51 protein-coding genes and 3 pseudogenes (1 of these 54 only partly in view) are annotated in these 57,671 nt (G+C 44.7%); 28 read left to right on the plus strand and 26 right to left on the minus strand.

The window, feature by feature from the left end; translation table 11 throughout:
- Positions 1–392: hypothetical protein (locus F6K63_RS13670; protein ID WP_287312367.1), on the plus strand; the 392-nt coding region annotated here is incomplete at its 5' end.
- 270 nt (positions 393–662) lie between these two features.
- Here the strand turns inward: F6K63_RS13670 and F6K63_RS13675 are convergent.
- Together F6K63_RS13675 and F6K63_RS13680 are read right to left on the minus strand one after the other, a co-directional pair.
- A pseudogene (locus F6K63_RS13675) lies at positions 663–1,472 on the minus strand (zinc-binding dehydrogenase); the annotation flags it as partial.
- A 387-nt stretch (positions 1,473–1,859) separates the two neighbouring features.
- Positions 1,860–2,168, minus strand: a pseudogene (locus F6K63_RS13680) (alcohol dehydrogenase catalytic domain-containing protein); the annotation flags it as partial.
- A 55-nt stretch (positions 2,169–2,223) separates the two neighbouring features.
- Between F6K63_RS13680 and F6K63_RS13685 the strand changes: the two are divergent.
- From F6K63_RS13685 to F6K63_RS13700, 4 genes are all read left to right on the plus strand, one after another.
- Positions 2,224–2,391 carry a hypothetical protein gene (locus F6K63_RS13685; protein ID WP_287265718.1) on the plus strand — a complete coding sequence of 56 codons (168 nt, stop codon included), beginning with the start codon at positions 2,224–2,226 and terminating at the stop codon, positions 2,389–2,391.
- Positions 2,392–2,478: 87 nt separating this feature from the next.
- Positions 2,479–3,267, plus strand: coding sequence for a type I methionyl aminopeptidase (gene map / locus F6K63_RS13690; protein WP_287312368.1), 789 nt, complete (start codon positions 2,479–2,481; stop codon positions 3,265–3,267).
- 203 nt (positions 3,268–3,470) lie between these two features.
- On the plus strand, positions 3,471–5,666 hold the full coding sequence (locus tag F6K63_RS13695; protein ID WP_287312369.1) for an S-layer homology domain-containing protein: 2,196 nt from the start codon (positions 3,471–3,473) through the stop codon (positions 5,664–5,666).
- Between the two features lie 223 nt (positions 5,667–5,889).
- Positions 5,890–6,069 (plus strand): hypothetical protein, encoded by a 180-nt coding sequence (locus F6K63_RS13700; protein WP_287312370.1) that lies wholly within the window; start codon positions 5,890–5,892, stop codon positions 6,067–6,069.
- A gap of 13 nt (positions 6,070–6,082) precedes the next feature.
- Here the strand turns inward: F6K63_RS13700 and F6K63_RS13705 are convergent, their stop codons facing one another.
- The 3 genes from F6K63_RS13705 to F6K63_RS13715 all read right to left on the minus strand — a co-directional run bounded on the left by F6K63_RS13705 (position 6,083) and on the right by F6K63_RS13715 (position 7,205).
- A complete protein-coding gene (locus F6K63_RS13705; RefSeq protein WP_287312371.1) occupies positions 6,083–6,286 on the minus strand; it encodes a hypothetical protein in 204 nt (67 codons plus the stop codon).
- 279 nt (positions 6,287–6,565) lie between these two features.
- Entirely contained in the window at positions 6,566–6,925 is a 360-nt protein-coding gene (locus F6K63_RS13710; protein WP_008181623.1) for a hypothetical protein, read from the minus strand.
- 85 nt (positions 6,926–7,010) lie between these two features.
- On the minus strand, positions 7,011–7,205 hold the full coding sequence (locus F6K63_RS13715; RefSeq protein ID WP_008181624.1) for a hypothetical protein: 195 nt from the start codon (positions 7,203–7,205) through the stop codon (positions 7,011–7,013).
- A gap of 124 nt (positions 7,206–7,329) precedes the next feature.
- Here F6K63_RS13715 and F6K63_RS13720 point away from each other — a divergent pair, with 124 nt between their 5' ends.
- Positions 7,330–7,716 (plus strand): hypothetical protein, encoded by a 387-nt coding sequence (locus F6K63_RS13720; RefSeq protein WP_008181625.1) that lies wholly within the window; start codon positions 7,330–7,332, stop codon positions 7,714–7,716.
- 234 nt (positions 7,717–7,950) lie between these two features.
- Positions 7,951–9,345, plus strand: coding sequence for an LCP family protein (locus F6K63_RS13725; RefSeq protein ID WP_052308417.1), 1,395 nt, complete (start codon positions 7,951–7,953; stop codon positions 9,343–9,345).
- A gap of 183 nt (positions 9,346–9,528) precedes the next feature.
- Here the strand turns inward: F6K63_RS13725 and F6K63_RS13730 are convergent, their stop codons facing one another.
- The gene (locus F6K63_RS13730) at positions 9,529–10,215 is read right to left on the minus strand and encodes an N-acetylmannosamine-6-phosphate 2-epimerase (RefSeq protein WP_008181627.1); all 687 of its coding nucleotides are present in this window, start codon (positions 10,213–10,215) and stop codon (positions 9,529–9,531) included.
- 1,258 nt (positions 10,216–11,473) lie between these two features.
- On the opposite strand from F6K63_RS13730, the gene F6K63_RS13735 reads away from it, so the two are divergent.
- Positions 11,474–13,321, plus strand: a complete 1,848-nt coding sequence (locus F6K63_RS13735; RefSeq protein ID WP_287312372.1) for a peroxidase family protein — start codon at positions 11,474–11,476, stop codon at positions 13,319–13,321.
- Here the strand turns inward: F6K63_RS13735 and F6K63_RS13740 are convergent.
- Entirely contained in the window at positions 13,284–15,623 is a 2,340-nt protein-coding gene (locus tag F6K63_RS13740; RefSeq protein WP_287312373.1) for a hybrid sensor histidine kinase/response regulator, read from the minus strand. The genes F6K63_RS13735 and F6K63_RS13740 overlap by 38 nt on opposite strands.
- Before the next feature lie 477 nt (positions 15,624–16,100).
- On the opposite strand from F6K63_RS13740, the gene F6K63_RS13745 reads away from it, so the two are divergent.
- Positions 16,101–16,397 (plus strand): hypothetical protein, encoded by a 297-nt coding sequence (locus F6K63_RS13745; RefSeq protein ID WP_287265724.1) that lies wholly within the window; start codon positions 16,101–16,103, stop codon positions 16,395–16,397.
- A gap of 83 nt (positions 16,398–16,480) precedes the next feature.
- Here the strand turns inward: F6K63_RS13745 and F6K63_RS13750 are convergent, their stop codons facing one another.
- Positions 16,481–16,723 carry a hypothetical protein gene (locus F6K63_RS13750; RefSeq protein WP_287265726.1) on the minus strand — a complete coding sequence of 81 codons (243 nt, stop codon included), beginning with the start codon at positions 16,721–16,723 and terminating at the stop codon, positions 16,481–16,483.
- A gap of 287 nt (positions 16,724–17,010) precedes the next feature.
- Here F6K63_RS13750 and F6K63_RS13755 point away from each other — a divergent pair, with 287 nt between their 5' ends.
- Positions 17,011–17,319 (plus strand): hypothetical protein, encoded by a 309-nt coding sequence (locus F6K63_RS13755; protein WP_287312374.1) that lies wholly within the window; start codon positions 17,011–17,013, stop codon positions 17,317–17,319.
- 235 nt (positions 17,320–17,554) lie between these two features.
- A complete protein-coding gene (locus F6K63_RS13760; RefSeq protein ID WP_008181641.1) occupies positions 17,555–18,409 on the plus strand; it encodes a hypothetical protein in 855 nt (284 codons plus the stop codon).
- A gap of 515 nt (positions 18,410–18,924) precedes the next feature.
- Here F6K63_RS13760 and F6K63_RS13765 read toward each other — a convergent pair.
- Positions 18,925–19,113: a hypothetical protein gene (locus tag F6K63_RS13765; RefSeq protein ID WP_287312375.1), complete on the minus strand. Its 189-nt coding sequence runs from the start codon at positions 19,111–19,113 to the stop codon at positions 18,925–18,927.
- 182 nt (positions 19,114–19,295) lie between these two features.
- Here F6K63_RS13765 and F6K63_RS13770 point away from each other — a divergent pair, with 182 nt between their 5' ends.
- The 4 genes from F6K63_RS13770 to F6K63_RS13785 all read left to right on the plus strand — a co-directional run bounded on the left by F6K63_RS13770 (position 19,296) and on the right by F6K63_RS13785 (position 21,072).
- Positions 19,296–19,433, plus strand: a complete 138-nt coding sequence (locus F6K63_RS13770; RefSeq protein WP_287312376.1) for a hypothetical protein — start codon at positions 19,296–19,298, stop codon at positions 19,431–19,433.
- A 141-nt stretch (positions 19,434–19,574) separates the two neighbouring features.
- Positions 19,575–20,018 carry an Hsp20/alpha crystallin family protein gene (locus F6K63_RS13775; RefSeq protein WP_008181645.1) on the plus strand — a complete coding sequence of 148 codons (444 nt, stop codon included), beginning with the start codon at positions 19,575–19,577 and terminating at the stop codon, positions 20,016–20,018.
- A gap of 227 nt (positions 20,019–20,245) precedes the next feature.
- Entirely contained in the window at positions 20,246–20,407 is a 162-nt protein-coding gene (locus F6K63_RS13780; RefSeq protein WP_287312377.1) for a hypothetical protein, read from the plus strand.
- 104 nt (positions 20,408–20,511) lie between these two features.
- Entirely contained in the window at positions 20,512–21,072 is a 561-nt protein-coding gene (locus tag F6K63_RS13785; protein ID WP_161603139.1) for a putative outer membrane beta-barrel protein, read from the plus strand.
- Between the two features lie 71 nt (positions 21,073–21,143).
- On the opposite strand, the gene F6K63_RS13790 is transcribed toward F6K63_RS13785, so the two are convergent.
- The gene (locus F6K63_RS13790; RefSeq protein ID WP_287312378.1) at positions 21,144–22,094 is read right to left on the minus strand and encodes an aldo/keto reductase; all 951 of its coding nucleotides are present in this window, start codon (positions 22,092–22,094) and stop codon (positions 21,144–21,146) included.
- 274 nt (positions 22,095–22,368) lie between these two features.
- Here F6K63_RS13790 and F6K63_RS13795 point away from each other — a divergent pair, with 274 nt between their 5' ends.
- Both F6K63_RS13795 and F6K63_RS13800 read left to right on the plus strand, forming a co-directional pair.
- Positions 22,369–23,157, plus strand: coding sequence for a hypothetical protein (locus F6K63_RS13795; RefSeq protein ID WP_008181648.1), 789 nt, complete (start codon positions 22,369–22,371; stop codon positions 23,155–23,157).
- A 221-nt stretch (positions 23,158–23,378) separates the two neighbouring features.
- Positions 23,379–23,774, plus strand: a complete 396-nt coding sequence (locus F6K63_RS13800; RefSeq protein WP_008181649.1) for a nuclear transport factor 2 family protein — start codon at positions 23,379–23,381, stop codon at positions 23,772–23,774.
- On the opposite strand, the pseudogene F6K63_RS37820 reads toward F6K63_RS13800, so the two are convergent.
- Together F6K63_RS37820 and F6K63_RS13815 are read right to left on the minus strand one after the other, a co-directional pair.
- Positions 23,771–24,750, minus strand: a pseudogene (locus tag F6K63_RS37820) (GMC family oxidoreductase). The gene F6K63_RS13800 and the pseudogene F6K63_RS37820 sit on opposite strands and share 4 nt — an antisense overlap.
- Positions 24,751–25,937: 1,187 nt before the next feature.
- A complete protein-coding gene (locus F6K63_RS13815) occupies positions 25,938–26,324 on the minus strand; it encodes an SET domain-containing protein-lysine N-methyltransferase (protein ID WP_287312379.1) in 387 nt (128 codons plus the stop codon).
- A gap of 760 nt (positions 26,325–27,084) precedes the next feature.
- On the opposite strand from F6K63_RS13815, the gene F6K63_RS13820 reads away from it, so the two are divergent.
- Both F6K63_RS13820 and F6K63_RS13825 read left to right on the plus strand, forming a co-directional pair.
- The gene (locus F6K63_RS13820) at positions 27,085–27,822 is read left to right on the plus strand and encodes a sulfotransferase-like domain-containing protein (protein ID WP_287312380.1); all 738 of its coding nucleotides are present in this window, start codon (positions 27,085–27,087) and stop codon (positions 27,820–27,822) included.
- Between the two features lie 587 nt (positions 27,823–28,409).
- Positions 28,410–29,714, plus strand: a complete 1,305-nt coding sequence (locus F6K63_RS13825) for a glutamate-5-semialdehyde dehydrogenase (protein ID WP_287312381.1) — start codon at positions 28,410–28,412, stop codon at positions 29,712–29,714.
- 903 nt (positions 29,715–30,617) lie between these two features.
- Here F6K63_RS13825 and F6K63_RS13830 read toward each other — a convergent pair.
- The 3 genes from F6K63_RS13830 to F6K63_RS13840 form a co-directional block, all read right to left on the minus strand.
- Positions 30,618–31,625, minus strand: coding sequence for an alpha/beta hydrolase (locus F6K63_RS13830; protein WP_287312382.1), 1,008 nt, complete (start codon positions 31,623–31,625; stop codon positions 30,618–30,620).
- A 501-nt stretch (positions 31,626–32,126) separates the two neighbouring features.
- Positions 32,127–32,678 carry an RNA ligase family protein gene (locus tag F6K63_RS13835; RefSeq protein WP_287312383.1) on the minus strand — a complete coding sequence of 184 codons (552 nt, stop codon included), beginning with the start codon at positions 32,676–32,678 and terminating at the stop codon, positions 32,127–32,129.
- A 1,104-nt stretch (positions 32,679–33,782) separates the two neighbouring features.
- A complete protein-coding gene (locus F6K63_RS13840; RefSeq protein ID WP_158026238.1) occupies positions 33,783–33,920 on the minus strand; it encodes a hypothetical protein in 138 nt (45 codons plus the stop codon).
- A gap of 52 nt (positions 33,921–33,972) precedes the next feature.
- Between F6K63_RS13840 and F6K63_RS13845 the strand changes: the two genes are divergently transcribed.
- The 3 genes from F6K63_RS13845 (at position 33,973) to F6K63_RS13855 (ending at position 37,004) form a co-directional block, all read left to right on the plus strand.
- A complete protein-coding gene (locus tag F6K63_RS13845; protein ID WP_044492511.1) occupies positions 33,973–34,221 on the plus strand; it encodes a hypothetical protein in 249 nt (82 codons plus the stop codon).
- Positions 34,218–34,622 (plus strand): type II toxin-antitoxin system tRNA(fMet)-specific endonuclease VapC, encoded by a 405-nt coding sequence (vapC, locus tag F6K63_RS13850; protein ID WP_008181669.1) that lies wholly within the window; start codon positions 34,218–34,220, stop codon positions 34,620–34,622. Before F6K63_RS13845 ends, vapC begins: the two co-directional genes overlap by 4 nt.
- Before the next feature lie 69 nt (positions 34,623–34,691).
- Complete coding sequence (locus F6K63_RS13855) at positions 34,692–37,004, plus strand: ArnT family glycosyltransferase (RefSeq protein ID WP_287312384.1); 2,313 nt, start codon at positions 34,692–34,694, stop codon at positions 37,002–37,004.
- Positions 37,005–37,243: 239 nt separating this feature from the next.
- Here F6K63_RS13855 and F6K63_RS13860 read toward each other — a convergent pair whose 3' ends face one another.
- Entirely contained in the window at positions 37,244–38,002 is a 759-nt protein-coding gene (locus F6K63_RS13860; RefSeq protein WP_008181676.1) for a cation diffusion facilitator family transporter, read from the minus strand.
- A gap of 17 nt (positions 38,003–38,019) precedes the next feature.
- Positions 38,020–38,148 (minus strand): hypothetical protein, encoded by a 129-nt coding sequence (locus tag F6K63_RS13865; protein ID WP_008181679.1) that lies wholly within the window; start codon positions 38,146–38,148, stop codon positions 38,020–38,022.
- A 563-nt stretch (positions 38,149–38,711) separates the two neighbouring features.
- Between F6K63_RS13865 and F6K63_RS13870 the strand changes: the two genes are divergently transcribed.
- The 4 genes from F6K63_RS13870 to F6K63_RS13885 all read left to right on the plus strand — a co-directional run bounded on the left by F6K63_RS13870 (position 38,712) and on the right by F6K63_RS13885 (position 41,582).
- Positions 38,712–38,927: a hypothetical protein gene (locus F6K63_RS13870; RefSeq protein WP_044492515.1), complete on the plus strand. Its 216-nt coding sequence runs from the start codon at positions 38,712–38,714 to the stop codon at positions 38,925–38,927.
- A gap of 148 nt (positions 38,928–39,075) precedes the next feature.
- Positions 39,076–39,270, plus strand: a complete 195-nt coding sequence (locus F6K63_RS13875; RefSeq protein WP_229414402.1) for a hypothetical protein — start codon at positions 39,076–39,078, stop codon at positions 39,268–39,270.
- A 41-nt stretch (positions 39,271–39,311) separates the two neighbouring features.
- A complete protein-coding gene (locus tag F6K63_RS13880) occupies positions 39,312–39,680 on the plus strand; it encodes a hypothetical protein (RefSeq protein WP_287312385.1) in 369 nt (122 codons plus the stop codon).
- Between the two features lie 372 nt (positions 39,681–40,052).
- On the plus strand, positions 40,053–41,582 hold the full coding sequence (locus tag F6K63_RS13885) for a glycoside hydrolase family 9 protein (protein WP_287252142.1): 1,530 nt from the start codon (positions 40,053–40,055) through the stop codon (positions 41,580–41,582).
- A 438-nt stretch (positions 41,583–42,020) separates the two neighbouring features.
- Here F6K63_RS13885 and F6K63_RS13890 read toward each other — a convergent pair whose 3' ends face one another.
- The 7 genes from F6K63_RS13890 to F6K63_RS13920 form a co-directional block, all read right to left on the minus strand.
- Entirely contained in the window at positions 42,021–44,060 is a 2,040-nt protein-coding gene (locus F6K63_RS13890; protein ID WP_287312386.1) for a protein kinase domain-containing protein, read from the minus strand.
- Positions 44,061–44,406: 346 nt separating this feature from the next.
- On the minus strand, positions 44,407–44,946 hold the full coding sequence (locus tag F6K63_RS13895; protein ID WP_008181693.1) for a Rab family GTPase: 540 nt from the start codon (positions 44,944–44,946) through the stop codon (positions 44,407–44,409).
- A 293-nt stretch (positions 44,947–45,239) separates the two neighbouring features.
- Entirely contained in the window at positions 45,240–47,648 is a 2,409-nt protein-coding gene (locus tag F6K63_RS13900) for an OmpA family protein (RefSeq protein WP_287312387.1), read from the minus strand.
- A gap of 173 nt (positions 47,649–47,821) precedes the next feature.
- Positions 47,822–48,493, minus strand: a complete 672-nt coding sequence (locus tag F6K63_RS13905; protein WP_008181696.1) for a hypothetical protein — start codon at positions 48,491–48,493, stop codon at positions 47,822–47,824.
- Positions 48,494–48,830: 337 nt separating this feature from the next.
- Positions 48,831–49,073, minus strand: coding sequence for a TIGR02450 family Trp-rich protein (locus F6K63_RS13910; protein WP_008181697.1), 243 nt, complete (start codon positions 49,071–49,073; stop codon positions 48,831–48,833).
- A 319-nt stretch (positions 49,074–49,392) separates the two neighbouring features.
- Positions 49,393–49,980: a rhomboid family intramembrane serine protease gene (locus F6K63_RS13915; protein WP_287312388.1), complete on the minus strand. Its 588-nt coding sequence runs from the start codon at positions 49,978–49,980 to the stop codon at positions 49,393–49,395.
- A 113-nt stretch (positions 49,981–50,093) separates the two neighbouring features.
- Entirely contained in the window at positions 50,094–52,031 is a 1,938-nt protein-coding gene (locus F6K63_RS13920; protein ID WP_287312389.1) for a S9 family peptidase, read from the minus strand.
- Between the two features lie 834 nt (positions 52,032–52,865).
- Here F6K63_RS13920 and F6K63_RS13925 point away from each other — a divergent pair.
- Positions 52,866–53,084 carry a DUF4327 family protein gene (locus F6K63_RS13925; protein WP_008181701.1) on the plus strand — a complete coding sequence of 73 codons (219 nt, stop codon included), beginning with the start codon at positions 52,866–52,868 and terminating at the stop codon, positions 53,082–53,084.
- A gap of 371 nt (positions 53,085–53,455) precedes the next feature.
- Here the strand turns inward: F6K63_RS13925 and F6K63_RS13930 are convergent, their stop codons facing one another.
- Together F6K63_RS13930 and F6K63_RS13935 are read right to left on the minus strand one after the other, a co-directional pair.
- The gene (locus F6K63_RS13930) at positions 53,456–54,679 is read right to left on the minus strand and encodes a protein kinase domain-containing protein (protein WP_044492517.1); all 1,224 of its coding nucleotides are present in this window, start codon (positions 54,677–54,679) and stop codon (positions 53,456–53,458) included.
- Positions 54,680–54,851: 172 nt separating this feature from the next.
- Positions 54,852–57,173, minus strand: coding sequence for a serine/threonine phosphatase (locus F6K63_RS13935; RefSeq protein ID WP_008181703.1), 2,322 nt, complete (start codon positions 57,171–57,173; stop codon positions 54,852–54,854).
- Between the two features lie 423 nt (positions 57,174–57,596).
- On the opposite strand from F6K63_RS13935, the gene F6K63_RS13940 reads away from it, so the two are divergent.
- On the plus strand, positions 57,597–57,671 hold the beginning of the coding sequence (locus F6K63_RS13940) for a pentapeptide repeat-containing protein (RefSeq protein WP_008181704.1). The gene runs 645 nt beyond the window's last position; the window shows 75 of its 720 coding nt (coding positions 1–75); its start codon is at positions 57,597–57,599; its stop codon lies off the right edge, out of view.

The raw sequence follows: 57,671 nt of genomic DNA on the forward strand, positions 1-57,671 counted from the left end.
TGGTTTTGATTAGTCACGAAATGATGACTTTGCCCACCCTACTTAACTTAACAGTAGCTTGTAGGGTGGGCAAAAAGAGTTTGGTGGTTTTGATTAGTCACGAAATGATGACTTTGCCCACCCTACTCTACTTAACAGTAGCTTGTAGGGTGGGCAAAAAGAGTTTGGTGGTTTTGATTAGTCACGAAATGATGACTTTGCCCACCCTACTTAACTTAACAGTAGCTTGTAGGGTGGGCAAAAAGAGTTTGGTGGTTTTGATTAGTCACGAAATGATGACTTTGCCCACCCTACTCTACTTAACAGTAGCTTGTAGGGTGGGCAAAAAGAGTTTGGTGGTTTTGATTAGTCACGAAATGATGACTTTGCCCACCCTACTCTACTTAACTTAACAGTAGCTTGTAGGGTGGGCAAAAAGAGTTTGGTGGTTTTGATTAGTCACGAAATGATGACTTTGCCCACCCTACTCTACTTAACTACGCGAACGCGCAGCGTCGGGCTCTGCCAGTAAGCGTGGCCTACGGCTAACCAAATAACCTTGGCCAATAGGCCACGGGTTCCCTGAAAGCGGGACGAAGTCCATCGCGTTCAACCTTCAACCAACAAACCTTCAACCTTCAACCAACAAACCTTAAACCTTAAACCTATGAATTAACCTTCAACTATCCAAACGTCACCACACTACGAATCGACTCACCCTTATGCATCAAATCGAAGGCATCATTAATTTGTTCCAAGGGCATGACATGGGTAATCATATCATCAATATTAATCTTACCTTCCATATACCAATCTACGATTTTAGGAACATCCGTGCGTCCTCTAGCTCCCCCAAAAGCTGTACCTCGCCAGACCCGTCCAGTTACCAGCTGAAAAGGTCGAGTATTGATTTCTTCTCCAGCACCTGCGACACCAATAATAATAGATTCACCCCAACCTTTGTGGCAGCATTCTAGAGCTTGGCGCATCACCTTCACATTACCAATACACTCGAAACTATAATCAGCGCCCCCTTTAGTTAAATCAATAATGTAAGGGACTAAATCTCCTTCTATTTCATTAGGATTGACAAAATCCGTCATCCCGAATTTTTCAGCAAGTTGTTGTTTTTTAGGATTAATATCAACACCTACAATTTGGCTAGCACCCACCATCCGTGCGCCTTGGATCACATTCAAACCAATTCCCCCAAGTCCAAATACCACAACTCTCGAACCTGGTTGAACTTTAGCGGAATTGATCACAGCACCAATACCGGTTGTAACTCCGCAACCGATATAACAAACTTTATCAAAGGGAGCATCTTTGCGGATTTTTGCGACTGCGATTTCTGGCAGTACGGTATAGTTAGCAAAGGTGGATGTCCCCATGTAATGATGGAGCATTTTGCTATCCACAGAGAAGCGACTGGTACCATCGGGCATCAAACCACGTCCTTGGGTATTCCGAATTGCCTGACAGAGATTAGTTTTACCAAAAAATTTGGGTAATCGCGCCCCGTCCTTATAGGACGGCTTTTTTTGAAATTAAGACTTGACGGTTTGATCGCATCGTGTTAAGATAAAAACAATTAGTGTTATAGATAAACATGATAGTAAAATAAGTAGATGATGTAAAAAATAAGCTAAGATATCAGCTTATTGCATAATCAAATCTAACGATTTGGATATCTACGAAAACATAATATCAAGAAAAAGTTTATCTAACTTGTTAACTAGATTAGGTACGGTGGGGCACACCGAAACCTGGGTCATAGACCAAGTACGCTTGTGGAGATGAGACCTCTATTTTTTCTGGCTCCGGCCTGGTTAAACAAGTCACCTCGTAGAAGCAAGAATCCCCGTCCTTCCAGGGCGGGGAGTGTCAACACTTAAGCAGTATTCACACTGACGGCACTCAGGGATATAGAGGGGAATTACATGGTCTCCTACCTCGACGCTAGTCACCCCTTCACCCACCTCAACCACTACACCTGCTCCCTCATGTCCTAGAATGGCTGGGAATAGTCCTTCTGGATCTGCGCCAGAGAGGGTATAGGCATCGGTATGGCATACTCCGGTTGCTTTAATTTCCACCATCACCTCACCCGCCTTAGGTTCGGCTACCTGAACCGTTTCAATGGATAAAGGCTTGCCTGCTTCAAAAGCTACTGCGGCTTTGACCTCCAAAATCGACTCCTACTTGGTTCTATCAACTGACCTATTCTATTGAAATATTCTGGCTTTGGATAGCAAGCAAAAGAGGAGGTACACAGGATTTTTACCTGTTCCCGAATCCCGAATCCCGATTCCCGATTCCCGAATCCCGATTCCCGATTCCCGATTCCCGATTCCCGATTCCCTAAAATCCAGAATGTACCTTACCTATTGCTCTCAAGCCAACCCGCGTTAATTAGGGATCATATTATTGTACAATTAAAAAAACAACAAATAGTATAATTTTTCCCAGGTTTTGGGGTAATTGACGGAATAAAAACTCATGGCAGCTGAAAGAATTGTGCTCTTATCCAGTAGAGAAATAGCTAAAATGCGTCTTGCTGGACGCTTAGCCACTGCACTGTTAGACCATTTAGAACCCATGGTTAAGCCAGGGGTAAGCACCAATGAGATTAATGATGAAGCTGAGCGCTGGACAAAAGAGCATGGGGCAATCAGTGCTCCCTTAGGCTACCAGGGCTTTCCTAAATCTATCTGTACCAGTATCAATGAAGTTGTCTGTCACGGTATCCCTAACGGTAAGCAAATCCTTAAAGATGGGGACATCATTAATATAGACGTAACACCAAAGGTGGATGGATATCACGGGGATACCTCTAGAACCTTTTTTGTTGGTACCCCCTCACCCCTAGCAAAAAAGCTGGTGGAAGTTACTGAAGAATGTATGATGCGGGGCATTGCTGAGGTCAAGCCAGGAGCAAGGGTTGGCGATATTGGTGCTGCTATCCAAGAGTATGCCGAGTCCAACGGCTTTTCCGTAGTGCGAGACTTTGTTGGACATGGGATTAGCAAGATTTTCCATACAGCTCCCCAAATTCCTCACTATGGCACCCGAGGGAAAGGAAAACGCCTCCGGGCTGGGATGGTTTTCACTATCGAGCCCATGATTAACGAAGGTACCCACGAAGTGGAGATATTAGCTGATAAGTGGACAGCTGTAACACGCGATCGCAAACTTTCTGCCCAATTTGAACACACTATAGTTGTCACCCCTGACGGTGTAGAGATTCTGACATTGCCAGAACAAGAAATCCAGAGTAAATCTGCTTAAGTCTCAATGGACATTTAGTGAAAATCGAGCTTAAACTGTGAGATATAAGCAATAAAAGCAGGCACACTATCTGGGTAACAATTCTTAAGAGTATTTCTAAAGAAAGTTAGCCTCCTGCTCAGGAAATTAGCAAGTGGTGAACCCTCTCATGGGTGACACCGCAGTTTTGCTGTGTTCTTAAGCGTTTTGGGTAATCCTAAATTATGGCAACTCTATACGTCAATCCAGCTACTGGAAGTGATAGCGCTGATGGTAGCGAATCTACGCCCTTTAAAACTATTACTAAAGCCTTCGATTCAGCTGGATCAGGTGACCAGATTCAACTAAAACCTGGTACTTATAATACAGCCAGTGGTGAAACCTTTCCGCTGAAAGCTCCCTCCGGTGTAAAAATTATAGGGGATGAAGCCAACAAAGGCAAGGACATCTTAATTGAAGGCAACGGATTGTTCAACACCCGTTTCGGTGGTGGTCAAAACGTGACCCTTATCCTAGCTAAGGATACCGACCTCAGGGGAGTAACTATGACCAATCGTGAGCGCCGAGGCACTGGGGCCTGGATTGAGTCTGGTAGCCCTATCGTTGCTAATTGTACCTTCAAAGAGTGCAATCGTGAAGGGGTTAATGTCACTGGTGAAGCCACACCAGAAATTAAAGATAATAATTTCATTGGTAGCGGTATAGAGGGCCAAGGGATATCGATTACCAGGGATGCCAAAGGGAACATCCAAGGGAATACCTGTAAAAAAATGGGTAATGGCATTGCTGTTGATAGTAATGCAGCGCCAAGGCTGGTCGAGAACCAAACCTCTGAAAACATATTTGGGATAGTGGTTTCTGGGGACGCTCGACCGATACTGCGTAAGAATCGGATTGAAAACAACGAAAGATTTGGTCTGTCAGTTTCTGGCAAGGGTTTGCCAGATTTGGGAACCGCAGGAGACCCAGGGGAAAACGTACTGCGTAACAACGGTGAGTTTGATTTAAAAAATTACACCACGGTTAAGCTGATTTCAGTGGGCAATTTTTTAGTTGCCTCAAAAGCCAGTGGTCCGGTTCAAATTGATGACGCGATCGTTGTTGTGCCTCCAACTCCAACACCTACTCCAACTCCAACACCTACTCCAACTCCAACACCTACTCCAACTCCAACACCTACTCCAACTCCAACACCTACTCCAACTCCAACACCTACTCCAACACCTACTCCAACACCTACTCCAACTAAAAAGTTAACTGATATTGCTGGTCATTGGGCAGAGGATTTCATCGAGGGATTGTACGCTAAAGGATACGTTAGTGGCTTCAAGGATAACAGCTTTAAGCCAAACCAAACCATGACCCGTGCTGAATATGCGGCCTTGTTGGTTAATGCTTTCAATCCTTCAGCTGAAAGGGAGGCCAAAAATTTCAGTGATGTTCCTTCCACTTATTGGGCTTACGAAAAGATTAAACAAGCCTATCGTGGTGGATTCCTCTCTGGCTACCCTGGGGGGACATTCAAACCCACAGACAAGGTTCAGCGTGCCCAAATAATTGTTTCACTGGTGAATGGGTTAGACTTAACGGCTGCCAGTCCCAATGCCTTACAAGCCTACGATGACAGTGGTTCCATTCCTAGCTACGCCATTGAGGCTGTCAAAACCGCAACCAAAAAGGAAATTATCGTAAATCACAGCAATCTCAGGCAACTCAACCCCACTCGCAATGCTACCCGTGCTGAAGTATCTGCCATGGTTTATCAAGCCTTGGTGGATGCTAATAAAGTCAGCGCTATTACTAATCAATATATTGTTAAATTTCCAGACGACGGGATACCCACATTCGCAGACATTCAAGACCACTGGGCGAAAGAGTTTATTCAGGAATTGTTGTCAGAAGGTATGATTTCAGGTGTTGACAACAGTAACTTTAAACCTGATGATAAGATCAACCGTGCTCAATATGCGGCCTTGATTAGCAAAGCGTTCAACCCTTCACCGAAAAGGGAAGCCAAGCAATTCAAAGATGTCAGTGATAAGTCTTGGGCTAAGGATGCGATTCAAAAAGCCTATCGCGGTGGATTCCTTTCTGGTTACAGTAATGGCAACTTCGGACAGGCCGATAATGTTAAGCGAGCGGATGTGATTGTTTCCTTAGTAAATGGCTTGGGTTTAAACGAATCAGACCCCAATGCTTTGGATTTGTATGATGACAAAGACAAGATTCCCAGCTATGCCAAAGATCAAGTCATAACGGCTACTAAAAAACTGATTGTGGTGAATTCCCCTGACCAGAGGAAGCTCAATCCTGTGCGTGAGGCTACTCGTGCTGAGGTAGCTGCGATGGTTTATCAGGCTTTGCTGGATCAGGGCACACTAACCGCTGCGGTGAATAGTGAGTACATTGTCGTTGGTTGATTTATGGTTTGGACTTGAGCTTATATCAACTAAATCTTTCTGAAAACATCGGTAGCCTGCTGAGTGCAGGCTTTTTTTTGTATAGCGCCATAAATGTAAGCGATTGACCTAAAGTCACGCTACGCGATGGTCCAATGGAGCCGCTAAGCGAACGCATTTGGATTTAGCTATCAGCTATCAGCTAAAGGCTGACAGCTGATAGCTTACCAGAGAACAGGGAACAATGATTGATTGTCAAAGAACCGATCACAGGTACAAATCATGCAGAACAATCCTAGAGCGATGCTCTTTGAGAGCCGCTACGCGATCGCTTACAGTCAATTTTATTCCCCCTACTCTCTACTCCCTACTCCCTGCTCCCTGCTCCCTAAAACCCAGGAAGAAAGTACCTCACAGCATTTGAGAACTCCTATAGTTCACATCACTACCAATTCAGCAATTCGCTTGAGGATCCTAAGCACATTATACCAGTCATTGCCACGATAGAGGGTAAACTCATCGGAAAGAGCATACATCGGTCTACCGGATTTGGTTAGTTTCAAAAACCGGAAATTAGTGCCATTAGTCACCAATCCAAAACTAGGGCGCAACTGATTAGGATTAGCCATCATGTAGGTCAATGCCTGAGGAATTGCTGACTTGAGAGAGAAACCAGCTTGTTTCGATTCAATCGCTAATACCCAACTAAACAGGTAAGGGGTCTCCCGTTATACCCGCGCTTCATGGGCGGGAGGGGAATTACCTGACGGGGTCTCTTGGTTTTGGTATGATAGATTGATGGCGGTTGGACTGCCGCTCAATGGCTGTGGTAAATCGATACAGGATATCGAGGAACAGTAAGTCTCATTCGTGAGTAAGAGCGCGCCTACATCATAATCTTTGATTTGATGTAGGAGTAGTCACAACTGCTCTTGTAGCACCAACACATCAATACGTCCCCGCAGGATTTCGTGCTCCTCAACAGCGGCAATTTCTATTGCGGCCTCTGTCTTGAGGTGAAAGGGAGAACCATAAAAACCCGCTAGTCCTAACAAGGGAGACAGCACTACCATTTTGACAATGTCTTCCACCATCGGGTACTGTTCCAGGTATAGCATGTGAGCCTTAACTTGCTCTAAGGACTGCCTTTCAGTGTCGGTAAGTTCTGGTAACTCGTCCTGCCACTCTCGGAAAAATTCGTCATCCTCTGCTGGGGTCAGGTCAAATTTGACCTTCACGTCATGCAAGCTAAGTTCTGTGACTGGAATCGTCTTCACCATCAGGATTGAGCCAAGGTCTGTCTTAACCTCTCGGGAAACCTATGATCGTGCGCCGCGAAACTTAGGTGAGCTTACCACTAGCCTATCAATCAAACTGCCGATAGCTCCAGGCTCGACCTACTAATGCGATCGCTAAAATCACCGTTGGAGCCAGGATCCCGATCATCCCATTAACGGATGTAGCGGCAATGGGTACACTGGGGGCAACGTATTTAATAATAACAGAAATTATCGTGGAGAGGATGACGAGTTTGAGAATGAAGCTTAGTTGATTATCCATGTTGCCATTGCCCTATTGCTATTACTATATTATTGCCATTGGTGAATAACCACTAGGTAATGTCATGATAAGAGGTAAAACCACCAAGTCATGGGGTTTGAGGGATTCTTAAGGCAAGCTGCGGATGGAACATAATGTGAAAAAGACTAATTCTACCGACAATCACGATAATCAGCGCTTACAGCTATTTATTTACCTTGTCCCCATCTTTGGCTTGTTTCCAGCACTGTGGACATTGTACCACTCTCAGGGAAACCGACAGGAAAAAACGGTGAGTCGCTTGTCCGTCACCTTGGCCTTTGGTTGGTTGCTAGGGTACAGTTTATTATCAGCAGGAGCACAATTGTCGGAATTTTGGACATTACGCTTGCTGTTTCTCAATGCTATGCTGACATCTGGCTATTTTCTGGTCAGTTTCGCTGTGATGGTGCGCTTATGGCAGCGCCAGTCACCACGCCTGCCTTGGATTAGCCGGATCTCTGAAGGAATCCTGGGCAAGTATTTGTCCTAGTCTAGGGGTTTACTTAAATAAATGATGTACTCTAATGATGGTTTTGACTGACGGATTGGGCAAGCTTGATCGAAAATTTACCTGATCAGGCAGCAACCTGTTAAAAAACCTGCTATAGAGTATTAATACTAAACCTTAAGATGGAAGCTCCAGGTCAAGCATGTGAAACCGGTCAGCAGTGAATAGTCTTCTTCTGTCAATACCATCCCTATTGCCTGTGTGTGAGGAAGCCCAGTGCCAGTTCAAAGAACTTATCGAAAACGCCGTGTAGTGAGAAGACCTACTCGCCCCGTTCGCAGAAAAAAGGTAAAAGTCAAGGGAGGGAATTTGCTCTGGCTTTGGCTAGGTTTTACCGCAGTGGCCATGTCATCTGCGGCAGCAGGTGCAATCCTAGCTGTATCCCTGGCAAGTACCCCTTTGCTGCAAAATGAACTGACTCCGGACGAGAAATCTGTATTTAACCAAGAAGAAACCATCTCCAGCAACAGCATGCACTTGCCGGAGTTGACTCGACCAGTTAATATCTTATTTCTTGGTATTAAAGTCCTAACCTCTGATCTCAAGCAACCCCCAGAAGTAGACCTGGGATACCACGCTCTGGTCAATTCCTTAGAGGGTTTGTCAGATACCATGCTCCTGCTACGGTTTGACCCAAATGGGGAAAAAGTCAAAGTGCTGTCCATGCCTCGTGATACTCAAACTCGTATTGAGAAACATGGTAAAATCAAGCTCAATGCTGCCAATTATTTTGGCGGACCTGCCCTCACAGCAAAGGCGGTCAGTGATCTTCTCGATGATGTGCCCATTGACCGTTATATCCGAGTAAACGTTCAGGGTGTGGAAAAACTGGTGGATGCCTTGGGAGGAGTTACGGTCTATATTCCCAAGGATATGAAGTACACTGACCACTCTCAACACCTTTATATCAACCTCAAAAAAGGCAGACAGCACCTGGATGGTAATAAAGCGATGCAGTTCCTGCGGTTTCGCTACGACAAGTATGGGGATATTGGTCGAGTTCAGCGGCAACAAATGCTGATGAGGGCATTGGTAGAACAGGCACTAAAACCTAGTACTATCGCACGAATCCCACAAATCCTCTCAGTTATTCAGTCCCACATTGACACCAACTTAAGTGTAGAAGAGCTAGTGGCATTAGCGGGTTTTGCCACCAAGACTAAACGAGCCAATGTCCAAATGCTAATGCTGCCTGGTCGATTTAGCAACGATGGCAAGAAACAAGCCAGTTACTGGTTGCCAAACCACCGCCGCATCCAGCAGATGGTGGGTCAGCACTTTGGTCAAGGCTATAGCTATTACTCCAATGCCAACTCCACATCCCTGCGGATTGCGATTCAATACACTACAGATTCTTCTGAAGTCGCTAAAGCTATGCTCCGGAAACTTAACCAAGCTGGCTACCAGAATGTTCGTATTGATCAGAAATTGTCTAGGGAACCATTGCGCACCACTCGCATTATTGCCCAACAGGGAGACGATGAAAGTGCTGCCACTATCCGTAACTATTTGGGATTTGGGGAAGTGCGGGTGGAAAGCACCGGTGCTTTTTCCTCAGATATTACCATTCAGTTGGGTCAAGACTGGCTACAGAAACTGGGTTCTCAATAATAAGATAGGTTTTCCAGCTTCTAGCAAGGGCAATTATAGCAGTTTTCCATTGGGTGAGGTACTTTGCTTATCCTTTTAAGGCAGAGGGCAGAAGGCAGAGGGCAGAAAGGTAAGAAGGTCTTAAAGGCAATTAGCGCCAATAAAGACTGTACCTCATCTACTTGAAAAACCCTGTAACCATGTTCAATTAACTAATGACTCGACAAAAGCCTTAACTTGCAAATCAATACCAGTAATCGCAGTGCCGACAACAACCGCATAGGCTCCCAATTCTAGCGCAGTTTGAGCCATCTTGGGGCTGGCAATACCCCCTTCGCAAATGGCTGGGATATCTAAATGCTTCACCAACTGGCTGAGTAGGCCAAAGCCGGGAGGACAAAGATGGCTGGTTTGAGCGGTGTAGCCATAGAGGGTGGTACCAACTAAATCAACACCAGCGGCTTGTGCTGCGATCGCACTCTCAAGGGTATCCACATCTGCCATCACCGGTTTACCCAGTGTATCGTGAATCTGCTTAATTAAATCTTGAACTGTTTCCCCTCCAGGACGTTCCCGTAAGGTGGCATCAATGGCAATAATATCAGCACCAGCGGATGCGATCGCTTTGGCATGGTGAAACTGGGGAGTAATATAAACCTCAGACTCCGGTAACTGTTGCTTCCACAAGCCAATAATTGGAGCAGTGGGACATTGACTACGGACAGCTGCCACATGGTCAGGTGTATCAATACGCACACCCGATGCCCCCTGATTCATCGAAGCCTGTGCCATGGCGGCAATCACTAGGGGGTGGTGCAGGGGTGAGTCAGGGGGTGCCTGACAAGACACAATTAGACTATGACGAATTGAATGGAGAGAATTAGCTGCCATGTTGTTGGTGGTTACAGTAAGTGATTATCGATATATAGAGGTTCCACAGCATTTATAAAATAGGTGAGGTACAGAAGTTTTGGATTTTAGGGAATAGGGAATAGGGAATAGGGAATAGGGAATAGGGAATAGGGAATATAAAAAAAATTATGTTTACCTCATAAATATAATAACCATTATCTATTAATTGGTTTAAGCACTGTGGTTATTGTCTTATATGATGTCGATGATAATTACCCTTAATAAAAATCTCTCCATCTCCCTATCTCCCTATCTCCCCATCTCCCCATCTCCCCATCTCCCCATCTCCCCATCTCCCCATCTCCCCGCGCCACCGCCCCTTCCGGTGTTCCGGTTTGTGGTTGTGTGTGTTTTGTTTTGACTTTATCGCTTTTTTTGATCAGGTCACTTGAAGGGGATTTTTATCAGCTCATTGAGTCTAATTTGAGGCTGATTTTTAGTATTTATACCAGTTATAGCTGATTAATCAAGCTTTGTTCCCCAAGCATATCCACCAGTTTTTATTTAATAAACTGGCGCAATTCCTCATCCCAAAGAGGTAGAATTGCTTTACTCATCAATGGCTACTTTAAATTTTCGGCTTTTGTCAACCCCTCTACCTAAATCCTTACACTATATTTATCTACAATCAAGATTTATTGGCTTGACAAGATATTGATTTATTGTGCGTCTCTATCCAGATAATCTTTAATTAAAGAATTAAAGATTCTGTAAAACTATATTTTTTTTGCGGTAGATATCCGAAATCCAGCTATCTTAAAATTAGCAAGCAGTAATTTTTAATCTTGACTATGGGGTAAATACGGAATAAATTATGTAGCCAAAAGAAATACGTAATCGTTATTATAGCCCGTGTTAAAAATTATTTACTGGCGATAAATGAGGGACTTACGTGAAGACTTACTTTAGAGGATATCTCCCAAGTTTTTTGATACTGAATTTTGCCCCCCTGACCCCCCAAGCGAGCAATCCCTCGCTTGGGGGGAACAAGAGTCAATTTGCTTCTAAAAGTCCCCCAGAATTGGGGGAGCAACGGGGGCTTGGATGTAGCAAATGAGACTTCTCAGACAACCTCTTAGACGAAAACCCGTGAATCTTGGGGATAACTAAAGTAAATTACCCGGTTTTAGCAAACCATGTAGCTACTTTCCAAACACCTTATTAGAAGAGATAGAGTATTTTACTGCATCTACCACATTAGCGGTTGGGATGCAATCTTAACCTAAGTACTAACCTGATGAAAAATCATTTATCTAACTTAAAAGTGGTTAGAAACCTCAAGCCTACTCAGCTTGGTCTAGCAGTAACCACTTTCGCTGCCCTAGGATTTACCATGTCTGTGCCTGCAGAAGCAGGAGAATTCCGCACCATTAATGGATTGAACAACAACCCCAATGACCCGACATTGGGTGAAGCCGAAACACCACTACTTCGGCTCCTGACTCCTGCTTACGAGGATGGCTTTAACGCACCAAGAATAACCGGTCCCACCGGCAATGTTCTGCCTAACCCTCGTGACATTAGCAATACCATTGTGCGCCAGACTGAATTCGTGCCTAATTTCCTCCGGGCCAGCGACTGGATCTGGCAGTGGGGGCAGTTGATTGATCACGACTTTGCTCTGAATGAGGGAGGGGAAAATAGCCCACCAGAGGATTTCATCCCCATCCCAATTAACCCGATTGACATTGCCACTCGTCGTCGAGATCCACTTGGAGAATCTGCTACTTCTATACCCTTTATTAGGGTTCCTGCAGCTGAAGGGACTGGCACTGGGCTTGGCAATCCGCGCCAGCAGATCAACGAGCTGACTTCTTTTATTGATGGTTCACAGGTCTACGGATCTGATCAAGTGCGGGCGGAATTTTTACGTACTAATGACGGTACTGGAAAGCTCAAGAGCCAGATTATCAATGGTGAAGAGCTACTACCTTTCAACACTGCCGGATTGCCTAATAGTAACACTAGGGGTGCTGGAGCATTACCACCAGAACAGTTGTTCATCGCTGGGGATATTCGTACCAACGAACAAATTGGCTTAACCGCAGCTCACACTTTGATGGTGCGAGAGCACAATCGTCTGGCTGAAGAACTTAGTGAAAAAATTGACGCTGGCGACCCGGTGATTTTGGAGAAGTTAGAAGAGTCAGGACTTGAGAAAGGCGACTTTATCTACGAATCAGCTCGTAAGGTTGTCGGGGCTCAGATTCAGGTGATCACATACAATGAATTCCTACCGCTGTTCATTGGCGATAGCCTTTTGGAGGATTACTCTGGCTACGATCCCACCGTTGACCCCAGTGTCAGTCAAGAATTTACCAATGCTAACTTCCGCGTTGGCCACACTCTTCTGTCGGAAAATCTTCAGCGTATTAATAATAACGGCGATTCCGTCGGAAGTATCTCCCTTGGTGATGCTTTCTTCAATCCCCAAGAAGTGATTGATAACGGTGTCGATTCACTGTTTTTGGGTTTAGCGTCCCAGGTCGCTGAAGAGGTTGACAATCAGATAGTGGACGGGGTGCGGAACCTCCTTGCCCCGAATGGTAGCGGTCAAGGCTTTGACCTCGCTTCACTCAATATTGCGCGAGGAAGGGAAGTTGGCCTTCCCACCTACAATCAGGCTCGTGTCGAACTCGGTCTGGATCCGGTCACTGGCTTCTTGACCACCGACACCGAACTTGGCATTACTTCTGACCCAGAAATAGCAACTCTATTTGAACAAATCTACCAGTCTGTAGACGATGTGGATTTCTGGATTGGAGGAATATCCGAGGACTCCTTCAACGGTGGATTGGTCGGTGAACTATTCAATAGCTTCATCTCAGACCAGTTCATCCGCGTACGGGATGGTGACCGCTTCTTTTACCTCAACGATCTCGAGCATCTGTTGGCTTTGGATCCAGATCTAGAAAGCACTACCCTCTCAGGCATTATTCGCCGGAACTCAAGCATTACCAACATCCAGGATAATGCTTTCGTTGTCCCAGAAGATGTGCCGGAACCTAGCAGCATCCTTGGCTTAGTTACACTTCTAGGTTTAGCAGCTATAGCGCAGCGCTATAACTTTCCACCAAAGCCATAACCCTGTACAATAATTCCATGGGTTCTATCGGTTTATATAAGTAATCATCCACTACCTCCATCATCTCTTGTTGCTCTACCTTTGGCACAGTCGGAATCGTTAAAGCCAGAATTTTTACCCCACCGGTTGTGGAGGATTGACGCAGCCATTGAGTCATTTCGTAACCCTCCCTAGTCGGTAACTGCCAATCGATAATGATAGTTTGGGGCTTAAGCAATGCAATTTGTTTGATGGCAGTGGAAGCATCAATCAACCAAATTACTTTATAGCCTGCTGCGGTCAAAATTTCGCAAATCAGGGTAGCAATCTCTTCTTGGTTTTCCACTAAGGCCACAGTGCCTTGAGCTTTGAGAGTTAGGTTGGACTTTGGCAGGGCTTTTTCTGAAGTAGCTGGTGTCATGGGTTGAGTGGGCAACCAAACTGTAAAGCAAGACCCCTCTCCCACTACCGATTCCACCTCAATGTTGCCCCTATGGAGTTCGATCAGCTGTTTGGTTAAGGCTAACCCCAAGCCAGTTCCTTCATACTTGCGACGGTAGGGGGTTTCTAGCTGCTGAAACTTTTGAAACAGTAATGGTAACTGGTCTTGGGGAATACCAATGCCTGTATCTTCCACTTGGAACACTACTAAGTGGTTTTCTGGCCAGACCCGTAGGATTACTTTACCCCCCTCTGGGGTAAATTTAATCCCATTGCTTAAAAGGTTAAACAAAATCTGTTTAACCCGCCGTTGGTCTGCACAAAAACAGTCCCTTTCTGGTGGCACTCGCCAATCTAGCTGTAGAGTCACCTGCTGTTGGTAGGCTTGTTCGTTTAGGCTACTCAACAGCTGATTAGCTAGCTTACTTAAGGAAAATTTGCTGATAGTCAGGACTAACTTTCCTGCCTCAACCTGAGACAAATCCAGAATATCGTTGATCAGTTCTAGTAGGTGTTGCCCATTGTCCTGGATGCTTTTTAAATAGCGCTGTTGCTTTTCCACAGGTAATCTCTGGGAACTGTCCTGACCAAAACACCAGCGCAAGAGTGTCGCTGCCATCCCAATTACGCAGGTCAGAGGGGTGCGCAATTCATGACTCATGGTAGCTAGAAACTCACTCTTAGCAAGATTGGCTGCTTGAGCAGCTTGCAAAGCATCCCGAAGTGCTTGGGTGCGCTCAATTACCCGTTGTTCAAGGGTGTTGTTTTGCTGCTGCACTTGGGAGTATAACTTCGCTTGATAGATCGCAACGGCTAGGTGTTCACCAATTGCCTGGAGAAAGTTTTTTTCACTGTCCTCCCATCGCCTTGGCTCGAAACACTGATGGGCAATTAGTAGCCCCCACAGGTTGTTTTCGACAATAATTGGTGCGACTAACTTGGCTCGTACTTGATGTCGATGCAACAGTTTAAGTAAGCAATTATGGGTATTATAGGTTCGATCAACATCATCAACAGCAACCGTTGACCCTCGCTGATATTTATGTGTACAGTTCGGTACATGGGTTAAGCATTCCTCCTGCTCAATCACATTTAGCACTGATGGGATACCATCAGAGGCTTTAGCTTCGTAGGTAATACAACCCCAGCCTAGTTCAGTGGCAGCAGCAGGTGCTGGCTCTAGTGCTGTGGGACTAGAGGTGTAAGGAAAGTCAAATTGATAGATTACTAATCGGTCTACCTCTAGGAAGTGTCGTACCCGTTCAACTGCTGTGGTCAGGATCAGGGGTAACTCTTGGCTTTGACGGATTTGACTGGTCACCTGATTGAGCAATCGCTCTTGCTCAACCTGCTGGTGCAGTGCTTCTGCTACGGGTTGACAAATGGACCCATAGGGATAAGCTGGCTCTACTAATGGTGGAACATCGGTGTTGTAGTTATGCGTGTTGTAGTCACACAGAATATCAATTAATGATAGGGTAAATTCGCTCTGGATAGCTGGATTATTGGGTTTGAGGGAGGCTAGAGCCCTCTTGATTAGGTTGAGAATATCCTCAGAGGTTTCACATTTTGATGGTGAGGTTAGGTAGGAGTCTTTGAGATGGGTAAGAAAGTTTGCGATCGCATCCGGATCGAAGGTCAATCCCACTTGGTACAGTCTCATCAGAGATTCATACCCAGTTAAGGTCTCCGGTTGGGCTTCCCCCCACAGTAGACAACTGAACTGTTCTGATCCGATCAGGATAAACCTTTGGCTCTGAGCCTCAGTAATCACCCTCTGATTTACCAACAGATCCGACTTTAGGAGTATTGCCTCTTCGCCCAAAGTTGACTTCATATCGTCTAATCGCTGATCCAGACGCTCGAACACAGCCCAGGGCAAAATTCTGAGGAATTTTGAATTACTAAATAATTTGGTAGGTGGAATTAACGATAACACCTGCTGCTTGGTCGGCTAACTTGCCTGAATGGTGTGGATAGTAGCTTCTTTGATAGTAGTTTATTTTTGTCCACCTGCTGATAAGTATTCTCCTATTTTACCACATTCTAGCTTGGCGTGCATTGTGCTACGTGTGCTACGTGTTGTACGTGTTTTAAGCGTGGTAAGTGTGGTAACCAGGCGCGGGGAGAGGGGATAAGTAGTTGGTTTGGTGGATTAATAACGCATCAAACTAAATTGCGATGCTCCTTGGCCTTTGGGCCACGCTACGCGAAGGTCGCCGCTACGCGAAGGCACTAGCTTTTTAGGAAGGTTTAACATCAGGAATAAGGAGTAAAAATGGCATAGCATAGATAAATCAATCAGATTAACAGTGATCAGACATGAAATCCAGAAGAAAGATTAACTCAAGTAGAGAACTTGTTAGAAACAGCAGCACGATACATTAATCGGCACTCTCAGACCATTGACCTAAGGTCACGCTACGCGAACGAGCAAAATCAAGCAGACATCACTCAATTACGAGTTTCTCTGAATGAGACCTTAAGATTGTTTTCCGAGTTGGCCACCTATCAACGTCAAAGTCAAGAGGAGATTATTCAAAATCAAGAGGAGATTCGTCAAAGTCAAGAAGAGATTATTCAAAATCAACAAGAAATACGACGGATTTGGGAATATTTATTAAATCAAAGCGGTAATGGACGCTCAGGGAATTAAATCTCTAGGGTTTTACCACTGCTTGGGTGCGTTATTAACCGATATTGAACTCAGGTGTAACCTTGATTTGGATTTTGGCTGGTTCATTCTGCATCAATCCCATCCCACAGCTGTGAAACAGGAAGTGTATTCCCTGTCATGGCTTCTTGCCATCCTTGACGAAAGCTTTCTTCTGCCGTATTCTGTGTAACACTCTCACGAAACAGACGAACTATCTGCAACAAATTGGGTAAGTATTCTTGGGGAGTTTGCTGTATTTCCTCAATAACTTGTTCCAGTATTTCTGTGGTAGTAGCGTTATCAGCTACAAAATTTTTGTCTGTCATTATCCTACCTTAAAGTTAGCAACACTTTGATTACTATAGCAGTTCTCAATTGGGTTAGGTACTTTCGTAATCGACAGTAGGGAGTAGGGAGTAGGGATAATAGTGTGGGGAGAGGCGGGAGAGAGGAGATAGAATAATTAGTTGTTAGGGTGGGTTAATAACACACCAAATTTAAACGCGATGTTCCGTTCGCGAACGCACTAAATTTTTAGTAAAAATTGACTTCAGTAATAATGATAAAAAAAAGAATATAATATATAAATATATCAAATCAAAAGTGATCAGACATGACACCAGAAGAAAGATTAACTCAAGTAGAGAACTTGTTAGAGACAGCAGCAAGATACATTAATCGCCATAGTCAGACTATCGAGCAAAATCAAGCAGAAATTACTCAATTAAGAGTTTCTCTCAATGAGACCTTAAAATTGTTTTCCGATTTAGCAACCTATCAACGTCAAAGTCAAGAAGAGATTATTCAAAATCAAGAGGAGATTCGTCAAAGTCAAGCAGATATTCGTCAAAATCAACAGGAAATACGACGGATTTGGGAATATTTATTAAATCAAAGTGGTAATGGACGCTCCGGGAATTAAACCTGTAGAGGTTTGGGAGTGTAGACAGAAAATTGATGGATAAAGGGCACCATCCCCCTGTCGTGATCATAAAACGTGAATTTTTATTGCATTCGAGAGCAATAATTTGATCACCTAGATAGAATTTAGACTGACAAAGTGAAAAATGTGCTGGCTACTCGACCTGGGTAGCTAGAAAAAGTCAATCAGGGAATCTCTATCTCATTTCTTTGTTGACGTTCGAGTAGAAACCTCGATGATAAACAATAGCTGTTCTGTGCTTGATTCCCTTTGCAATCTACAAGCAAATCCAAACCAAGGAAACCAAACTGGTGCTACTAGTCAAGGGATTGTAGTGATTTCTCCCCTAGATGACCTTGAAACTGGTGAAGATTTGGCTACTACTGGTGATTTGGACATCACCGATGGCCCGATTAACATCGATTTTGATGACATTGATTTTGATGACATTGACCAAGTGTTTGATGTCGAAATTCAGCCTCAAGATCCAAAAACGGCGACTATCACCAAGATTGAAATTAGTAGTAATCGATGCTCCTTGGCCTTTGGGCCACGCTACGCGAAGGTCGCCGCTACGCGAACAGTAGACTCAGATGACCCTCTAGTCAAGGTCAGTAGCAGGGCGACGGCTACTAACAGGATTAGTCGCAATCCCTTGGGCGACTCTGTTGGCGGTATAGTCATCGTCAGCAGTACCAGCATGGCTACCAGCACCATTAGTGACAATACCTCAGCGGATTTAAGCGATCGCGTAGCGTGGCCAAAGGCCAATCGCATTTTCAGTATCCATGGCACAGCCATGGTTTCCAGCACCATGAGTACCCCTAACACCAATAATCATCAGATTAGTGGTGCCGCCAGTTTCAGCATTGGTGACGACAACCAGATTAGTAATCCGGATGGTGTTACCGATGGACCTGACAGTCTGCTGGAGGATATCGTTGGTACTATTACCAATCCCATTGATTCCCTACTTGATTCCTTCCTGACTCCATCTGTGTTCACTCCATCCCTGTTGACTTCATCTCTAGGTTTTCCTAGTTCTGGGATTGATCTTGACCAGAGTCGTTCGCGCAGCGTCGGGCTTTGACCGAATCACTGATTTGATCAATTTGTGGGCATCACTCCTAATATTGGTGCCTCTGTAGCTCAACCCGAAAGAGGACTTGACCTCTTCAAGGACTAAAAATAATTTCGACCTTTGCCCTAGTAATCAGTCGTAAGTATTCAGCTATCAGCTATCAGCTGTCAGCTTATGGGCTACGCGCACGGTACGGAAATGGCTGACCGCTGACGGCTGACGGCTGAATGCTTACTATCAGTCAATATAGTGTTGAGGCTTAGGTGTTAGGTGTTAGGTGTTAAGTGTTAGGTATTAGGTGTTAGTTAGTAGTTAACGCCTAATACCTAGTGCTTAGAGTCTAATCGAGAAAAATACAGTTCAACCTAAGCTATCAGCTATCAGCGTGTCGCGTATCAGCGTGTCCCGTATCAGCTATCAGTTTTGAGCCTATGGCCACGCTACACCGAACAGTTTATGCCCATAGCGCATGCTACACCAAACAGCTTTTGAATAAAATAAGCTGACCGCTGAATGCTTAGAGGTCAAGTTTCTCTAAAATACTGGGTTAGGTTGTTGAGCGCCTCTGTAGCACTTTCAATCGCTGAAGATAATTCTTCAATGCGGTCAGAGTGAGCTTTACCTTCAATTTCTTTTTTCAGCAGTTCCTGTAATTTCAGAATCAATTCTTTTTGGTAGCTGACTGCATGGGTAAAATCTGTGGATTCCATCATCGGACTTAACTCAATTGCCTTACCTGATACCTGTTCGCGTAGCGTGCGCGTAGCGCATTAGCACCTCAATTAGCTTGCGCCTAGCGCATTAGCTGACCATTGAATTCGAGTTTACCGAACTCAATTGTGTTTAGTTTACCGTAATTTAGATCAAAGTTAACTATAGCAGTTCTAAATAGTTCATGAAACCCAAGGCTACATTGCTTTCTCCTAACCAAAAAAAATCCTCATATCTCTTTATTACTATTCCCTATTCCCTTTTGCCTGTTTCCGATTCCCGATTCCCGATTCCCGATTCCCGATTCCCGATTCCCGATTGAACACTTATTCATAACGGCAATCCCTATAAAATTAGTGATAAAAACCGAATTGTCATAGCTAATTTCAAGTCCTACCATAATAATCAAAGGCCAGAAAACAAGGCTAAATCAATTAAGCAATTACAACTTGGAGGAAAAGCTATGACTCTAGTTCGTTGGAACCCCTGGAAAGACATCAACACCCTACAACGGGAAATTGACCAGCTATTTGACCATAGTTTTGTGCCTACTACTTTGCGAGAGTTTGGTCATTTCAAAAATGTTCCAGCTGCTGAAATTACCCAAACTGAAGATGCTATTACTCTGAAATTAGAAGTTCCAGGAATGGAAGCCAAAGACTTGAATGTAGAAGTCACAGATACTGTTGTTTCTATCAGTGGAGAACGTAAAGAAGAAACCAATACTGACGAAAAAGGCGTCAAGCGGTCTGAATTCCGTTATGGTAAATTCCAGCGGGTAATTCCTTTACCAGTTCGGATTCAAAATACCAAAGTTGAGGCTGAGTACAAAGACGGTATCTTAAATCTGACCTTGCCTAAAGCGGAAGAGGAAAAAAACAAAGTTGTCAAGGTTAACTTGAACTAACTCCCTGGTTAGCTCAGTGGCTGGCTAACTAGACTTGGGACAATCAGTTAGCTACTTGAGTTTAGTAAGCATTCAGCTATCAGCTATCAGCGTATCGCGTATCAGCTAATAGACTACCTGAGGTGCTATCAGCCATTCGCGTAGCGTGGCCTTGGCCTTTGGCCACGCTACGCGAATGGCCAAGGCTTGTGACCAGGCTACGCGAATGGCTGACGGCTGAGGGCTGAATGCTTACGCAGTTTAGACTAAATCGTGACCTCAAAAAGCGATCGCTACCTCAACAAGCGATCGCTTTTTGTTTGCATATACCAGTTCTCAATGGGGTGGCGAAAAAATCATCCTATCATTCAGCAACGCCATCTCTGGAGTCAATCGGATATTTTTATTGAGACTTATCCGGATAACTCAACTCGGCTGAGAAATAGAAAAATAGTAGATGCACCTTGATAGCCATCCCCCTGCAATCAAAGCGGGGGGTTTTCTAATTATAACCATGAAACCGATGAAACCCATACTCAAATCTGCCGCAACTTCCCTAATCTTAATGATTGCTATGGTTCTATGTGCTAGCCCTGCCTCTGCTCAACCTGAAGGATTAAAGGGTAGCTACGTCGGAATTAGTAACGATGGCAGCACAATAAGTAATGATATCCTCAATCCCTTTGAGAATTTGCTGGGAATTGGCTCAAACTCAAGCGATGAAAGGATTGGTAGCATGTATCAAGGTCGTATTGATGTGCCCAATTTACCAATTTCAGTGCGTGGTGCAGCATTTCTCTCTGGCAAAGGTCGTGCTGTCGAGCCAACAATTACCTACGATCTACCGGTTGCCAGCAATACTAACATTTACGTTGGTGGAGGCTATACCTTTGTGAACAACGAGGAGATCACCACTCCTTTAGGTAATCAAAATTCAGCCGTATTGACTGCTGGTGTAGAAGCAGCAGTCAATGACTACACCATAATCTACGGCAGTGGCAGATTAAGCCTTAGTGATGAAAACAACGATACTTCTCCGGTTAAATTCCAATTTGGTGCAGGCTATCGTTTCTGAAATCAATAGCGCTGTTGCCTGTTCCGGACAACTGCGGCGAAGTCTATTGTAGGGGCGCTTTCCTTGAGCTTTCATTTTAACCAAGGGCGAGTCACTTGTTCCAACTGACTAACATCCTCCTGACTCAAAGCCCAACCCAAAGCCCCTGCATTGTCTTGCACCTGCTGTGCGGTCTTAGCACCGGGAATCGGGATTACTCCATCTTGAGCAATCAGCCAGTTAAGGGCAACTTGAGCTGGTTTTCGCTCATACTTTTCCCCTAACTGACTCAGTAGCTTTAGCACAGGGGCAATTTTTTCTAAACCACTTTTGCTAAAGCGGGGGTCTATAGCCCTAGCTCCAGTGGGTTTGATATAGCTCTCTACCGTATACTTGCCAGTGAGTAACCCTTGAGCTAAAGGACTGTAAGCCAAAATAGTCACACCTAACTGACGCGCTTTATCAAGAATACCGTTGCTCTCAATTTTCCGATGCAACAGAGAATATTGCACCTGATTCACCGCTAGGGGTATGCCACGGGCTGCCAAGTAACTGTGAGCTTCTGCCATTTGCTTAGCGGAATAGTTACTGACACCAACTGCACCAATTCGACCACGCTTCACTTCATCAGCTAGAGCATTCATCAAGGTCTGTTGGCTGATCAAGAAACTAAAAGGCATATGTACTTGGTACAGTTCCACTTGCTCGACTTGCAAACGTTTCAAACTGTCACTCAAGGCATCAGAAACTGACTGAGCGGTAAATCGCCAGGGTAAGGGAAAATACTTAGTGGCAATCTGGGCTTTCCGTCCCAGCTGCTTCATAAACCGTCCGATCAGGGATTCGGATTCTCCTAGTCCATATACCTCAGCGGTGTCAAAAAAGGTAATTCCAGCATCCAAGGTTGCCTCGAAGGCTTCTTTTACCTGAGTAGTGCCGTAGTCACTGCCATAGTTCCAAAACAGCTTGTCTCCCCATGACCACGTCCCAATTCCCAAGGCTGTAACCATCGGACCATCCTGACCTAACTTGATCGTCTGCATGATAAAAACTCCTTATATTAACATTTCTTAATATTATTTCAGTTTATCGTGGCTTAGTCAGCTATCAGCTTGGTTGAAAGTTGAAAGTTAAAAGTTGAAAGTTGAAAGTTGAAAGTTAAAAGTTAAAAGTTGACGGTTTATAACTTAAGTTTAAACATTAACGATAAACTAGACTGAGCACTGACTCCCTGACGCATTCAGCTATTAAGAAAACTAAGCTAGGAAGAAATTGCGGCTGTTGAAGGCTTGATTTGGGAGCCTGAAAACCTTTATTGTGCTGTGGTGGTGTAATCTGGTTAGTCCTGTGTGGCGTCATTCCCAACAGCACTCTCAAACCCTTGACCAGGGGAAAGGTATGAATATAGACTCATACATCAACATTGAGCAAGAACAAATTACACGCTCCCGCGTGCTGTTTCATAGCATTCGCTTTGATTTAAATCAAGACATTCTTACAAAAATTAAACAAGCACAAGAGACTGGTCACGGCCTTGATATTTCCGGAGAGTTGCTTAGTGATTTACGCCATTTAGCTCTGCTGGATTGGGAAAACCGCCTCCAGTCTGGATTGACCTTTTCTACCTACTATCTACCAGTTGATCGAGCACAGGCACTGATGCGGAGTGTGATTGCCCTTGATGGAGAAATCCTTCACCAGATCAAGAGAGACTGTCTGGAGAATCCCGACTTTTGTTGTCAAATTGCTGACGCTCATTACTGGCTGATCACTCAAATCTTGGCTCAGCTACGCCTGAAACCATCACCAAACTTGCCTAAGCTGGCTTGGGGACTATCAGCGCTGATGATAATCCTGGTGATTGTGGCAGTGCTGGTAATTCCTGGTGTATTACAGCTAATACTTGCTCAACCCTGGAGATGGTTGATTATTATAGTGGGCATAGTCACCTGTGGTCTACTTCTAGTAATACTACAATCGCTGCTACGTTCATGTTTAATCAGGATTGCGCCTTGGATGTTGCGTCAGCTATTGTCCGGTTTGCTCTCGGCCAAGCCTGGTCCTAAGAAAATTGCTAAACGTATTCTGGCATGGTTATTGCCCTGATTAGTGATTAGTGACTTAGGGTGCGTTAAGGGCGGGCTCATCATCATTTTCCCCTCTAGCGCCAGGGTTGGCACAGCCCTTCCGAAAATTGCCACAGGCTGGAAGCCTGTTCCACGCCTGATGCCCATTCCACCCACCGGGTCAAACATCTGCCTTTTGGCTTTTGGCTGGGATTATTCGCTAAGGGCAGAATTTAACCGATAATATAAAGGTGAAGTCAGATGGAAACTATGTCAACAGAAGCGATCGCATCAGTAATCAATGTCTATTTTGCTAACATGGCAGCCATGAATCCAGGTGGCTGGGTAGAGATTTTTGCTGAAGATGCAGTGATTTATGACCCAGTGGGAAAGCCACCAATCAACGTCTCTGAGGACTCGGAGAAGTTCTTTGCACTACTGTCTAGCTTCTTTAACAGCTTTGACATCTCACAAGAGCAAATTTTTATTGCTGGCAATGGAGCAGCGGTAAAGTGGAGGATGCAGGTGTCTGCTAAGAATGGTCGTGAGGCTACTGCTGAAGGCATCAGTGTTTTTGAAATTAATGATGACGGTAAGATTCAAAAGGTTTTGTCCTACTGGAATGAAGCAGAAATGATGGGTAAACTTAAGGGTTAATTCCTAAATGGTGTTGGCTCTTCCTCCATCAGCAAATCAGCTACTTTTTCGGCAATCATTATGGTTGGGGCATTCGTGTTACCACCAACGATAGTGGGCATGATTGAGGCATCTACAACTCGTAACCCCTCTATACTATGTACCTGCAGGCGGGAGTTAACCACTGCCATTGGGTCATTCCCCATCTTGCAAGTTCCAACTGGGTGATACAATGTGCCAGCGGTATCGCGGATGTAGGCAGCAATTTCATCGAGTTGCTCGACTTGAGTTCCAGGGAAAAGTTCCTCCCCCCGAAAGGTCTCAAATGCTGACGCCTGAAGTATTTGACGACACAGCTTGATGCCAGTAAGCAAAACCTGTAAATCTGTTTGATCAGTTAGATAATTGGGCGGCAGGGTTTTAAGTAAGCAGCAGCGGTACTATGACGTTTACCGTTTTTCTGAGTTACCTGATAAAATCCTACTCCTTCTGGTTCCCGACAGTTGAAGTCCTTGGTGTTTTCCAAGCCTATTTCTGTAGCTGCTTCGACAAACACCTGAGATAGGGGGTTGGTGTAGCGCAAATTGGCGACATTGAGCGGACAATCAGTGCCATGGTATTCAGACGCTCCCCTTTCCTGGTTTTCGGCTTTCTTAAAATAGGGCAGCACCTCAGAAAAACTCCACCCCTTATTCCCTAATTCGTGCCAGTGGTCATAGTTCCAGCGGTGACCTCGAATATATATCATGGCGTTGATAGAGCTACAGCCACCTAGAACCTTGCCACGGGGCCAGAACAATTTGCGGTTGTTCAGATTGCTTTGGGGTTGTGTATAGTAACTCCAATCGTATTCAGTTCTGAATAGGGCGCGAAAGGCGATGGGGATGTGAATTGACCGCTCGCGGTCTGGCTTGCCAGCTTCCAGTAGCAATACTCTAGTGTTGGGGTTTTCCGTGAGGCGGTTAGCTTCATGCGCGCTTATGCCCCACGTCCGCACCGAACGCGCCCCGCGTCGGCTTTGCCGAAAGGTCGGCGTGGGATGAATGGCGGACAGGAACTTTGATATTTTATTTTTCGTCTATACTAAAAAACAGTAGGGTTTATCAAATTAAGAGCTAACCGCCACCTACTAACTAAAAATAGAACTTTTTTGTATTGTTCCGGCGCGGAGGGTCATCCCGTGTCGTTAATAAAGCTTGCCGAGTATCCTAACCGTTGGGTGGAGTTGGCAAGAAGCCCACACGCTCACTCGTTCGCGGAGCGGCTCTGTAAGAGCAGAGTCAGTGTGGGAGTATGTCACCAAGGACACAACCTGCTGAACCAGCACCGACAATTATATAGTTATAGAGCATCTTAGATTTAGGCTCAAATGGAACTATTGGCTGATGTGAGTAGTTAAAATTAACATTGAGTCTGTGGCAAAAGTCAATTTTTGCTTTTTGCTATGTAGCTATAGTACCTATTACTGTGAGCTGTTCCCAAAAAAATAACCCCTGAGTCTGTTGCTGTTAGATCACAGCTCGACCAACTAAGGGGTATCGATGGCTGAATTGCGTAAGCTATTTACTACTATCCACAGCCGCTGTATGCGATCGCGTTTTCGGAAAGTTAACCTTAGGTATAAGTTGATAGTAAGAGGAGTTGCTCAGACGTCAGGCAACTAGTATGTAGCTGGAAAACCCTTTGGAGCTGTTACACAAAAAAAATACCCCTGTCTTGCTCTTAGATCACAGACAGAGGAATTAAGGGGTATCGATGACTGAATTGCGTAAGCTATTTACTACTATCCACAGTGGCTGTATGCGTACGGGTTTTCCCAACGTTAACCAAAGAGTTAACCAATGGTATAACTTCAGCGTAAGGTTGCTCAGACATCAGACAACTAGTATTTAGCTGGGACAAGCCTTTGAGCTGTTCCAAAAAAAATACCCTCTGAGTGTCTTGCTGTTAGATCACAGCTCGACCAACTAAGGGGTATCGATGGCTGAATTGCGTAAGCTATTTACTACTATCCACAGCAGCTGTATGGGTAAGGGTTTTCGAAAAATTCACCAAAATAATGTATTACTTCAGGGTAAGGCGAGCTGGTAAAGTGTTTTTGAAATTTAGAAAACACTAAATCTATGTGACTCAGAAAATTAGATCAGGATTTATGAAAAATATCACAGGACTTGCTAACAATGATTAAACAAATTTGTTGGCATCAGCATACTCATCAATGTTGGTGTAGAATAATGTAACTTCTTGACTTTTATTAATATTTTTATCTGCGATCAAATGTGACCATAAACCAATTTCATCTTCGATCCAGTCCACACGAGCATTCGGGTTTTCTGCGTGATTACAAAGAGAAGCTAAACCAAAAACAAGATATCCAGTCACATTTTTACTTTTGCCATACTCTAACGGATTTACGAAGTAATACTTGAATATTTCCGTTTCATTTATGTTTGGTATTTTGTTTATAGAAAAAATACCAACAGGAGCAACTTCAATTAATGTTCCTTGGGGAATATCCTGTGTCGCAATAATGCCCCTTCCTTTATTAGGAATTTTTTTTACTTCAATCATTGATTATTTCCAATCGATAATTTTTGAAGATCAATTTATGATAGTTTATTGTTCCCTATTATTGTATACAAATCTAGGTAAATGAGCAACATCACCGTCCAACTCAATCAGTTATATCTGACAGGGACGATTGTTACTATGTAACCGTTCACTCTCCCTCCAAAGAAGCGATCGCTAAAACTACCTACTCAAGATGATGAAGTAGTTTAGGTTCATCGGTGCGGTTGTCATCTTTTATGAATCGAGCCATGATTGATTATATCTCAAGTCCTGACTTTTAGGATACAACAATCTGGCCTCTGAGAATGACTTTTGCTCCCTCTACAGTTTGAATGTATGAGTGAACATGAAGCTGGTACACTTCAGAATTGGAGATCGTGGCCGTTACTTTTCATCTAGGCGGTTCATCAACAGATTTAGTCCTGTTGCTTGTGGATGGTTTTGTTACCCTCCTGACCCTCCCAACACTTGCACGCAATCTTTTGGCTCCTCATGTGATTACTCCGGCTCTGATATTTTAATCCTTTGCATAATTTTATTACCATAATTTTTTTTTGACAAGCCGTAGAAGTAATAAATAATTGATGGGAACATTACAATTTAGCACATCCATCGCTAAAACTAAGGATAATACTAGGGGTGAAACCCATAATTAAAAGTGTTACGTAAAAAAATGCTATGCTTCTTAATTATTGATGATTGACGCTTAATAATCGCTGAATTTTATCATTGCTTGATTCGAGGAAAGGAGATTGATTTAGTGGCAAATCAACTGAAACGCATCGCCATGTGGGCTAGTCCACGATGTCTTTCGACAGTTCTACTACGTTCTTGGGGAAATCGCCCGGATACCTTTGTACAAGACGAGCCGTTTTATCCACATTATATTTCAGTCACTGGTCGGAAAGACCCGGGAATGGACGAAGTGCTCAACCGTTATGAAACAGACTGGGTCAAGATTGTAGAGCAAGTGACGACCGGGTCAATACCAAACGACAAATCGATCTATTACCAAAAGTTTATGATATATCGACTCCTACCCCATATCGACATTAGTTGGGTTCCCCAATTGACCAACTGCTTTCTGATTCGTGAACCTCGGGAGATGCTCCTATCTTATCTTCGGCTATGGCCTAATCCGACATTGGACACCATAGGGATGCCACGACTTAAGCAATTGTTTGAAATAGTCCGTGACTATTCAGGTCTCATTCCGCCGGTAATCGATGCCCGTGACCTACAGGAAAACCCATGCCATACCTTGTCCTTGCTCTGCGAAGCGGTAGAGGTTGAATTTACAGATGCGATGTTAAATTGGTCTAAAGGCAACCCAACCGATGATATTTGGTCTAAATATCAGTGGTATGACACGGTGAGAAACTCAACCGGGTTTCACCCCTACAAACCCAAAAGCGATGCCATCCCGGAGCGCTTTGATGACCTTCTTTCCGAGTGCAATGAAATCTACAGGGAATTATACAAATATCGCCTTGTGTGACAACGAAAGGGTGACAAACAAGCTCAGGGCAAACGCATCTTGTTGGGTAACCGGGGATAGTTATCAATAAATCCTGGCTTATGGTGCTTGTTGAGAAGATACTTTCCAAATATAGTGTTTTTTTAATTTATAAAATACTATAATACAGGACTAAAAAAATTATTAGATGCGTTTGCCCTGCGGCTGTATGCGTACCGGTTTTCGCAAAGTTAACCAAAATGTATAACTTCAGGGTAAGGCGAGCTGGTAACAGGTGATGCAACTAGTATGTAGCCGGGAAAAGCCTTTGAACTGTTCCAAAAAAATCACCCCTGAGTCTGTTGCTTTTAGATCACAGCTCGACCAACTAAGGGGTATCGATGGCTGAATTGCGTAAGCTATTTACTACTATCCACAGCGGCTGTATGCGATCGCGTTTTCGCAAAGTTAATCTTATAGTCAACCTGATGTATACCTTGATGGTTTAGCCGATGATGGGGGTTTGGGGCAAGCAAGAATCCCCAAGAATAGCACGGCCTGCACCCTCTGGGAGCATCAATTTGCTACACTGCTGATCACGTATTGGTATTGCCTCCAAAATCAAAACCATGACAGCTACACCACTTGCATCCATACCCCTAAGTGCGATCGCTCAAAAAACCCGTCAAGCTTCACAAAAGTTAGCCGTTCTCTCAACAAAGGCTAAAAATGAAGCTATTGAGGCAATAGCCCAAGCCTTGGAAGCTGCAGCACCGGAAATCCTAGCGGCGAATGCTGCAGACTGCCAAGCGGCTGAGGCAGATAAAATTCCCAAACCCCTTTACAATCGCCTGAAGTTGAACGAAACGAAGCTCAAGGGGGCTATTCAGGGGGTGCGAGATGTGGGCAACCTTGGTGATCCTGTGGGCAATGTCCAAATTCATCGAGAACTGGATCAAGGACTAATCCTCAAACGAGTCACTTGTTCCTTAGGAGTTTTAGGGGTTATCTTTGAAGCTCGTCCCGATGCCTTAATTCAAATTACCTCTCTTGCGATTAAATCCGGTAATGGTGTTATCCTCAAAGGCGGTAAAGAAGCAATTCGCTCCTGTGAAACCCTAGTCAAAGCAATTCATAAAGGATTATCTACCACAGCAGTTGACCCAGCAACGGTACAGTTGTTAACCACTAGAGAAGAAATCAAAGAGCTGTTACAACTAGACCACTATGTGGATTTGATTATTCCCAGAGGGTCGAATGCTTTTGTTCGGTTTGTGCAGGAGAATACTCGTATTCCAGTACTCGGTCATGCTGATGGGATTTGCCACCTCTATATTGATGCAGCAGCTGACTTGGAGAAAGCGGTAACTATCACCGTTGATGCCAAAACCCAATATCCAGCGGTTTGTAATGCTATTGAAACCCTGCTGGTGCATTCAACAATTGCTCCTCGTTTCTTGCCCCTAGCAGCAGAAGCTTTGAAAAAGCGTAATGTAGAATTACGAGGGGATGAAGCTAGCCGTGAGATTATCCCAATCTCTGTAGCAACGGATGAGGATTGGTCTACAGAATACAGTGATTTAATTCTTTCTATCAAAGTAGTAGACTCTGTAGAAGAAGCGATTAACCATATCAATACTTATGGTTCCAGACATACGGATGCAATTGTTACTGAAGACCAGGAGGTAGCAGATAGCTTCGGAAATCAAGTGGATGCCGCTAATGTTTTCCACAACTGTTCTACTCGCTTTGCCGATGGTTTCCGCTATGGGTTTGGAGCAGAAGTAGGAATTAGCACTCAACAAATGCCCCCCCGTGGTCCAGTGGGGTTAGAAGGATTAGTAACTTACAAATACAAGGTTACAGGTAATGGTCACATTGCCGCTACTTATGTTGGTGAGAATGCTAAGCCTTTTACCCATCGGGATATCTAATATTCTTCCGTAAATTTATAATGCTTACGGAAAGTAACAGGTTTAAAATTCCGAAAGTATTGTCCAGTAATGCTTTGAGTATAATTATACTGCCAAGGGCACCTAGTAAGTTCTCTTGATCGATATTTTTAGACTTTTGCAAGAGGTCTATAAAAAAAATCCCCAGCGGGTAGCTGAGGGACAAGTCACGTTGCATCTACTATTTCTTAATCCTTGATTGCTCTATCTAGATCCGGAAGAAATTAGAAATGCTTACGCCAAGGAGACAGCCAAGATGGTTATCCCAAATAGAACTGATAGATTGGTTGAGACAAAATTGAACAAAAAAAATCCCCAGCGAGTAGCTGAGGGATTAGTCAGGGTGCATCTACTATTTCTTAATCCTTGATTGCTCTATCTAGATCCGGAAGAAATTAGAAATGGGTAAGCCAAATAAAACTGATAGATTGGTTGAGACAAAATTGAACAAAAAAAATCCCCAGCGAGTAGCTGAGGGATGAGTCAGGGTGCATCTACTATTTCTTAATCCTTGATTGCTCTATCTAGATCCGGAAGAAATTAGAAATGCCTAAGCCAAATCAAACTAATAGATTGGTTGAGACCACATTAAACAAAAAAAATCCCCAGCCGATAGCTGAGGGATGAGTCAGGGTGCATCTACTATTTCTTAATCCTTCATTGGTCTATCATTATCCGGAAGAAATTAGAAATGGGTAAGCCCAATAGAACTGATAGATTGGTTGAGACAAAATTGAACAAAAAAAATCCCCAGCGGGTAGCTGAGGGATGAGTCAGGGTGCATCTACTATTTCTTAATCCTTCATTGCTCTATCTCGATCCGGAACAATATGGCAAAACAGGTCTGCTCTACTAACCATGGGGCAAGCGGGAGATTGACGTTATTTACAAATCCTCCCAGATCTGATCAAGAAACTGCATAATCCGTTGGTCAACCGACATCTTTGAACCGTCTCCAGAGAGGCTGGTTGCGCCTGAAGTGTAGAAGTGGCCGAAGGCGGGGACCCAGGCAAAGGTATATGGAACACCAACTTTCTTGTAATGCTCAATCAGAATGGGCATTGTAACGAAAGCGGCTTCCAGGTCGTTCTGCCCTTGGAACAGGAGGATCGGCGGGCTATCCGATGATTCTGTTACCGTGTTGAGGATGTCGAAGCCAAGGATACCACCAGACATCATGAAAGCAGCTGCCACCGGTTCGTGCATGCCATGGGCGACGTTCAAAGTTGTTATGGCTCCGGCGGAAAATCCACCGACGACAATGCGCTCTGGATCGATATTGTACGTTTCAGCTGAGTTGCGGATATGGTTGACGGCGGTACGCAGATCTTCGGCAGCCGACAGCACCCCATCGGTGATAAGTTTCATGTCTTCAGGATCGCTAGGATCCAGGGGATCGAGGTCCATTATTTTACGAACCTTATTCATCTGATCGATCAGTAATATGAGGTTCGTCATGTCGATATCATCTGGCGGGTAGTCCGACGCTACTGGGTTGTCAGGTATCAGTCGATAAGTGATTGCGAAGCAAACGTAGCCCCGCGTTGCAAACTTTCGGCAATAATCCCCCGGGGAGGTGTCTTGCGCGCCACCTTCGTCGTAGGTGTAGCGTGGACTGCCACGATGGAACGAGCCGCCGTGGGTAAAAATGACAGCGGGTCGTGGTTTTTCTTCCGTTTGTTCTTCCGTGTCTTCAAGGGGCTCGTAGACATCCATCCACAAGTTGAGATCATCCAATTCACCGTCTTCTTTGATAACATCCCCTTGGCCGTAGATCACCTCTGGCGTGACCTTGTAGTCAAGCATGGATCGGCTTTCAGCTAAGGCAGGAGCTTGAAACAACATCCACAAACACAGACAAATTAAAGCAAACAAAGCAGTAAACTTTCTCATCAGCACTCCTAATGACCTAGAGGTATAACGATTCAGAAAAAATCAATACAACTGAATCTCCCTGGAACATAGTAAATCATTTAAGGAAACTGATCAACCCACATTCCGCACCCCCCAGTGCCAGCCATGTTGGTTTGATAATAATTCTTTTTGATAGTAGTTATGTACTACTGTGATTCCTCATTTTTTAGTTTCCAGATATTGGGGTCGAGATACGTACAATATTAGCCATTAGGCTGGAAACCCCCTCTCCGAAATGGTTTGACAACTCTTGTTTCAAAACGCGGTCGCCAAATAGAACTGATAGATTGGTTGAGACAAAATTGAACAAAAAAAATCCCCAGCGGGTAGCTGAGGGATGAGTCAGGGTGCATCTACTATTTCTTAATCCTTCATTGCTCTCTCTAGATCCGGAAGAAATTAGAACTGATAGATTGGTTGAAACAACATTGAATAAAAAAAAACAACGGGATGTCAAAGGCAATGATAATCAATCCTCAATCAGAAGTCTTTGCATTTAATTTTTGCTTGGCGTCCATCCTCGTGGCTAAAAACAATTCCTTCTGCCCTGCACCCAGGGGAATACAAACTTTCTAGATCTGTTAATGCTTCTCTTAGCTCGTTGAAGGTTCTACCAATATTCTCAAACACAGGAGCTTGTAAGTTAAACAGTACGCAAATATGTTCCTTTAGCTTTAATGGGTTACCCTGAATTTTTGGTCCCAAAGCTTCCGCACAATGTTTCCCATCCGGTACGTCAGATAGATCTGTGTTTCTCATCGCTTCAAAGATCCATTGATCAGCTGGATCGTCCGAGTTAGCATCTACATACCAACCATCTTGTATGCCAAGCTGTTTTTGTTTCTTGGTTGGATTACGCCGTTTTTCTAAATGTATACATTTGCCAGAAACCACACTTAAGCGTACATTAGTTCCATCAAGTTTTTCCGTAGCTATTCCTTCGCCAGCGATCACCCACTCGCAACCTGAGCGCACTTTGTTAATAACCTTAAAATTATCTCCCCGTTCAAAAATTGTTGGAATTTTTTTCATAACTCTGACACCAAATTTCAAGAGGGCAATTGCTACACCTCTGTTCACCTTAGACTAGACACCTTACTATGGAATCGATAACAGGATGGGTTATCCCTTTTTCTTCCGCTTACCCTGGCTGAGGGATGAGTCAGGGTGCATCTACTATGTCTTAATCCTTTATCGGTCGATCTTAATCCGGAACAATTTAGAAACCCGTTCGCGTAGCGGGGCAAAACCCATCGCATTGATCAGGAGTGCATTTCTCAAAAGTGATAGATTACTTGAGACAAAATTGAACAAAAAAAATCCCCAGCGATTAGCTGAGGGATGAGTCAGGGTGCATCTACTATTTCTTAATCCTTGATTGCTCTCTCTCGATCCGGAAGAAATTAGAAATGGGTAAGCCAAATAGAACTGATAGATTAGTTGAGACAAAATTGAACAAAAAAAATCCCCAGCGAGTAGCTGAGGGATGAGTCAGGGTGCATCTACTATTTCTTAATCCTTGATTGCTCTCTCTCGATCCGGAAGAAATTAGAAATGGGTAAGCCAAATAGAACTGATAGATTAGTTGAGACAAAATTAAACAAAAAAAATCCCCAGCGAGTAGCTGAGGGATGAGTCAGGGTGCATCTACTATTTCTTAATCCTTCATTTCTCTCTCTCGATCCGGAAGAAATTAGAACTGATAGATTGGTTGAGACAAAATTAAACAAAAAAAATCCCCAGCTGGTAGCTGAGGGATCAGTCAGGGTGCATCTACTATTTCTTAATCCTTCATGGCTCTATCTAGATCCGGAAGAATTTAGAAATGCTTAGGCCAAGGAGACAGCCAAGATGGCTATTCCACATAGAACTAATAGATTGGTTGAGACAAGATTGAAAAAAAAAAATCCCCAGCCGGTAGCTGAGGGATCAGTCAGGGTGCATCTACTATTTCTTATTCCTTCATTGCTCTCTCTAGATCCGGAAGAATTTAGAACTGATAGATTGGTTGAGACAAAATTGAACAAAAAAAATCCCCAGCGGGTAGCTGAGGGATTAGTCAGGGTGCATCTACTATTTCTTAATCCTTGATTGCTCTGTCTAGATCCGGAAGAAATTAGAAATGGGTAGGCCAAATCAAAAGGCAAGTTGTGAAACCGTTTGACCTTGATGTAAAAAACCTACCCCTTTCAGCCACACTTCCCTGTCTCTCCTCTGCCCCCACACATCCCACACCTCCCACAAGACCCACACTTCCCGGACGAAGTAGCTCACCCAATTTAGAACTGCTATAAACTTGGATAAGTTCTATAACGCAGAAAGCACGATGGAAAGCATTAAAGTAATCTCCCATGTGGGGTCTGATGGTATTTTACATCTGGACGTTCCAGTAGGGATAACGAACGAAGAATTAGAAGTTATGGTGGTTTTTAATCCATTAAAATCATCCTTAAAACTAGAAACACCCCAAGGCTGGATGCCTGGTTTTTTTGAGGAAGTAATTGGGGGTTGGGCGGGAGAACCGTTAGAGCGGGGGAAGCAAGAAGAGTTTGAAACCAGGGAGAGTCTATTTTGAGCTACCTTTTGGATACCAATGTTTGCATTCGGCTGTTGAACAATACCAGTCCGGCGGTGACATCTCGCCTTGCTACCGAACAACCAGAGAATATTTTTATCAGCTCCATAACCGAGATGGAGTTATATTACGGTGCTTATCGTAGTACCAAACAGTCAATAAATTTAGCACTTTTGCAACGATTTTTCAGTCAGTTTACGATTCTACCGTTAGACAGCAATCCTGCCAGAATAGCAGGACAAATCCGGGCTGATTTAGCAGCTATGGGAACACCAATCGGACCTTATGATTTACAAATCGCTGCGATCGCCCTTGCTAATAATTTAATTGTGGTTACTCATAATACGGCTGAATTTAGCAGAGTTCGTGGACTACAAATTGAAGATTGGGAGCTGGACTAGCTTTTAAGCAAATACTACTAGAGCAAGTTGAAAAATATTGGTATTAGGGTGTAAAATACCAACCCATCATTGACCTTAACCATTGTGTTGAAGCATCAACCATTAGCCCGGATCCCCTCTGCTACTACTGGCTGGAGTGACGTGATCGTATTACTATTGGGGTTGCTGGTGTTAATTCATGGCTTGAGTGGATATGGATTGTATGAACCCCACGAGGGTCACTTCGGCGGCGTTGCCCGTGAAATGCTGTTACGTGGGGATTGGATTACGCCTCATCTCAACGGTTCACCCTACCTGAATAAACCCCCATTACTTTATTGGCTGATAGCAACCAGTACGACCCTATGGGGTTCCACAGAGTACGCAGCACGGCTCCCTCTAGCCATTATCGGTTGGCTTGGTGCGATAGTTGCCTGGAAATGGGCGCGAGAACTCTGGAATCCTACCGCTGGTCGTCTAGCAGCTTTAATGCTTTGCTCGACTACTGGCTGGTTTGTGTTTACCCACCAGATTCTGATCGATGTACTCTTGGCCACCTTGCTCTTAGCTACCTATTATTGCTTGTGGCGGTTAGAGAGGGCACCTCACTGTTGGATCTACTGGTTAAGTCTGTATAGTCTTTTAGGATTGTGTGTCTTAACCAAAGGGCCAGTATTCCTAGGATTTCCCCTGATTGGTTGTTTAGCGATCGCATTTAGACAACGGAGCTGGAGACTATTCCAGCAATTGCGAATTCGGCTAGGAATAATCGTGACCTCTCTAGTAACCTTGCCATGGTTTATGGCAGTAGAACAGGCTAACCCAGGCTTTTTCCACTACTTTCTGTTCAACGAAAATCTCAAGCGGATAGCGGATACCCGATGGCCACCAGATTATGAAGTATCTAAAGTCAGTGCCATAGGCTATTTAGTTGTAACAGCAATCTGGTGCCTACCGTGGATAGTGGTACTACCCCAAGCACTCTATAGCGCTTGGCAGGACTACTGGCCAAACTACTCCCGAAACTACTTGCCAAGCTACTCACCAAACTACTCAGATAGTAGCCAACAACCCAATAGTTACCGCTACACAAACCAAAACTGCCATCCCTGCTTTGAGACCTCAGTAGGGTTATCCGATTCCTATTGGGACCCGAAGCAAGAAGGGAGGGAGCTAGGGTTTAGGGAAGCTTCCAGTGACCAGACTTTCACAAATTCCAGGTCATCAGGGATATTGCTCCTAGTCATTGCGGCAACACTGCCTATCGTCGCCTTTCTTCCCCTATCGTCTCGTTTAGTATATTACAGTATTCCTAGTATCCCACCCCTAATTATCCTATGTGCTGGTTGGTGGTCTCGTTGCCAAGACCAGAAGCAGAGACAGGGGCGAATTGCAGCAGCGGTCAGCTTCTGTAGTTTAGGTGTTATTTCCGGGTTAGTGGGGATTAGTGCTAGGCTTTGGAATCCCAATTGGGTCAGCAAATTAGCAGAATTATCCAACTATCGAGACTTCGATGGCATAATTTATGCGATCGCACTCTGGTTTAGTAGTGGTTTTCTGATTGGTGGCATTTTCCTGCTGCTGAAACGTGCCAAGTCAGCATCCGTCTCTATTTTCCTCAGCTTCTTCTTCGTTTATGTCACATTTACCCATAGTTTTACCACTCTCCAAGACATCCGTTCCGCCAAAACCCTGATTGAAACGGCTAATCCTGTCTTAGGACTATCCACGCTCTGGACATTTGAAGGGTCACGAGAACTAGGAGCTGCTGGTGCTATGAGCTACTACCTCAACCAAGACCATAGACATCTTGCAGAAATCGGGAACAGGGAACAGGGAACAGGGAACAGGGGAGAAGAATTGACGAAAACAGTATCAAGACAATACGTTTGCCAAAGGTCTAATCATAAATTCAACCAAGTAGTACTAAAGCCAGGGACTAAAGAAGAACCGAAAAATTTCCCCTCCTCCCTGTCTTGCCCATCTTTCGATCTTCCAGCGGGTTGGGCTAAAGGCAAAGATAATACAGCCTATCGGATCGTACTCGTTCTGACAGATAGTGGCTTCAATCGTTTACCCCCTGAATTTCCAGGACCAAAACCGCAATACGGGATTACTAAACAGAAACTTCAGGAATATTGGGATAGCTCCCGTCCAGTAGTCTTTGTCACGGATTTCCTGGGCCAGCCTGGTGATAATTTAGATGATTTATCAGTGTCTGGCAAATCAGGAAAAGTCCCAAGAGCAGACAGTCAACACTTGTCAGATCATCCAGCAACGATGCAACACCCCGAGAGCAACCTTAACTTACCTAAGCATGTTGGTGAACCCTTGCTAGTGGTTGAACCAAGGAAGCTTTATGGAAACGCTGCTGCTAGAGAAATTTGGTTGGCATCGCAGTAAGCATTCAGCTATCAGCCGTCAGCTATCAGTTATCAGCTATCAGCTATCAGCTATCAGTTATCAGCTTTCAGCTTTCAGCTTTCAGCTTATGGGCTACGTCACAGGCTTCTAGCCTGTGCCACAAAGCTGACGGCTGACGGCTGACCGCTGACCACTGACCGCTGACCGCTGACCGCTGAATGCTTACCTAAAAATTCACGAAAAATATCAGATCAAATTCAATAACTGTCCAGGAATTTTCAATCCTCTTTGAGTTTTATCAAAGACACTAAATCGGTCTTTCCTAACTCTAGCCAGCCTGACTGTTGAGGGAGTTTTTCTATCGCCATCGTCTTAGTTGTTGATGATTCCCTAAATAATTTTTCCAGAGTTTGCTGCAGTAGAGGAAGAGTACTTAAGCCAATCAAAATAGCTACACTAAAGCTGATGATCGCATCCGCCTGAGGCCAGTTGAAAATCCCAACTGCTAAAGCAGCTATTATCGTGCCGATTGAGCTAACTACGTCCGCCAGTACGTGCAAAAACGCACCACGCAAATTGATATCTTGCTCGGTATTTTCCCCTAGCCAATAGAGGTTAATGCTGTTGATCACTACGCCAATTAACGCAGTGACTAGCATCGGCAAACTGAGGATTTCCTCAGGTGTCCCTTGCAGATGGGCGATCGCTTCTCGCCCAATCCATACAGACATAGCCACTAGACCGATACTATTGATCAGACCAGCTAAAACTTCAATTGGTTGATTGCTCATTTGCTTTCGAGACTTCGAGGAGCGTTGAGCCAGCCATGCAGCAAGCAAAGCAATACTCATTGCTACAATATCTGCCAGCATGTGAGCGGAATCAGCTTTGAGAGTTAAACTGTGGCTAACAAAGCCCACAACCATTTCGAGTAAAGCAAAGATTGTGATTAATACAATCACCCTCTTCAACCGCTGAACTTTACCCAGAGATACGCTGGTCTGGCACAAACAACCTAATCTGTTGCAATTGAGCATAGTTTCAATAACTTTGGTTAGTCAACTGGGAAAATAGTCTTGCCTCGGAAAATCGTTTCCTGCACCTCGATATCAATGATATCCATTGGCTCAACCTCCATGGTATGTTCATAAATAATAACAAAATATGAAACAAATATTGTCATAGATATTTCCCTGATTAATTTTTCTGTAGCGACCGCAATTATTTGCCTACTACAACGTGATTTTTATCTGAATTAAAACTTGTGAACACAAGTTTATTCAATGTTTTAAACACTAATTCATACTGTTGTCAAGCTCATGACGTCTTCCAACAATATGAGCCTCAAATACCATATAGCAAAACAAGTTTTTTTGTCAAGCTTTAGCTTTCTTTAAAAATTGCATTTTAAGGAATTAGATTTGAGATAGTACCAAAGTCTATAAACGCTTTACTATGCTTAACTTCCCGCCGTTTAAGTTACCTCAAAAAGTTGATAACATCACTACTTTATTAATTAAATTTTCACAACTAATTAGCATAGTCAGTACGTAAAACACCGTCAGGCGAACAACAAAAATACTCTGACGCTACTCCCAAATTAGTTTTTTAAGTTTTTTAACGGTTGAATCCTATTTAAAGTTTTTGTGTTATCTTAAAAGTAAGGAGATACAAAGAAGCCAGCGCAAAGATTACACGACTGGCGCTGGCTTCTGGGTCCTCCCCTTAGACAAGGAGATAAATCCTATGTTAAAACCAATTCACCCTGATGGTGAGGGTCACCCCTACCACGAAAACGATGCTCGGTACGAGCCGCTATGGGATGCTCGGTACGAGCCGCTACGCGATCGCATTCCCTCGAAACCCCATGATCACCAACTTGACTGGGGTACTGAACTAGCCATCACCGTACTGGCCCCGGCACAAGACATAGAAACTCTAGCAGTAGAGGACGCCTTATGAAAAAGCCCCGTCCTCTAACCGAAAAAGACCGAGCCTTAATCCAGCGCTACAGTAACTGCCAAATTGCTATGACACCACAACAGGTGCGCTTGACCTTGGCGAATTGAATTCGCCAAGGTCAAGCGCACCTAAGTTTTATGGGAAATGGTTGGTTACTTACGAAGTCATAGCCTGTATTTGCTCCCGTAGCGATGCCACAGTACAGCGCTGGTTTGCCAGAGGTGATAACTATCGCTCTCCCATGCCCATCGATTTGTACCATCTGGCCATAATGGACTTCCTTCTAGAGAATTTTGAGGAAATGCCGGAAAAACTCAAGAATTTCCTCTGTCCGCCAGATTAACAAGATGGGGCGGGGGCGCGGGGAGGGTGGGGAGATGGGGTGTGGTAAGTGTGGTAAGTGTGGTAAATGTGGTAAGTGTGGGGTGGAGGCGCGGGAAGTGTGGGGAGTGTGGGGGGCGCGGGAAGTTATATGAGCAACTGGCTCCTCAAGACGGCGCTACCTTCCAGCTCCGTTCGCACCTCAAGCAGCGTCTGGCTCTGCCAGTAAGCGTGGCCCACAACCTTAGCTCCCTGTTCCCAGATCCGCTGTTCCCTAAGAGTAGGGCAAGAGGCAAGAGGCAAGAGTTAATAAAGTATAGCGCTGCATCACTACTCCCTGTTCCCAGATCCGCTGTTCCCTGTTCCCTAAAATCCAAAAATTTTGTACCGAACCCAATTGAAAACTGCTTAGTTCAAGATACTGTGTGTTAGGGATTTTAATTCTTTACTAAAAATTCACAATAACTTCTAGTTTTATTTAACACTAATATCCTGACAGTTGTAAGCTAATATTAGCTATCGTTACAAAACAAAACTATTTCGGTGTAGCCATTAAGAGTAGTACTACTCAAATTTAAAGTGCTTTTGTCAATCAAATATGAGGCCCTATTATCTCCTTTATTGACGGGGAATTAGAGGCTAGTTCATTGTCCCTGTATTAAACAGGGGTAATTTAACTTGTTTTGTTGTTTTTATCTTCATAAACAACAAAAAATGGTAATTTGACCTGTTTCGTTTTCCCAGTATTAAACAGGGGTAATTTGACTTGCTTTGTTATCAAAGATTACTAATTTTTAATGACTAATGAATGAATCTACTCCTGTTCAACTCGACTCATCCAATGGAAATGGTGAGACTGTACCCAGTATCATCAACACCAATATCTCAACACAGTTCAACTATGGTGATGCTGTCGAAAAGTCCTTCTTATTTTATGAAGCTCAGCGCTCCGGTAAACTTCCTGAAGACAATCGCATCCCATGGCGCGGGGATTCTGGCCTCAACGATGGTGCTGATGTAGGAGTTGACCTCACTGGCGGTTATTACGATGCTGGGGACCACGTCAAGTTCGGCTTCCCCATGGCTGCTGCCATGACTATGCTAGCTTGGGGGGCAATCGAATATGAAGATGCCTACCAGCACATGGGTCAATGGGATGAGGCTTTGGATGCGATTAAGTGGGGTACCGATTACATACTCAAAGCCCACATCACAGACAGTAACGGTCAAACCGAAGAATTCTGGGCACAGGTTGGATCCGGTGACATCGACCATAGCTTCTGGGGACCGCCGGAAACCATGACCATGGTGCGACCAGCGTACAAAATTGATCCTTTAAATCCCGGTTCTGACCTAGCTGGTGAATCTGCTGCGGCCTTAGCTGCTGCCTCAATTGCCTTCCAATCCACAAACAACAGTTACGCTAATCAACTACTCAATAACGCGAAAGCCCTATTTGACTTTGCCGAGACCTATCAAGGTAACTACTCTGACTCTATCCCCGATGCTGCTATTTTCTACAATTCTTGGAGTGGCTACGAAGACGAACTGGCCTGGTCTGCAACTTGGCTGTACAAAGCAACCGGTGACCAGACCTACTTGGATAAAGCCGAAAGCTACTACCTAGGTATTGATCCTACTCAGACTCAATCCTGGGATCAAAAAGTCCATGGTACTGGCATCCTTCTTGCTCAGGAAACTGACCAGGATAGGTACCGTATCGAAGTAGAACGCTGGCTGGACTACTGGAGTGACGATAGTGGTGAAGGTATCGAATATACTGAGGGTGGACTAGCTTGGTTCAATGACTGGGGTTCCCTACGATATGCTGCCAATACCGCTTTTCTTGCTGGTATTTATAGTGATACCGTTAATGATGGTAATGGTCGTTACTCCGATTTTGCGGCTGATCAAATTGACTACATTCTTGGGGATAATCCCAACAATTTCAGTTATGTCGTCGGTTTTGGCCACAATTCTCCCAAGAATCCCCACCATCGTGGAGCCCATGGTTCTACCACCAATGACATCGAATCACCAACGGACAACCTCAACATTCTCTATGGTGCATTGGTAGGTGGTCCCTCTGAACCAGAGGATAATGCCTATGTCGATGATCGAACTAACTATGCCATTAATGAAGTCGCTCTTGACTACAACGCTGGCTTCACTGGTGCTCTTGCCCGTATGTACCGTGAACAGAACCAACTCAGTCTGGGTTCTAACCTTGAACCAGTAGTGTCTACAGTAGATCCGATCACTAACTTAATATTTGAACCAGTAGTGTCTACAACTAACTCAATAATTGAACTGTCCCCCGCCGGGGAATTCTAAACGGTTGTTATATAGCAGTCGCCAGGGCAGTTAGGACATGACAAAAGTCTCACACCCTTTGTAAGCGATGCAGAGGTGCGACCCGTGGCGAATTTAATTCGCCAACGGAAAGCGCACCTAAGCGGTCTTGGGGGTTTCCCCCATGAGCGACTGCATCAAGAAGCGCAAGAGTTTGACTTCTGACATTTGACTTCTGACTTCTGACTTCTGCTATAGCACTACGCATTAAGGTGTTTGACATTGATACAAGCAGCAAAAGCTGTTTTAGTGAACTTTTAGGTGCGACCCGTGGCGAATTTAATAATTAGATGCGGAAAGCGCACCTTTGCATGCATGCCTCTTGCCAATGCCATTGCGCGTAGCGCTATAGAACCCACATTATTAGACTAAAAACCGCTATAGCTCACCCAATTGAGAACTGCTATAAATTACCAATAACTAATCTTCAACCCTAAAGTTAAGTCGATAATTAATCGGTTGAGAAGCTTGAGAAACTACCACAAACTCATAGAAGCCAGATGCTGGCAGCTCCCCGCTCCACTCCCGTTCGGTTGAGTCTTCTAATAGGGGGGTCGTCTTACGGCTAGGACCATAAACTGAAAACAACGCATTTACATCGGTAGCCAGTCTCACTTCCATGAATTGACCACTAGAAAGTTTAGCAGTAAACGCTTTCCCGTCTCCTGGCTCGAGGGTTCCATTGACTTGTTGAACTCCGCCAGCAGCAAACTCAATGCGCTGTAGGGATTTTCCTGATGTCAACGCTTTGATCGTATCCCCAACAATCCCTTGCCACACCTGACCAATAGACTTATCGATAAACTTCTCACCCCGCTGATCTGGAAACTTATGAAAGAATTTAGAATCTGCAATATCATAAGCTGCACGGCTAGAAAGGCGCACCTGATTCACTTGCTGCTTCCAGCGAGTCAGATCTGCTGTCCCATAGCTTCCCAACCCTCTCCGTGCCGTCCGACTCAAATTTAGCAACTCAATCCGGGTCAATAGCTCAAATGCCAGCTTATCCCACTCTTCTCTTAACGGAGCATCCTTTGATCCAGTGCCTAGCTGTCGTTTTTCTTGATTGGGGTACTTGTCCCAAAACGCCTCATTGACTAACTGAACGTAGAACTTTTCGTTAATCTCCAAATTGGCACGACGCTGATCGAGCAATTCCTTGCGCTTTGCCTCGTTTGTGGGAAACCACGAGGGTGGCTTTATGTCCGGTTGATCGATGGGTGATTCCTTTGGTGAGGGTTCCGGCTTAGATCTTTTGCCGAATGTGAACCACCAATTGGTTGCCCAGAAGGTAAAGCCAAATACAGCAGCAGCTAAAACAGATACCAAAACCACCTTGCCAAGCCAATCTAAAACGTTATTATTGCTAGCGCCGGTTAATGGTGTTCCGCTAGCTGGCCTTGCTGGCTGGTTAACCGCTACTGGCTTGGAACCAGGGGCAACTGCTAAGGTCGGTTTAGTCTGAGGGGGTGATGGAGCTGATTGCGGGTCACTGGCAAATTGAAGGTGAGTGGTGAGGTCTCGCAGCACTTCTTTGGCATTTTGGTACCGTTCCCCTGGTCTCGGTTGAAGCATTTTATCCAGGATACGACCTAGGGTGGAGCTAAGGCTAATCTCTCTGCGCCAGTTCCACGTCAGGGTATTGGGGTCAATGATCTGCTGGGGTTCCTGACCAGTCACTAATACTAATATAGTTGCCCCTAGAGCATAGAGGTCACTGTGGGGAAAAACACTTCCTCCTTGCATCTGCTCTGGGGGAGCATAGCCAACTTTACCCAACCGAGTTATGATTGGCTTATTTTGACCAGCCACCTTTGACCCTAGGAACTTCGATGCCACATTTGCTGCTACCTCCTTGACACCGCCAAAGTCAATCAGCACTGGTAAACCATCGGTACTGCGCAAAATCAGATTATCGGGAGAGATATCCCGATGAATCACTCTCATAAAATGGATATATTCCAACACTGGCAGGATTTGGATCAGCAGTTGAGTCACTTCTGCTTCACTAAACCGGAGTCCCTGAGGTCGGCGAGCCTCCAGTAGAGCGCGGTAGGTTTGCCCCTCCACATAGTCCTGAACCAACAATAGGGTGCCTTTGTCCTGTTGTTGTACCTGAAACAACTCACGAAATTGAGGAATTTGAGGGTGTTGCAGTCGATAAAGAACTCCCGCTTCCCGCTCAAATAGTTCTTCTGCTTTTTGTAAGGCGTGGTTACCTTGAACTTGGGGGGCAAATTCTTTTAGCACACAAGGTTCATTAAAGCGGTTAAGGTCTTGAGCTAAATAGGTGCGTCCAAAGCCTCCGTGTCCCAACTCCCGGACGATGCGGTAGCGACCACCCAGAATCTTCCCAGTGTCAAAGGTTTTGGCTAAGGATGGCAGCATCTCGCCACAAACCCGGCAAAACTTATTGTCATTGGGATTCTCATGTCCTTTACTACAATAGAGGGGCGTCATGGGATTTTGGATGTTGGATGTTGGATGTTAGATTTTTTCCCAGGGCTTGGTCCGGGAGACTTGACACAGTGTGTGCTGATTGCTCGACCTGTTGACTCAGTAGTTGACTAAGCATAGGTATATCAGCTACTGTGCTATATATATAAAGATATATAGCATTTCTAAAATAGGCGAGATATATTTTGGATTTTAATTTTGGATTTTAGTTAATAGGCAACAGGCAACAGGCAACAGGCAACAGGCAACAGGCAACAGGCAACAGGCAACAGGCAACAGGCAACAGGGAAAAAATCTTGTGTACCTCATTGCTATGAGAACCGCTATATATCACTATATATATAACTAATTATTCCTGTTGAAGCGTTCCGCAACCTAATTGCTGAAATATGTCATCGACGTATAACCCGGTTTTCGCTGAGGTATAATAACTGGCTATGACTTGGTCTTGCTGGGCAGTTTTTTTCTGTAACATCTGTTTCAATTCCTCCAGTTTTTCTTGATCCACTAAGTCTGATTTATTTAAGGCAGTAATAATCACCCCTTTGGGATTGATGGATAAAAACAGATCGATATGATGAACAATGTGCTCAATGGTTTCCATGCGAGTTACATCAGCAACAATAATTGCACCCTGAGCTCCTTTTAAATAAGTTGGTGAAATTCCCTTAAATTTAGTATGACCTTCTAAATCCCAAATCATCAATTTTATATCCAGCAGTTCTGATCGGGTTTCATCCTTAAATTTTATGATTTTGCGGGAAATTTTCACTCCGACTGTTGAAAGATATTGGTCACTAAACACACCCTCCACAAATCGGCGGATTAGGCTAGTTTTGCCTACACCAAAGTCTCCAACTAGGCAAATTTTTCGATCAATAGTGGACATTGTTACTGGTTGCTGACAACTAGTTTGAACTCTCCGATGGATAAATCACGGAGGATTGTAAACGGTTGTTACAAGATGGGCATGGAGCCAAATCTGAACAGGTTTACGGTATGATTTATTCAGCGGACTTGAACACCTCATTGATCATCGACCCTATGTTACCAGACAGCAGTATGGGTTTTAGTGTTAGTGATCTATTGCAGTCGTTGAATCACCTCCTGATTCCAGATTGAATAGACAAGGGACTAAAGTCCATAACTTGTTGTGATATCGTGGCTAACCCCAAGGGGCTTTCAACGGGATTTCTTGGTAAACGGATCAAATACGACACATCGATTTAACCACAGCGGTTGACTAGCATCAACATCTGGGGGGCGTTTGCCAACCCCACGCACTTGCAGCCGTTTGGGATCAATGCCTTGCTGAACAAGCACATCTTTTACCATTTGGGCTCGTTGTTGTGCCAATCCCTGATTTTCGGTAAGTTGACCCCTAGGATCGGCGTAGCCGATTATCCTCAGGTGCTTTTGAGGATACCGCTCCATAAATTCCTTAATTGATCGGATTTTAGTGCCTATATCCTCTGGTTTCAACTGGGCTGAACCAAGATCAAAGTAGATCCGGCTGGTAACGTCTAATCCGTGGAGTTGTAAATTGTTCTCGACCGACTTGACACCGGGAATGCTCTCAAAGGCTTGGATAATCTTAGGGAAATCTTTAGCATAGAGTATCGCTCCTTTTACGGTCACCCGGCCTTCTGTATAAGATGCTACAATTACCACTCCATCCATTTGATTCAAGGTGTTTCTCACCCGTTGGACTTGAGCTTGGGTTAACTCATCAGTATAGGGGAGTTCGATCACCTCAATTTGATTATCCAACGCTAAGTTAGGGGCCGCAGCTTTGGCAATTTGCTCGACGTTTGAGCGCAGAGCCTGATTCGGTAGCTGTCCAGCTAGCTTTAGTCTCTGGCGATTGGCTTTAACTGTTAAACCATAATCAGACACTTCTGGGGCATAATAGGCGAGGGCAAGTTGAGTTTTTTGCTCAATGCGACGGTTTATTTTAGCCCTATGCTGATAAAATCCCCCAAATACAGCGATTAAACCCAGAAGCCCCAAGCCAAGCACCAATAAGGCCGGGGGTTTCTTGCCTTTTTTCCGATTTTCCTGAGTATCACGACGCCCTTGACTAAGGGATTGATCTAATAAATTTTGTAAAATTCCCTTGACTCCCACCGGGATAGTTGTATGATATCCATCAAAAGACCTGATCGGTTTACCATAATGGGTAATAATAGTTTTTAGGCTTTCCCGCAACTGATTAATGAACTGCTGGGTGGGTGCCCCTTGAACTACCACGGCCAGGTAGCAGTATCCCTCTACTTCCAGGATGATCTTGGATGTACCATATTCAATAGCATCGATTTCTGCCACATCCCCAGACTGAGCGATACAGTCATTGACAAAGCTACGGATAGCGGTGAGCATTCCTGCTACCATATCTGACTCTAGATGCTGGCTGTCAGAGGGTTGTACCTCGGCAATCACTAAACCAGAGTCTTTGTGAATCAAAAAGATAGCTCGCGCCTGAAACAGCATCACCTCCCGAAACAGCAGTTCCGCTTCAGAAACCCCCTGCACCTTAGCGCGAATCTTGCGCTTAATTGCTTCAACGCTGAGGGCATTTTCCAGCTTCTCATTGATAGCTCGGATTTCTTCTGCTAAGTATGTGGAAATGGTACTGCCAATGACCGGATACAGAGCATTTACCATGGCCTCTGGCTCAATTATAATCTGTTGCCGGATAGCTGCTGCCATTTCTGGTGCGATCGCAAACCCAACTTCCTCTGGACACTCCATGATCCGGGAGGAAATAGCTACTGGAACTGCGGGAGCGATCGCTTCTCCCACACACACTTTATCCTGTTGAGTTCTGTGGTCAATGACTTCATCAATGATGGGAGTCAGGGAATCGGTCACCGAGGTACTGAACTGAGCTACCGTGAGATCCAGCAGCTTAGCCATCACTGGTAGCAATAGCTTAATCAATTCTTGAGGTTGATCAATCCGATGCTCAAGCCTGCCTTGTCTCTGGGCTAGGGTTTCTATCTGGTCACGAAACTCTGCCATTTCTGGAGATATCACCAGTTCTTGCAAAATCTCAGCCAAGATGTCTAATTCCTGGGAGGTGTCGTGATCAGACTGTGATGGCAGGTCTTGGTTGGTTTCTGTGGCTTCGGATTGGACTAAATTCTCAGCTAATACTGGATCTTCGGAATTTTGAGGCATTTGCGGCAGATGCTCCTTTGGTGTAGGAAGCTGTGGTGATGGGTTCTGATGGGGAAAAACTTTGACACCGAAGGATTGGGGTTGATCCCTTTCTTGAGCTAATGGTTCTTTCTCCTGAACCCTAGACGGGAGGCTGCTACTCCCACGGTCAGTTTGAGGTTCAATAGCTGGAACCTCAAGGTCTTGGAATGAATATTTTTGGACAGTGTCTGCCTGATCAGAGGTCATCCCTTGCTGCTCAGATTTAGGGTGTTGGCTAGGTTGCACCGTCTGATCAATAATCTTGAGGTCAACGAGTAAATTCAGTAAATCCTTCAACTCGCCTTCTCGGCTCGAATTGACCTCAATTGACTCTGATCTAGAATTTTCCGGCTGAGAGGCATCAGCCGGATTTTGGTTTGAAAATGCCACTGGTGGCTATCCGTTACTATTTAACCTTTTGCAAAAATTAGCGATGCTCTGAAAGAGCCGCTACCCGATGAAGCGAAGCTTCCGCTAAAAGCGATCGCACTTTGATTTAAAACTAATCTTAGCGAGAAAATCCAGTTAATTTTTGTGGCTGCCATTGCTCGACTGTGCCAAGTCTATTCCAAAGTCTGAGTTTGCTTGATTAACTGGAGATGATCGTCATCATTAGTAGCAGTTTCTGAGGTGACCGTACCATTATGACCTTTGGTCTGTGGTAATCCAGACCACCCATCACTAGCTTCTTTGAGTGCTGGAACCAATTCAGTCCCTTTGAGCCTCAAACCCAACTCTAACAACATGTCTCCGAGATCTGCTTTCGAGGCTTTGGCATCTTTGAGCTGTGCAAATTTAGTTTCCAGCTCGGCCAAGATCTGCTTTCTGAGATTGATCACATCTTGCTGATGCTGTTCTTTAGTTTCTGAAACTGCCTTCTTTAGGGAGGTGGACTGCTTGTAGACTGTCTCGTCGAGCACCTCAATACTCTTAGAAAACTTTTTGTTCAACAGTTCCACCCGTTCCTGAATCTCATTCCTCTCTTCGGCTGCAGTTAAACTAAGATTACTTATTTTTTTCTCGAGGGAATCTACCCCAGCAGCTATTTCTTTTGAGAGAGTCGTTTTGATCTGCTCAACGCGATCGCGTATTTCCTGCTGCCACATGGATAGGTCAGACTCTATCTTCGTGAAGCGAGTATCATACTCTCGCAGCTTAGAGCCAATAATTATATCACGTATCTTCTCAAGGTTTCCCAGTCTTTCCCGCATTTCTGCTTGATTGATTCCATCCATGACCATAAAACCCAAATAAACAATAAACAATGAAACATAAACAATTACCAGCTTGCCTTGAATTCAAGGAGCGTGCCATTTATCTTATCAATCAGATGCTGCTGTGAACCGGAACGCTTGTGTGACAAACATCTTGAGCCGCATCACTAACCAGACAAAATACCTAAAACCTATTACCATTAGCTTACAGCCAAGACTTTTAATCATCTGCACCAAGGATTTCGCCTTGACCGAGTAGGGGGTTCGTAAGCATATGCGCTACAGATGGTGCTACTTGAGGTGCTATCAGCTTATGCGCCCGCAGCGTGGCCAAAGGCCAACGGCTGAATACTTACGGTTACTCTTCGCTTTCGATTTCGGCTAAAGATTTCCAGCCTGCTTGCCACAAGCCAGGATCTTTAAGCTGTTTAGCATTTAGCCAAAAACGGACATTCGGGTCACAAGAAGCTACCATTTCAGCAAACACCCACTTTCCTTGGTTTTTACGATTGACCACTTGGAAATGCCGCCAGCCCCAAGTTTTCTGTTTAGCTGTCCATTTTGAACCCACAAGATGAGGGAATTTCTGTTTTTGAGCCATTTCCTCTATGGTCTGATTATCAACCTTCTAGTGGTGAGTGCTAACTGGGGAAAAAATTTTCATTTTTTGTTGGTTATACGTAGAATATTGAGACTGTTATACCTCTGGCTAAAACTAGGTTTTTAGACTTGACCCAAGGAGCGAGGATCCCCGCGATTCTCCTTTGGAGACACTACGTGAACGCATAATTGTTGATAAAAGTTTCTCTAGTTCTACTCAAAACCTATTACTCACACCAGCAGACAGATAGTTTGAATCTGTTGGGGACCCACAAAGTCTGTCTGGTTTTATTTTCCCACTGAGTAGTCAAAACTCAGCACTACGAAGAGAGTTTACGCTTTGCCAGTAGACGTGCGGCTAGGATACCGCCGATAAAACCAAATAAATGTCCTTGCCAAGATACATGGGGCTGTGAAGGTAAGACACCCCAAACTAAACCACCATATAGGAAGCCGACTAGAATTGATAGAAAAATTGAGGGTAGGTTTCGTTCAAAGAAGCCTCTAAATAGCAGAAAACCTAGATATCCAAAGATCAGCACACTTGCCCCAATGTGAACTGAATTGGGAGCGCCCAACAGCCAAACCCCAAGACCACCAACCAGCATGGTGATGGTGGTAACTACGAAAAAGTCGCTAGTTTCTTGCAACATTACAAACCAGCCTAGGACAAGAAAAGGTATAGTGTTGGAAATCAGATGAGAAAAACCACCGTGGAGAAAAGGGGCAAATAAAATACCCCGCAGCCCAATCGGGTTACGGGGGATGATGCCATATAGATCAAGTTTCCTTCCAAAAATGAATATATCCACCAGCTCTACAATCCACATCAGAGCGACCCATCCACCGAGGATTATTGCCTGAGTTTGTAACTCACTGGTTATTGATTGTTTTTCCTGCCTAGTCATCGTTGATCAGTTTATGGTGAACAATAATATCGAAACCAATAGACAAATACCGACATTGGCTTACTTCGCAGGTCTTGAGCCATGTCTACACACTAACGTAATTAAATTAATGACTAATAATTATAAATAGTTAGAGGGTCTATCGCCTCTGCTAGGTCAAATCCAAATACCCGAGAGTAAAAATACAACTCCCCTTCGAGAGTCCGTTTAATCGTTTCTGCTTTACGAAAACCGTGTTGCTCCCCTTCATAGGTGACATAGGCTACAGGTAACCCTTTAGCCTTCAAAGCTGCCACCATCATTTCTGCTTGGTTAGGAGGCACTACCTTGTCCTCTAGCCCCTGGAAGAAAATTACAGGACACGATAGTTGGTCTGTGAAATTAATAGGCGATCGCTGTTGATATAAATCTTTACGTTCTGGGTAAGGACCGATTAAGCCATCTAGATACCGGGACTCAAATTTGTGGGTATCCTTGGCTAGTACCTCCAAATCACTGACACCGTAGTAGCTAGCGCCAGCTTTAAACACATCTTGGAATGTCAGAGCAGCTAGAGTTGTATAACCCCCTGCACTGCCTCCAGCAATCGCCAGTCGCTCACTATCAACTAGTCCTTGCTCAGCTAGGTATTGCGCGCCATTGGTGCAGTCCTCAACATCCACAATCCCCCAGTTGTTTTGAAGGCGCTGACGATAATCCCGCCCATAGCCAGTACTGCCTCCATAGTTGACATCTAGCATGGCAAAACCACGAGAGGTCCAGTATTGGATTTTTAGGTTAAAGGCACTGGAAGTCGCCGCTGTAGGTCCACCGTGGCTTTTGACAATTAGGGGTGGTTTTTCGGACTTTGGTGCAGTGTAGTCTTTGTTTTGTGGTGGGTAGAAGAAACCATAAGCGGTCAGTCCATTAGTTGTGGGAAATGCGATCGCTTGAGGCGGCGATAGATAGCCAGTATCGATAGCTAACTCACTCGACTTCCTCAATACATTGATTTGTCCATTTGTCAAGTCCAACTGAACAATTGCAGTTGCTTCTGTTACGGAACCAGCGATAAAAACCGCTTGATTATCAGTTACCTTTAGGTCGGAAATACTGGTGTATGGTGTGGCAATCACCGACTGCTGCTTGGTGTTTAGGTCTATACTAGCTAAATGCCAGTTTCCTGCCTGAGTATAGGTACATATGATTCGATTGGCACCATCGAAGCCATAAGTAGACATGCCAAAGACCCACTGGGGTAGTCCAAACTCGGCTTCCATTTCACACAGGGGTTCGATTTCCCCTCGGGTTGGTTGCCAGCGGTAGAGATTCCACCAATTAGTGCGATCGCATACAAAGTAAAGTACACCATCTGGTGACCACTCTGGCTGAAATACCGACTCATCAACCCCACCAGCAATGAGCTCTGCAACACCTAGAGAACCATCGGTTAAGATTGGAGCTACCCAGAGTTGAGTACCATCCCAGGGCATATTGGGATGATTCCAGCTTAGCCAAGCGAGTTTAGAGCAATCGGGACTTAGGCGCGGCGAGGAGTAAAAGTCACAGCCAGAGGCTAGCACTTGAATATCTTCACCGTTTTCTAGGCTGATGCTAACCAAGGTATTGACTGGTTCCCCATCCACCGTGTGGTTTTCTCGCACACAGATTATACGTCCTCTTTCCTGGTCAATTACTGCATCACCATAGCGCCAGTTAGCTATGGGGGTTAGGGGTTGGGGTTTGGAGCTTGGGGTTTGTTGGTACAGACGTTGGTCAGCAAAATTATAGAAGTAAATTGTGCCATCCTTAACTGCAATTGCACCACCACCATACTCGTTAACCCGAGTACGAGCATTGAAGGGCTCGGGAGTCAGATCAACAGTTTTGCCATCAGGGGTGCGTCGCACGATTACATTGCGTCCAGCTTCTGCAGGTCGCCCTTCAATCCAGTAAACATCCTTTTGATCAAGGGCAATGCTGCCCAACCTAACGCTGCTTTGAACAATCATGTCAGCGCTAATAGGGGATTTCCAGGAACCATAGGGGGCAAGGTGTGGTGGTTGGGTCATTGAAAAGCTGTAATTGGCTCTAAATTCCTTGGGCTATAGGTACTATCATAACCTGAGTGACATACTCCCGACGCTGCCCTAACGGGACAGCGCGGGCTTCTTACCAACTCCACCCAACGGTATCGGCTTTCGCCGACGCTGCGCGAACGGATACACGGGTTACTTTATTAACAACACGGTCAGAAGTTACCGTAAGGATAGGGTCGCCTTATTTCATGAGTTTTAACCCTTTTCTGCATAGCCAGCTCGCCTTTATAGGCGACCCTATCTATCGGTTTCGTCTCCGGGATGCCCCGACCCCCCGGAACAATACAAAAAGTTCTAGAACCAAAGTACTGCAGGCGAGCACCTTGAGCGAATTTAATGGGCTCAAGGTGCGAGCACCTATGAAATTTTACCCATCCACAGATAACTCAAACTATCAAGTTTTTTTCGGGATGGAACCCCATATTCGGTGGTTTTCAAGGTTGCTGTTAGTAGGTGGCGGTTAGCTCTTAATTTGTTTTCCCTACTCTTCCTAGTATATTACATTGGCATTTCGACGTTCCGACCCTTGCCCCGCGCTTCCCATACGACGCTCACCCTATCGGGTAGAGCGCGGGGCTTCTCGCGGCTTGGCTAAGTGTCTATGGTTCGCGTTAAAGTAGGGATTCCCGTACATTTACCCAGATCGGGCTTGCTTAAATGCATCCGATTGCGCTACAAGAGTATAGAGGGGCTTCCTTGCCGTACAAAACTCTACAGATCGGCGCATTACCGCAAAGGGGAAGCATTGTAGTTCAGGTATTCGCAAAAGCCAATCTAACAACAGAATTGATTTAGAGATTTTAGAGTATGACTCAAACAGTTACTCACCCCATGGTGAAGTTGCAACGCCATGTGCGTTCACTGGCGGAATCCAAAATTATTAAACCCAGTGACAGCCTTTGGAAAATTGCCCTGCTCTATGGGGACGAATGGTCCTACTGGAAACAGGAACTTACTGAATTCGGGTTTACCATGCAAGACCCGATCAGTGACTTACTAGCTGTGGAAGCCTGGGACGAAGAATGATCTGATCCTGTTTCAGGTTAAGTACTTATCTATCTCTGTTGTTCGTCTATATGAAAATTGACAATTGAAAGTTGTCAGTGGTTAATTGGCTATTAACAATTAGCTATTAACAATTCAAAATTGACAATTAACAAAAGGCGAACAACGGGGATCAACCATTTTTAGAAGTAATTAACCGGACTTGATCTGACTTGTTTCGCTCCCATTTGGCGTCCACGCTTCAATAGGTGGAGCTTGGTCATGGATGAGGAGACAGCGCGGGTAGGGTGAGTATATCCTTTCTTTATTCCCTTATCCCCCTTATCCTAATCACTAGCGATCGCCAAATTATGCCCGTGAAATTTCTGCTCATATTCATGCTTCGCCGACTCCTAAATACAAGCAACCAAAGCCTGCATCAGTTCTTTTGCCGTTTGGTAGCGATCGCAAGCCCTTGGTTGACAAACCCGCTCAATCACTTTCCTTAATTGGGGAGTAACAGTGGGAACGCCTGATACATCAAACCGATATCCTGAACTACGCCTTTGATAATACTTTAGAGGAGCTTCCCCGGTGAGCAGAAATATGAGAGTTGGGCCAATGGCGTAAAGATCCGATTGAGTGCAAGGCTGACCTCGGTCTTGTTCAGGAGCACTATATCCCTCGGCACCAATCCGTGTGCCTGGTATTGTGCCAATTTCTTTAACAGCACCGAAATCCAACATCACAATTCGGTTATCTCGATGGCGCACCATCAAATTCGCGGGCTTAACGTCTCGGTGGATTAGAGGCGGCTGGCGGTCGTGGATGTAGTCTAAGATATCGCAAGTCTGAATCATCCACTCTACTGCCTGGGGCAAGGTGACTGGTCCAGTGCTCAAGACACGTTTTTCTAAATCTTCACCGTGGATCAGAGCCATGGCTAAGTATTTTTTCCCCCCTTCCACAAAAAAGTCGTAATACTGGGGAATTCCGGGATGATTCAGGGTTTTTAGGGTGCGAGCCTCTCGTTCAAACAGTTCTTGAGCCTTGGAAATTTGAGCCATGTCAGCATTCATTTCCTTCAGTACTAGTAGGAGTGGGTATCCATCCTTGCTGTTAACTTTGTCCCAGGCAAGATAAGTGGTTCCCATTCCCCCCTGTCCCAATGTCCGCAAAACATGGTAGTTGCGAATGACTCCCTCGACTGGCACCAAGGGTTGACCACAGTGAATACAGAACAAATTGCCTGGTGCATTGCCTTGGTGTTGGCATGGCTTAGTAGTCTCAGTCAAGGGCAAGGGTGCTAGGGAAGGGAGTTGCTGGGTTTGAACTTGGAATTGCAGCCTCGGACCTTTCTGGGCTAGCTGAATCAGAGCCTTTTCCGGCAGCACCCCCTGGGAAACCAAGACACCATTGAGGAAGGTGCCATTGGCACCCTGATTGACCAACTGCCACATCGGACCCGATGGGGAAGCACTAGCCCTGAGTTCCAGGTGATGTCGTGACACGATCGGGTCATCGACAATCACATCATTATCAGGAGCACGACCAATGCGAATCGTAGATTTGCTCTGAAAGCTCCACTGCTGCACTGGAGTGGGGCTTAACGGATCTAATAGGGTCAGTGTGACCATAGTCAGTTGTCCTTTGTCCAAAGTCCTTTGTGGGTTTTATCCTTTGTGGGTTTTATCCTTTGTCGGTTTTGTCCTTTGTCCAAAGTGACTAACCAGAATCTACTGGCAGCTACTAATCACCTAGCTAATCACTAATCACCTAGCTAATCACTAATCACATACAACTAATCACCTAATTTAATGTTGGTTGAGCCAAGTTTGGTCGCACCTTCACCCGAACTAGGATTAGTGTAATGTTGTCGTGACCATTATGCTCATTTGCCAGCTCAATCAAGTTAACCAGACCCTGATCGAGGCTAGCTCGGGAACTTAGTAAAGGCGCTAAGTGAGTTTGCCAGTAATTTTCCAACAGGTCATTATCTGACAAACCATCAGAACAAAGTAAGAATATAGTATCTTCTGCGATATCTATGAATTGCACATCAGGATTTAGGAATTGCTCACTGCGCGGTCCAAGGGCTTGAGTTAGTTGATAGGCATCAGGGCGAGAGTAAGCGAGCTCTGGATCTACTCCGTGCTGGATTTCTCGTTGACCCACCTCGTGGTCTATAGTGATTTGCTCTAAGCCTCGTTTGCGAGTTAGACGATAGACCCGACTATCTCCGACATGGACAATCCCTACCTTGGTATTTTGAATCAACATCATGACTAGAGTCGTACCCATTCGACCGCTGCCAGAGCGAGCATTTTGTTGGTTGATATCGAAAATCGCTTGATTTGTTACATAGACCGATTTCCTGAGACTATCTTCTGTGGGAAACTCGTCTTGCCAATTTTGTTTAAAGTAATTCTGGAGTACCTCTACTGCCATAGAACTGGCTACTTCCCCAGCCGCATGCCCTCCCATGCCATCGCAGAGAATATATAAACCACGAGCTTGTATAGTTCGACCAATGGGATTTTCCTGCTTTTTGAGTTGGGTCTCGATGCCAAAACAATCCTCATTATGATCTCTTTGATGACCAATATCTGTAATACCGAGATCATCGAGACTCTGCAAGCTCATTGGCAACAGTACCGTTGGCATGTCATCCCCTTGTTGCTCAATTCCTGGTAGATCAGACAATAATTCCTGGCTATCAGGAGGTTGAGTGTCTGCCGTTGCCATTTCTGAGACTACAGCCTCAGTTAATTCCATACCGGATTCGTATGGGTCAGATTCTTGTTCGTGAGCAATGGCTTGCAGATGCGATCGCAATTCCTCAATGGTTTCAATTTCCTTTGTACACAACTGCCGGACAACCGTTGACAAGGAGGTAAATTGAGTTCGCTGGGACTCGTTAAATAATCGTTGCCACAGTTGTCCCAAATCCTCTAGGGTTAGGGGATTTTCCTCCCTGTCGGGATATAGACGCTCCAAACCTAGTGCTTGGTCTTCATCCACCCGGAGATTCGTCAGTTCCAACAGACTCTGACGACAATGCCAAGGCTCTAGAGCTTGCCAAAGCTTTGCCATTTCATCGAGCCAGTATAGGATTTGCAGTTTAGAAAACTCTTCGGACCCCCACAACTTACTCAGTAACTGCCATTCTGAACGGTTTTCTAGCAGGATTATCGCCTTACCATTTTGCTGCCAAACATCATGAATTTCTGGCACGCTAGGGTAACATAAGTCCTTGAGAGCCAAATAGGGTTTAGCACTCTGTGGGATATCTAGGACTTTCCAAACGTCTACGTTTTCTTTCGAGGAAGGTTTTGGCTGCTCTAGGGTTGTGGATAGATCAAATTTCTCTGGAGACAATTTTGTTTGATTAATCAGGGCTTCTAGGGGAGACTTTTGTAACGGTTGGCAGTCCAAAACTGTGACAAAGATACTATCATCTGTTGTCTTACTTTCCCCGATCTGATAGAGTTGATCAGGTTCTAGTACTCTGTAACGCTTACCCTGGTCTAGATAGACAATTGTTGCTGTCTCTGAAGTTGGGTTTTCGAGATTAGGAATTGACCAGCTCGAAGCTTCAGTAGATTGAGGTTTCTTCTGTATTGGGCTAATCTCTAGTAATGGCTCCTCTGATGATTCTAGTTCCACTTGATCACAGCCACTTCTGTTGTTTATCGATGCTTCATCAGCGAAGACTGTTGATGCTTGGGACAAGGTGCCATCATCCCCTGGCTCTGTTAGTATAGTATCCGATTTAGTTAGCCACTCTTGTGTTGTTTCTAGGAATGATGCTGGCTGGGTTAGTTCCCTCTCGGTCTGGTCAGACTCTGGTTGGGAGACCGCTACTGCCGTAGCCTGCTCAGCTGAGGAGTCTGACACCTCAACCGGAGTTTGAGGAGAATACTGGGGGGACCTTGCCGAATTTTGCTGCTTAGAAATAATTGCCCTCCAAACCGTTCCTGTGAAGGCACCGCAGTTGTGACAAGTTTCAGCATTTAGGGGCACTTGGCTAGCGCATTCATGACAACTTTTATCGGTTAGGGAAGTTCCACATCGTTGACAAAACTTGTTGGTATTTGGGTTCTCGAACTGACACTGGGGACAAACTAACATAATGGAACTTCCTTAATCCTTAAATTCCGCGCTTTGGTGGGTAACTTTTAAGATTTCATCTAACTGCCATCTAGTTGGCCATGCTGTAATCTATGATGGCAGCTTTTAGCAGCATAGCCTGATTCCAATTTTTACGCTGTCGTGCAATGTGATTTCATGGTATAATTAAATTAATTTTTTAGTAACTATTTTTTTATAGGCTACACCCTATAGTCTACCCAGGGAGCATAGGGTGACAACAAGCAAACGGTAAACTAGCTCTATTATCGCGCCTTTCTGCCAAAGCCTCTACTCTTATTCCAGCAAACAGCTGCTATTGCTATATACAAAAGTTTAAACTTTTATTCCGGTAGGGGCGAATAATCTCTTGTATCTCTCTAAGTAGAGTGCGACTCTCAGGTCAATCTGGGCAAGCTTTTGCTTATGAACATTAAACTATCTTTAATCATCGCTGTGGTCTTAGCGGCAACTATAGCAATTGCTCTTCATCTATCATCT

It is taken from the genome of Moorena sp. SIO1G6, from assembly GCF_010672795.1.
Lineage (GTDB): Bacteria > Cyanobacteriota > Cyanobacteriia > Cyanobacteriales > Coleofasciculaceae > Moorena > Moorena producens.

Bases quoted from the DNA above. Each gene is read 5' to 3' on its own strand.
- F6K63_RS13715 (WP_008181624.1), bottom strand. From the start codon at position 7,205: ATGGATAATCAACTAAGCTTCATTCTCAAACTCGTCATCCTCTCCACG.
- F6K63_RS13755 (WP_287312374.1), top strand. From the start codon at position 17,011: ATGACACCAGAAGAAAGATTAACTCAAGTAGAGAACTTGTTAGAGACA.
- F6K63_RS13925 (WP_008181701.1), top strand. From the start codon at position 52,866: ATGACTCAAACAGTTACTCACCCCATGGTGAAGTTGCAACGCCATGTG.
- F6K63_RS13730 (WP_008181627.1), bottom strand. From the start codon at position 10,215: ATGGCAGCTAATTCTCTCCATTCAATTCGTCATAGTCTAATTGTGTCT.
- F6K63_RS13860 (WP_008181676.1), bottom strand. From the start codon at position 38,002: ATGCTCAATTGCAACAGATTAGGTTGTTTGTGCCAGACCAGCGTATCT.
- F6K63_RS13790 (WP_287312378.1), bottom strand. From the start codon at position 22,094: ATGCAGACGATCAAGTTAGGTCAGGATGGTCCGATGGTTACAGCCTTG.
- F6K63_RS13815 (WP_287312379.1), bottom strand. From the start codon at position 26,324: ATGATTGAAGTAAAAAAAATTCCTAATAAAGGAAGGGGCATTATTGCG.
- F6K63_RS13830 (WP_287312382.1), bottom strand. From the start codon at position 31,625: ATGAGAAAGTTTACTGCTTTGTTTGCTTTAATTTGTCTGTGTTTGTGG.
- F6K63_RS13720 (WP_008181625.1), top strand. From the start codon at position 7,330: ATGGAACATAATGTGAAAAAGACTAATTCTACCGACAATCACGATAAT.
- F6K63_RS13915 (WP_287312388.1), bottom strand. From the start codon at position 49,980: ATGACTAGGCAGGAAAAACAATCAATAACCAGTGAGTTACAAACTCAG.
- F6K63_RS13825 (WP_287312381.1), top strand. From the start codon at position 28,410: ATGACAGCTACACCACTTGCATCCATACCCCTAAGTGCGATCGCTCAA.
- F6K63_RS13835 (WP_287312383.1), bottom strand. From the start codon at position 32,678: ATGAAAAAAATTCCAACAATTTTTGAACGGGGAGATAATTTTAAGGTT.
- F6K63_RS13910 (WP_008181697.1), bottom strand. From the start codon at position 49,073: ATGGCTCAAAAACAGAAATTCCCTCATCTTGTGGGTTCAAAATGGACA.
- F6K63_RS13775 (WP_008181645.1), top strand. From the start codon at position 19,575: ATGACTCTAGTTCGTTGGAACCCCTGGAAAGACATCAACACCCTACAA.
- F6K63_RS13765 (WP_287312375.1), bottom strand. From the start codon at position 19,113: ATGATGGAATCCACAGATTTTACCCATGCAGTCAGCTACCAAAAAGAA.
- F6K63_RS13895 (WP_008181693.1), bottom strand. From the start codon at position 44,946: ATGTCCACTATTGATCGAAAAATTTGCCTAGTTGGAGACTTTGGTGTA.
- F6K63_RS13935 (WP_008181703.1), bottom strand. From the start codon at position 57,173: ATGTTAGTTTGTCCCCAGTGTCAGTTCGAGAACCCAAATACCAACAAG.
- F6K63_RS13760 (WP_008181641.1), top strand. From the start codon at position 17,555: ATGATAAACAATAGCTGTTCTGTGCTTGATTCCCTTTGCAATCTACAA.
- F6K63_RS13865 (WP_008181679.1), bottom strand. From the start codon at position 38,148: ATGACAATATTTGTTTCATATTTTGTTATTATTTATGAACATACCATG.
- F6K63_RS13920 (WP_287312389.1), bottom strand. From the start codon at position 52,031: ATGACCCAACCACCACACCTTGCCCCCTATGGTTCCTGGAAATCCCCT.
- F6K63_RS13695 (WP_287312369.1), top strand. From the start codon at position 3,471: ATGGCAACTCTATACGTCAATCCAGCTACTGGAAGTGATAGCGCTGAT.
- F6K63_RS13800 (WP_008181649.1), top strand. From the start codon at position 23,379: ATGGAAACTATGTCAACAGAAGCGATCGCATCAGTAATCAATGTCTAT.
- map (WP_287312368.1), top strand. From the start codon at position 2,479: ATGGCAGCTGAAAGAATTGTGCTCTTATCCAGTAGAGAAATAGCTAAA.
- F6K63_RS13885 (WP_287252142.1), top strand. From the start codon at position 40,053: ATGAATGAATCTACTCCTGTTCAACTCGACTCATCCAATGGAAATGGT.
- F6K63_RS13770 (WP_287312376.1), top strand. From the start codon at position 19,296: ATGAAACCCAAGGCTACATTGCTTTCTCCTAACCAAAAAAAATCCTCA.
- F6K63_RS13870 (WP_044492515.1), top strand. From the start codon at position 38,712: ATGTTAAAACCAATTCACCCTGATGGTGAGGGTCACCCCTACCACGAA.
- F6K63_RS13735 (WP_287312372.1), top strand. From the start codon at position 11,474: ATGAAAAATCATTTATCTAACTTAAAAGTGGTTAGAAACCTCAAGCCT.
- F6K63_RS13750 (WP_287265726.1), bottom strand. From the start codon at position 16,723: ATGACAGACAAAAATTTTGTAGCTGATAACGCTACTACCACAGAAATA.
- F6K63_RS13780 (WP_287312377.1), top strand. From the start codon at position 20,246: ATGCTTACGCAGTTTAGACTAAATCGTGACCTCAAAAAGCGATCGCTA.
- F6K63_RS13905 (WP_008181696.1), bottom strand. From the start codon at position 48,493: ATGGATGGAATCAATCAAGCAGAAATGCGGGAAAGACTGGGAAACCTT.
- F6K63_RS13700 (WP_287312370.1), top strand. From the start codon at position 5,890: ATGATTGATTGTCAAAGAACCGATCACAGGTACAAATCATGCAGAACA.
- F6K63_RS13710 (WP_008181623.1), bottom strand. From the start codon at position 6,925: ATGGTGAAGACGATTCCAGTCACAGAACTTAGCTTGCATGACGTGAAG.
- F6K63_RS13785 (WP_161603139.1), top strand. From the start codon at position 20,512: ATGAAACCGATGAAACCCATACTCAAATCTGCCGCAACTTCCCTAATC.
- F6K63_RS13890 (WP_287312386.1), bottom strand. From the start codon at position 44,060: ATGACGCCCCTCTATTGTAGTAAAGGACATGAGAATCCCAATGACAAT.
- F6K63_RS13930 (WP_044492517.1), bottom strand. From the start codon at position 54,679: ATGGTCACACTGACCCTATTAGATCCGTTAAGCCCCACTCCAGTGCAG.
- F6K63_RS13845 (WP_044492511.1), top strand. From the start codon at position 33,973: ATGGAAAGCATTAAAGTAATCTCCCATGTGGGGTCTGATGGTATTTTA.